Source organism: Sphingomonas aerolata (assembly GCF_003046295.1).
Lineage (GTDB): Bacteria > Pseudomonadota > Alphaproteobacteria > Sphingomonadales > Sphingomonadaceae > Sphingomonas > Sphingomonas aerolata.
In genome coordinates this window covers 115344-171925 of the sequence record NZ_PZZN01000003.1, presented here as the reverse complement: position 1 = coordinate 171925, position 56582 = coordinate 115344, and the positions used below count along the sequence as shown (strand labels likewise).

The 56582-nt window shown below is 66.1% G+C and carries 55 protein-coding genes, 1 tRNA gene and 1 other annotated feature (2 of these 57 cut by a window edge); of the genes, 24 read left to right on the top strand and 32 right to left on the bottom strand.

Annotation, left to right across the window (positions count from 1 at the left end; translation table 11 throughout):
• A protein-coding gene (locus C8J24_RS13375) for a lactonase family protein (RefSeq protein ID WP_107933109.1) crosses the window boundary here: on the top strand, positions 1–442 show its final stretch. It extends 686 nt beyond the left edge of the window; the window shows 442 of its 1128 coding nt (coding positions 687–1128); its start codon lies beyond the left edge, outside the window; its stop codon occupies positions 440–442.
• Between the two features lie 94 nt (positions 443–536).
• Positions 537–2597, top strand: a complete 2061-nt coding sequence (locus C8J24_RS13370) for an alpha/beta hydrolase family protein (protein ID WP_107933107.1) — start codon at positions 537–539, stop codon at positions 2595–2597.
• Between the two features lie 110 nt (positions 2598–2707).
• Here the strand turns inward: C8J24_RS13370 and C8J24_RS13365 are convergent, their stop codons facing one another.
• Complete coding sequence (locus C8J24_RS13365) at positions 2708–3016, bottom strand: hypothetical protein (protein WP_146163685.1); 309 nt, start codon at positions 3014–3016, stop codon at positions 2708–2710.
• 92 nt (positions 3017–3108) lie between these two features.
• On the opposite strand from C8J24_RS13365, the gene C8J24_RS13360 reads away from it, so the two are divergent.
• Positions 3109–3771 (top strand): Fe2+-dependent dioxygenase, encoded by a 663-nt coding sequence (locus tag C8J24_RS13360; protein ID WP_107933105.1) that lies wholly within the window; start codon positions 3109–3111, stop codon positions 3769–3771.
• Between the two features lie 21 nt (positions 3772–3792).
• On the opposite strand, the gene C8J24_RS13355 is transcribed toward C8J24_RS13360, so the two are convergent.
• The 3 genes from C8J24_RS13355 to C8J24_RS13345 form a co-directional block, all read right to left on the bottom strand.
• Complete coding sequence (locus C8J24_RS13355; RefSeq protein ID WP_107933103.1) at positions 3793–4221, bottom strand: DUF1810 domain-containing protein; 429 nt, start codon at positions 4219–4221, stop codon at positions 3793–3795.
• A gap of 66 nt (positions 4222–4287) precedes the next feature.
• Positions 4288–4362 (bottom strand) — tRNA-Gln (locus tag C8J24_RS13350).
• A gap of 52 nt (positions 4363–4414) precedes the next feature.
• Complete coding sequence (locus C8J24_RS13345; protein WP_107933101.1) at positions 4415–5494, bottom strand: branched-chain amino acid aminotransferase; 1080 nt, start codon at positions 5492–5494, stop codon at positions 4415–4417.
• A 106-nt stretch (positions 5495–5600) separates the two neighbouring features.
• On the opposite strand from C8J24_RS13345, the gene C8J24_RS13340 reads away from it, so the two are divergent.
• On the top strand, positions 5601–6089 hold the full coding sequence (locus tag C8J24_RS13340) for a MarR family transcriptional regulator (RefSeq protein WP_107933098.1): 489 nt from the start codon (positions 5601–5603) through the stop codon (positions 6087–6089).
• Here C8J24_RS13340 and C8J24_RS13335 read toward each other — a convergent pair whose 3' ends face one another.
• The 5 genes from C8J24_RS13335 to C8J24_RS13315 form a co-directional block, all read right to left on the bottom strand.
• A complete protein-coding gene (locus C8J24_RS13335; RefSeq protein WP_107933096.1) occupies positions 6090–6905 on the bottom strand; it encodes a pyrroline-5-carboxylate reductase family protein in 816 nt (271 codons plus the stop codon). It abuts the gene before it with no gap.
• 31 nt (positions 6906–6936) lie between these two features.
• A complete protein-coding gene (locus C8J24_RS13330; protein ID WP_031395656.1) occupies positions 6937–7443 on the bottom strand; it encodes a type III secretion system chaperone family protein in 507 nt (168 codons plus the stop codon).
• 97 nt (positions 7444–7540) lie between these two features.
• Positions 7541–7795, bottom strand: coding sequence for an accessory factor UbiK family protein (locus C8J24_RS13325; RefSeq protein ID WP_031395657.1), 255 nt, complete (start codon positions 7793–7795; stop codon positions 7541–7543).
• 38 nt (positions 7796–7833) lie between these two features.
• On the bottom strand, positions 7834–8352 hold the full coding sequence (locus C8J24_RS13320; protein WP_107933094.1) for a TspO/MBR family protein: 519 nt from the start codon (positions 8350–8352) through the stop codon (positions 7834–7836).
• 171 nt (positions 8353–8523) lie between these two features.
• A complete protein-coding gene (locus C8J24_RS13315; protein ID WP_107933092.1) occupies positions 8524–9273 on the bottom strand; it encodes a TlyA family RNA methyltransferase in 750 nt (249 codons plus the stop codon).
• Between the two features lie 187 nt (positions 9274–9460).
• On the opposite strand from C8J24_RS13315, the gene C8J24_RS13310 reads away from it, so the two are divergent.
• Positions 9461–10132, top strand: a complete 672-nt coding sequence (locus tag C8J24_RS13310) for an RBBP9/YdeN family alpha/beta hydrolase (RefSeq protein ID WP_107933090.1) — start codon at positions 9461–9463, stop codon at positions 10130–10132.
• Between the two features lie 30 nt (positions 10133–10162).
• Here C8J24_RS13310 and C8J24_RS17595 read toward each other — a convergent pair whose 3' ends face one another.
• The 4 genes from C8J24_RS17595 to C8J24_RS13295 all read right to left on the bottom strand — a co-directional run bounded on the left by C8J24_RS17595 (position 10163) and on the right by C8J24_RS13295 (position 13319).
• On the bottom strand, positions 10163–10327 hold the full coding sequence (locus tag C8J24_RS17595) for a hypothetical protein (protein WP_159510704.1): 165 nt from the start codon (positions 10325–10327) through the stop codon (positions 10163–10165).
• Positions 10324–12246, bottom strand: a complete 1923-nt coding sequence (gene dxs / locus C8J24_RS13305; protein WP_107933088.1) for a 1-deoxy-D-xylulose-5-phosphate synthase — start codon at positions 12244–12246, stop codon at positions 10324–10326. Before dxs ends, C8J24_RS17595 begins: the two co-directional genes overlap by 4 nt.
• 127 nt (positions 12247–12373) lie before the next feature.
• The gene (locus C8J24_RS13300; protein WP_107933086.1) at positions 12374–12847 is read right to left on the bottom strand and encodes a Fur family transcriptional regulator; all 474 of its coding nucleotides are present in this window, start codon (positions 12845–12847) and stop codon (positions 12374–12376) included.
• 73 nt (positions 12848–12920) lie between these two features.
• The gene (locus C8J24_RS13295; protein ID WP_042466454.1) at positions 12921–13319 is read right to left on the bottom strand and encodes a MerC domain-containing protein; all 399 of its coding nucleotides are present in this window, start codon (positions 13317–13319) and stop codon (positions 12921–12923) included.
• Between the two features lie 231 nt (positions 13320–13550).
• On the opposite strand from C8J24_RS13295, the gene C8J24_RS13290 reads away from it, so the two are divergent.
• The 3 genes from C8J24_RS13290 to rpsI all read left to right on the top strand — a co-directional run bounded on the left by C8J24_RS13290 (position 13551) and on the right by rpsI (position 15747).
• Positions 13551–14594: a COX15/CtaA family protein gene (locus C8J24_RS13290; protein WP_107933084.1), complete on the top strand. Its 1044-nt coding sequence runs from the start codon at positions 13551–13553 to the stop codon at positions 14592–14594.
• Positions 14595–14709: 115 nt separating this feature from the next.
• Positions 14710–15189, top strand: a complete 480-nt coding sequence (gene rplM, locus C8J24_RS13285) for a 50S ribosomal protein L13 (RefSeq protein WP_037530138.1) — start codon at positions 14710–14712, stop codon at positions 15187–15189.
• Positions 15190–15747 (top strand): 30S ribosomal protein S9, encoded by a 558-nt coding sequence (rpsI, locus tag C8J24_RS13280; RefSeq protein ID WP_043157976.1) that lies wholly within the window; start codon positions 15190–15192, stop codon positions 15745–15747. It begins immediately after the preceding gene.
• A gap of 67 nt (positions 15748–15814) precedes the next feature.
• Here rpsI and C8J24_RS13275 read toward each other — a convergent pair whose 3' ends face one another.
• The 6 genes from C8J24_RS13275 to C8J24_RS13250 all read right to left on the bottom strand — a co-directional run bounded on the left by C8J24_RS13275 (position 15815) and on the right by C8J24_RS13250 (position 25565).
• Positions 15815–16414: an ATP-binding cassette domain-containing protein gene (locus C8J24_RS13275; RefSeq protein ID WP_107933082.1), complete on the bottom strand. Its 600-nt coding sequence runs from the start codon at positions 16412–16414 to the stop codon at positions 15815–15817.
• Positions 16404–17108 (bottom strand): molybdate ABC transporter permease subunit, encoded by a 705-nt coding sequence (gene modB, locus C8J24_RS13270; protein WP_107933080.1) that lies wholly within the window; start codon positions 17106–17108, stop codon positions 16404–16406. The genes C8J24_RS13275 and modB overlap by 11 nt, the downstream gene beginning before the upstream one ends.
• On the bottom strand, positions 17109–17870 hold the full coding sequence (modA, locus tag C8J24_RS13265) for a molybdate ABC transporter substrate-binding protein (RefSeq protein WP_107934202.1): 762 nt from the start codon (positions 17868–17870) through the stop codon (positions 17109–17111). It abuts the gene before it with no gap.
• A gap of 75 nt (positions 17871–17945) precedes the next feature.
• A complete protein-coding gene (locus C8J24_RS13260; protein ID WP_107933078.1) occupies positions 17946–21344 on the bottom strand; it encodes a trifunctional glycoside hydrolase family 18/polysaccharide deacetylase/glycosyltransferase family 2 protein in 3399 nt (1132 codons plus the stop codon).
• Positions 21345–21453: 109 nt separating this feature from the next.
• Positions 21454–23277, bottom strand: a complete 1824-nt coding sequence (gene lepA, locus C8J24_RS13255) for a translation elongation factor 4 (protein WP_107933076.1) — start codon at positions 23275–23277, stop codon at positions 21454–21456.
• Between the two features lie 71 nt (positions 23278–23348).
• Positions 23349–25565, bottom strand: a complete 2217-nt coding sequence (locus C8J24_RS13250; RefSeq protein WP_107933074.1) for a ribonuclease R family protein — start codon at positions 25563–25565, stop codon at positions 23349–23351.
• A gap of 131 nt (positions 25566–25696) precedes the next feature.
• Here C8J24_RS13250 and C8J24_RS13245 point away from each other — a divergent pair, with 131 nt between their 5' ends.
• On the top strand, positions 25697–25966 hold the full coding sequence (locus C8J24_RS13245) for a hypothetical protein (RefSeq protein WP_031439915.1): 270 nt from the start codon (positions 25697–25699) through the stop codon (positions 25964–25966).
• A 22-nt stretch (positions 25967–25988) separates the two neighbouring features.
• Here C8J24_RS13245 and C8J24_RS13240 read toward each other — a convergent pair whose 3' ends face one another.
• The 3 genes from C8J24_RS13240 to C8J24_RS13230 are packed head-to-tail and all read right to left on the bottom strand — an operon-like array spanning position 25989 to position 29352.
• Positions 25989–26555: a DNA-3-methyladenine glycosylase I gene (locus C8J24_RS13240; protein WP_277352412.1), complete on the bottom strand. Its 567-nt coding sequence runs from the start codon at positions 26553–26555 to the stop codon at positions 25989–25991.
• Entirely contained in the window at positions 26552–27538 is a 987-nt protein-coding gene (locus C8J24_RS13235; protein WP_107933070.1) for a polysaccharide deacetylase family protein, read from the bottom strand. Before C8J24_RS13235 ends, C8J24_RS13240 begins: the two co-directional genes overlap by 4 nt.
• Positions 27535–29352: a histidine kinase dimerization/phospho-acceptor domain-containing protein gene (locus C8J24_RS13230; protein WP_244180714.1), complete on the bottom strand. Its 1818-nt coding sequence runs from the start codon at positions 29350–29352 to the stop codon at positions 27535–27537. Before C8J24_RS13230 ends, C8J24_RS13235 begins: the two co-directional genes overlap by 4 nt.
• Positions 29353–29547: 195 nt before the next feature.
• On the opposite strand from C8J24_RS13230, the gene C8J24_RS13225 reads away from it, so the two are divergent.
• Positions 29548–30015 carry an Lrp/AsnC family transcriptional regulator gene (locus tag C8J24_RS13225; RefSeq protein WP_031393257.1) on the top strand — a complete coding sequence of 156 codons (468 nt, stop codon included), beginning with the start codon at positions 29548–29550 and terminating at the stop codon, positions 30013–30015.
• Between the two features lie 100 nt (positions 30016–30115).
• Here C8J24_RS13225 and C8J24_RS13220 read toward each other — a convergent pair whose 3' ends face one another.
• Positions 30116–31408, bottom strand: coding sequence for a hypothetical protein (locus C8J24_RS13220; RefSeq protein ID WP_031439911.1), 1293 nt, complete (start codon positions 31406–31408; stop codon positions 30116–30118).
• A gap of 163 nt (positions 31409–31571) precedes the next feature.
• Between C8J24_RS13220 and yaaA the strand changes: the two genes are divergently transcribed.
• The 4 genes from yaaA to C8J24_RS13200 all read left to right on the top strand — a co-directional run bounded on the left by yaaA (position 31572) and on the right by C8J24_RS13200 (position 36330).
• A complete protein-coding gene (yaaA, locus tag C8J24_RS13215; protein ID WP_107933068.1) occupies positions 31572–32321 on the top strand; it encodes a peroxide stress protein YaaA in 750 nt (249 codons plus the stop codon).
• On the top strand, positions 32318–33004 hold the full coding sequence (locus C8J24_RS13210; protein ID WP_107934198.1) for an SDR family NAD(P)-dependent oxidoreductase: 687 nt from the start codon (positions 32318–32320) through the stop codon (positions 33002–33004). Before yaaA ends, C8J24_RS13210 begins: the two co-directional genes overlap by 4 nt.
• Before the next feature lie 198 nt (positions 33005–33202).
• Complete coding sequence (gyrA, locus tag C8J24_RS13205) at positions 33203–35983, top strand: DNA gyrase subunit A (protein ID WP_107933066.1); 2781 nt, start codon at positions 33203–33205, stop codon at positions 35981–35983.
• The gene (locus tag C8J24_RS13200; RefSeq protein ID WP_031439907.1) at positions 35980–36330 is read left to right on the top strand and encodes a DUF952 domain-containing protein; all 351 of its coding nucleotides are present in this window, start codon (positions 35980–35982) and stop codon (positions 36328–36330) included. The genes gyrA and C8J24_RS13200 overlap by 4 nt, the downstream gene beginning before the upstream one ends.
• A 99-nt stretch (positions 36331–36429) precedes the next feature.
• Here C8J24_RS13200 and C8J24_RS13195 read toward each other — a convergent pair whose 3' ends face one another.
• Both C8J24_RS13195 and C8J24_RS13190 read right to left on the bottom strand, forming a co-directional pair.
• Positions 36430–37911 carry a SulP family inorganic anion transporter gene (locus tag C8J24_RS13195; protein WP_107933064.1) on the bottom strand — a complete coding sequence of 494 codons (1482 nt, stop codon included), beginning with the start codon at positions 37909–37911 and terminating at the stop codon, positions 36430–36432.
• 71 nt (positions 37912–37982) lie between these two features.
• Positions 37983–38038 (bottom strand) — a sequence feature (sul1 is cis-regulatory element that is thought to sense ions involved in sulfur or methionine metabolism; They are found in Alphaproteobacteria).
• Between the two features lie 171 nt (positions 38039–38209).
• Positions 38210–38641, bottom strand: a complete 432-nt coding sequence (locus C8J24_RS13190) for a DUF488 domain-containing protein (RefSeq protein ID WP_107933062.1) — start codon at positions 38639–38641, stop codon at positions 38210–38212.
• A 58-nt stretch (positions 38642–38699) separates the two neighbouring features.
• Here C8J24_RS13190 and trmFO point away from each other — a divergent pair, with 58 nt between their 5' ends.
• Entirely contained in the window at positions 38700–40067 is a 1368-nt protein-coding gene (gene trmFO / locus C8J24_RS13185; protein ID WP_107934196.1) for a methylenetetrahydrofolate--tRNA-(uracil(54)-C(5))-methyltransferase (FADH(2)-oxidizing) TrmFO, read from the top strand.
• Here trmFO and C8J24_RS13180 read toward each other — a convergent pair.
• The gene (locus tag C8J24_RS13180) at positions 40003–40482 is read right to left on the bottom strand and encodes an EF-hand domain-containing protein (protein ID WP_107933060.1); all 480 of its coding nucleotides are present in this window, start codon (positions 40480–40482) and stop codon (positions 40003–40005) included. The two genes, trmFO and C8J24_RS13180, sit on opposite strands and share 65 nt — an antisense overlap.
• An 80-nt stretch (positions 40483–40562) precedes the next feature.
• Positions 40563–41213, bottom strand: a complete 651-nt coding sequence (locus C8J24_RS13175) for a squalene/phytoene synthase family protein (RefSeq protein ID WP_244180712.1) — start codon at positions 41211–41213, stop codon at positions 40563–40565.
• On the opposite strand from C8J24_RS13175, the gene C8J24_RS13170 reads away from it, so the two are divergent.
• The 3 genes from C8J24_RS13170 to C8J24_RS13160 are packed head-to-tail and all read left to right on the top strand — an operon-like array spanning position 41199 to position 44244.
• Positions 41199–42974, top strand: a complete 1776-nt coding sequence (locus tag C8J24_RS13170) for a TadE/TadG family type IV pilus assembly protein (protein WP_107933058.1) — start codon at positions 41199–41201, stop codon at positions 42972–42974. The two genes, C8J24_RS13175 and C8J24_RS13170, sit on opposite strands and share 15 nt — an antisense overlap.
• Entirely contained in the window at positions 42971–43597 is a 627-nt protein-coding gene (locus C8J24_RS13165; RefSeq protein ID WP_167396762.1) for a TadE/TadG family type IV pilus assembly protein, read from the top strand. Before C8J24_RS13170 ends, C8J24_RS13165 begins: the two co-directional genes overlap by 4 nt.
• 38 nt (positions 43598–43635) lie before the next feature.
• Positions 43636–44244, top strand: a complete 609-nt coding sequence (locus C8J24_RS13160) for a TadE/TadG family type IV pilus assembly protein (RefSeq protein WP_107933054.1) — start codon at positions 43636–43638, stop codon at positions 44242–44244.
• Between the two features lie 87 nt (positions 44245–44331).
• Here C8J24_RS13160 and C8J24_RS13155 read toward each other — a convergent pair whose 3' ends face one another.
• Both C8J24_RS13155 and pdhA read right to left on the bottom strand, forming a co-directional pair.
• On the bottom strand, positions 44332–45756 hold the full coding sequence (locus tag C8J24_RS13155) for a pyruvate dehydrogenase complex E1 component subunit beta (protein ID WP_107933052.1): 1425 nt from the start codon (positions 45754–45756) through the stop codon (positions 44332–44334).
• Complete coding sequence (pdhA, locus tag C8J24_RS13150; RefSeq protein WP_031394777.1) at positions 45756–46805, bottom strand: pyruvate dehydrogenase (acetyl-transferring) E1 component subunit alpha; 1050 nt, start codon at positions 46803–46805, stop codon at positions 45756–45758. Before pdhA ends, C8J24_RS13155 begins: the two co-directional genes overlap by 1 nt.
• A 218-nt stretch (positions 46806–47023) precedes the next feature.
• Here pdhA and C8J24_RS13145 point away from each other — a divergent pair, with 218 nt between their 5' ends.
• Genes C8J24_RS13145 through C8J24_RS13135 form a run of 3 tightly spaced genes read left to right on the top strand, consistent with a single transcriptional unit; the run spans position 47024 to position 50645 of the window.
• A complete protein-coding gene (locus C8J24_RS13145) occupies positions 47024–48376 on the top strand; it encodes an MFS transporter (RefSeq protein ID WP_056676181.1) in 1353 nt (450 codons plus the stop codon).
• Complete coding sequence (cysK, locus tag C8J24_RS13140) at positions 48373–49293, top strand: cysteine synthase A (RefSeq protein ID WP_031394778.1); 921 nt, start codon at positions 48373–48375, stop codon at positions 49291–49293. Before C8J24_RS13145 ends, cysK begins: the two co-directional genes overlap by 4 nt.
• A 5-nt stretch (positions 49294–49298) precedes the next feature.
• Complete coding sequence (locus C8J24_RS13135; RefSeq protein WP_107934192.1) at positions 49299–50645, top strand: cell wall hydrolase; 1347 nt, start codon at positions 49299–49301, stop codon at positions 50643–50645.
• A 108-nt stretch (positions 50646–50753) separates the two neighbouring features.
• On the opposite strand, the gene ahcY is transcribed toward C8J24_RS13135, so the two are convergent.
• Together ahcY and C8J24_RS13125 are read right to left on the bottom strand one after the other, a co-directional pair.
• A complete protein-coding gene (gene ahcY, locus C8J24_RS13130; RefSeq protein ID WP_107933050.1) occupies positions 50754–52187 on the bottom strand; it encodes an adenosylhomocysteinase in 1434 nt (477 codons plus the stop codon).
• Positions 52188–52360: 173 nt separating this feature from the next.
• A complete protein-coding gene (locus tag C8J24_RS13125; protein ID WP_107933048.1) occupies positions 52361–52921 on the bottom strand; it encodes a YqgE/AlgH family protein in 561 nt (186 codons plus the stop codon).
• 109 nt (positions 52922–53030) lie between these two features.
• Here C8J24_RS13125 and C8J24_RS13120 point away from each other — a divergent pair, with 109 nt between their 5' ends.
• The 3 genes from C8J24_RS13120 to C8J24_RS13110 all read left to right on the top strand — a co-directional run bounded on the left by C8J24_RS13120 (position 53031) and on the right by C8J24_RS13110 (position 55611).
• Complete coding sequence (locus C8J24_RS13120) at positions 53031–53510, top strand: peroxiredoxin (protein WP_031394784.1); 480 nt, start codon at positions 53031–53033, stop codon at positions 53508–53510.
• 121 nt (positions 53511–53631) lie between these two features.
• The gene (locus tag C8J24_RS13115; RefSeq protein WP_056407650.1) at positions 53632–55068 is read left to right on the top strand and encodes an AMP nucleosidase; all 1437 of its coding nucleotides are present in this window, start codon (positions 53632–53634) and stop codon (positions 55066–55068) included.
• Positions 55069–55146: 78 nt separating this feature from the next.
• Positions 55147–55611, top strand: coding sequence for a hypothetical protein (locus C8J24_RS13110; protein WP_107933046.1), 465 nt, complete (start codon positions 55147–55149; stop codon positions 55609–55611).
• Between the two features lie 164 nt (positions 55612–55775).
• Here C8J24_RS13110 and C8J24_RS13105 read toward each other — a convergent pair whose 3' ends face one another.
• On the bottom strand, positions 55776–56582 hold the 3' end of the coding sequence (locus tag C8J24_RS13105) for a M2 family metallopeptidase (RefSeq protein ID WP_107934190.1). It continues 1026 nt past the right edge of the window; 807 of the gene's 1833 nt are visible here — the last part of the coding sequence; the start codon falls outside the window, past its right edge — the gene reads right to left on this strand; it ends in the stop codon at positions 55776–55778.

The following is a 56582-nucleotide window of genomic DNA, read 5'->3' as shown; positions in this document are numbered from 1 at the left end:
CTGGCATCCCCGCCTGCCGCGCGCCTATGTCGTCGCCGAGCTCGCCAATACCGTGACCATGCTCGATGCACAGCCGGACGGGCGTTTCACCACCCGCACGCAGCTGACCACCCTGCCCGGCGACCATGTCGGGTCGTCCCAGGCCGCGCACATCGCGATCGATCGCGCCGGGCGGCATCTCTACGTCTCTAACCGCGGCGCTGACAGTATCGCGGTGTTCGCACTCGATCGCGACGGAGTGCCGACCCTCGTCCAGCACATCACCGCCGGCGGACACTGGCCGCGCATCTTCATCCTGCTCGAGGATCAGCGGCAGATGCTCGTCGCGAACGAGCGGTCGGGCACGATCGCGGTCATGGCGCTTGGCAAGGACGGCCGTCTCGCGCCGACCGATCAGACCCTGCGCGTCCCCGGGGCGGTGTTCCTCGCGCCGACTGGCTGACGATCACCCGACCGGTGACGCCCCCGCCCCTGCCCTTGCACGGGCCGGGGGATCGGGCATGATCGCGCCTTGATCATCGTCAAAGGAGCCGTGCTTGCGCCTCACCCTCGTTCTCGCCCTGTTGTCGGCTGCCCCCGCCGTCGCGCAGCAGCAGCCGATCGCGGCCCCGGCCGACGCCCCGACGCGGCGCTTCACCGGTGCCGACCTGTTCGGCCTGTCGATCGCCGCGGACCCGCAGATCAGCCCTGACGGACGCACGATCGTCTATGTCCGCCGCACCGCCGACGTCATGACCGACCGTGTCCAGTCGTCGCTGTGGTTGATCGACGTCGCGACCGGTCGCCAGTCGCCGTTCGCCGCGCAAGGGTCAGACCCGCGCTGGTCCCCCGACGGCACGCGCGTTGCCTATGCCGCGCGCGACGGCGAGCAGTCGCAACTGTTCGTCCGCTGGATCGCGACCGGCACGAGCGCGCGGGTGACGGGCTTTCCCGGCGATCCGCAGGCGCTCGCCTGGTCGCCCGACGGCACCCGGCTCGCTTACGTCGCGACCGTTGCTGGCGAGGCGACGACGCTCGGCAAGGCACCGCCCAAGCCCGAGGGCGCGAAATGGGCCGAGCCGCTGACGGTGATCGACCGCGTCAATTATCGCAACGATGGCCCCGGCTATGTGAAGCCCGGCCGCGATCATCTGTTCGTCGTCGCGGCGGACGGCGGCGCGCCGCAACAGCTCACCTTCGGCGCGTTCGATGACGGCGGCCCCCTGTCATGGACGCCCGACGGCCGCGGGATCGTCTTCGCCGCGATCCGTGGGCCCGAAGCCGAGCGGCAGGTGATGAATTCGGACCTCATCGCGGTCGACACGACGAGCGGCGCGATGCGGACGCTGACGACCCGCGACGGCCCCGATGCGCAGCCGCGGATCTCCCCCGACGGCACGCGGATCGCGTGGCTCGGCTTCGACGACAAGCGACGCAGTTACGAGAACACCCAGCTCTACCTCGGCGACCGCAACGCCGGCAGTGCCCGCTCGCTGACCGCCGCGCTCGATCGCGGGATCGAGGATGCAGTGTGGGCCGCCGACGGGCGCAGCCTCTATGCGAGCTATGACGATCACGGCCAGCGCCGGATCGCGCGCATCGGCCTCGACGGCCGGACGACGCCGCTGGTCGACAATGTCGCGGGCGGCGGGCTCGACCGGCCCTATACCGGGGGCGAGTTCTCCGTCGCGAGGGGCGGAACGATCGCATATACCGGCGGCGACGGCAGCGCCCCCGCCGATGTCTGGGTGTCGAGCGGTGGCAAGTCACGGCGGCTGACGCAGCTCAACGCGGTGATGACCGGCGCCAAAGCGCTCGCGCCGATCCGCAAGATCGCGGTGACCGCGCCCGATGGCCGCGCGATCGACGCCTGGCTCGCGACACCCGCCAACCGCACGCCCGACCAGCGCGTGCCGCTGATACTGGAAATCCATGGTGGGCCGAACAGCGCCTATGGCCCTGGGTTTGCCACCGACATGCAACTCTATGCCGCGGCGGGCTATGCGGTGCTGTGGACCAATCCGCGCGGCTCGACCTCCTACGGCGAGGAGTTCGCCAACCTGATCGACAAGAAATACCCGTCCGACGATTATGGCGACCTGATCGCCGCGGTCGACGCGGCGATCGCGGATGGGACCGCGGATGCCGACAATCTGTTCGTCACCGGCGGATCGGGCGGCGGCGTGTTGACCGCCTGGATCGTCGGCAAGACCGACCGGTTCAAGGCCGCGGCGACTCAGAAGCCGGTGATCAACTGGGCGAGCGAGGCGCTGACGATGGACAATACGCTGTTCACGTCGCGCTACTGGTTCAGCAAGCTGCCATGGGAGGATCCGATGAGCTACTGGAACCGCTCGCCGCTCAGTCTCGTCGGCAACGTCAAGACGCCGACCCTGGTCGTGGTGGGCAGCGACGATTACCGCACGCCGGTTTCGGAATCCGAGCAATATTACGCCGCGTTGCAGATTCGCGGCGTACCGACCGCGCTCGTCAAGGTGCCGGGTGCGAGCCATGGCGGCTTCACCGCACGGCCGTCGCAATCCGCGGCAAAGGCCTCGGCGATCATCGCCTGGTTCGATCGCTATCGCGCCAAGCCGAGCGGATCACGCACCGACTGACCGTCCGTTCGTCACCGCCGGGGCGATGCCCATGGTGCCGTCTCGTTACTGCCGCACGGATCATGCCGGTCCGTGCGGCAGTGCTGGTTACGCCAATCGGCGTAGGCGGCTCATCGTTCGCCCTCGCCACCCTCGTTTTCGCCACCCTCGCCGCGCTCGTTCTCACCACCCTCATATTCGCCTTCGCCGCGCTGGCCACGCTGCTGCTGCACCGCGCGCGCGCGCCGCGGCGATGTCACCGCATGCCGAGCCTTGCCCGACCGAACGACCCGCCGTCCTTCACCTTCACCCTCGCCTTCGCCCTCACCGACCTGCTGAGCTGGCGACGGCATTGGCTTGGCGGCCGCGTCGCCGATGACGGCTTGGCCCGATTGCGCGATCACAAAGGCGCCGACGCCCATCCACAATTTCGTTCGCATACTATCTCCTCGGTCCCGACACGTTGGCCGGGAGGGCACTGAACTGTTAGGGGCGCATCACGCGGCTCCATGCCGGATTTGCGAGATTTCCCATGATGATCATGATTGCCAACGTCCTGGATGCGGACAATCTCCAGTGGCTGCGAGATAATATGCGCAAGACCCGCTATGTCGACGGCCGACGGACGACCGGGCGCGAGGCACGCACGGTCAAACGCAACGAACAGGTCGACCGTAGCGACCCGTTGCTCGCCGAGATGCAGGACCTCGTCGTCGATCGGCTGCTCGACAATGCCCTGTTCCGCATGGCGACGCGGCCGCATGTCGTCCGCCCGCCGCTCTTCAGCCGCTATGATGCGGGCATGGCCTATGGCAGCCATGTCGACGATGCGATCATGGGCGGGATGCGGACCGATGTGTCGGTGACGGTCTTCCTCAGCGAGCCTGAGGATTATGACGGCGGCGAGCTGGTGATCGAATCCGCCGCCGGCGAACAGGACGTCAAGCTGCCTGCGGGCTCGGCGGTCTGCTATCCGACGACCTCGCTGCACCGCGTGGCGCCGGTCGTGTCGGGCGAGCGGCTTGCCGCGGTGACCTGGGTCCGGAGCCTTGTTCGGGACGCGGATGCACGGGAACTGCTGTTCGATCTCGAAACCGCCCGCCACGCGCTGTTCGAGCGGCTGGGCAAGACGCCCGAACTGGACCTGCTCGCCAAGACGCAATCCAACCTCCTCCGGCGCTGGGCCGAGGACTGATCGACACGACGCGGATCGTCGTCAGCTCAATCTGTCGATGAGAGCAAGCGTGGCCGCGTCGCTCGTCCCGGCAAACCAGCGATCGAGCGCCGCGCCGAACAGCGGATCGTTCCCCGCCTCGCGAAACAGCGTCAGCGACGATCGCAGCTTCATCGCATCGACCTCACCGAAAACGGCCCGGGCGGTCACCCCCGTCAGCGCGTCGAGCGCGTCCATGCACTGCCGCAGACGCGCCCCGAGCAGCGGATGCGCAAGATAGGCCCGCGCTTCCTCGAGTGACACGATCGCATAATGCTGCGCCATCGGGCTTCGTCCGAGCCCGGCAATCTGCGGAAAGATGAACCACATCCAGTGACTACGCTTGGCGCCGCCGCGTATCTCGGCAAGCGCGGACTCGTAGACTGCAGCCTGCGCAGTGACGAACCGTTCGAGATCATAAGGATGGGTCATCACTGCCTGCTTTCACTCAATCCTCGGCTCCCCACATATTGCAGAACCGATGGACGCAGGAAGGACTGGCTGGGGCGGCAGGGTTCGAACCTGCGCATGGCGGCATCAAAAGCCGCTGCCTTACCACTTGGCGACGCCCCAGCAGAGGCGGCCTTATAGCGGCGCGCCCCGACGAGAAAAGCCCTATCGCGTCTTAATCGAGTCGATGGACCCACCCATTGGCATCCGGCGCCAGACCGCGCTGGATCGCGACGAGCGAGTCGCGGATCCGCAGCGTCATCGCGCCCGGCTCGCCGCCGCCGATCGTGAAGCGGCCCTCGGGCAACGCGACAGTCCCGATCGGGGTCACAACTGCGGCCGTGCCGCAGGCGAACGCCTCGACAAGCTTGCCGCTCGCCGCGTCGGCGCGCCACTGGTCGATCGCATAGGGCTCCTCGCGCACGGTGATCCCCTGCGCCCGCGCGAGCGTCAGGATCGAATCACGGGTGATGCCGGGCAGGATCGTGCCCGTGAGCGCGGGGGTCGACAGGCTGCCGTCCTCGAAGACGAAGAAGACGTTCATGCCGCCGAGTTCCTCGACCCAGCGGCGCTCGACCGCATCGAGGAAGACGACCTGGTCACAGCCCTGGCTGATCGCTTCCTTCTGCGCGAGCAGGCTGGCGGCGTAGTTGCCGCCGCACTTCGCCGCACCCGTGCCGCCCTGTGCCGCGCGCGTGTAATGCTGGCTGACCCAGATCGAGACCGCGGAGGCACCGCCCTTGAAATAGGCGCCGACCGACGAGGCGAGCACCATGTAGAGATATTCGGCGCTCGGCTTGACCCCCAGGAACACCTCGCTCGCGAACATGAACGGCCGCAGATACAGCGCGCCGCCGTCGCTGTCGGGAATCCAGTCCTGATCCGTCCGGACCAGCCGCTCGACCGATTCGAGGAACAGCGACTCGGGAAGCTCGGGCATCGCCATCCGGCGCGCCGAATCCTGGAAACGCCGCGCATTGGCTTCGGGCCGGAAGAGCGCGGTGCCGCCATCGGCGAGTCGATAGGCCTTCATCCCCTCGAAGATTTCCTGCGCATAATGCAGAACCGAGGATGCGGGATCCATCATGATCGGCGCACGCGTCGTGATTCTGGCATCATGCCAGCCCTTCGCGTCACTGAAGCGGATCATCGCCATATGGTCGGTGAAGACCCGGCCGAAGCCGGGATCGATCAGGCGCTGCGCACGCTCGTTCGCAGCGACCGGATCGCCACACGGTTCGAACGAAAATGTCATGCTCGCGTCTGGGGACGATGAGGCCTGCGACAACGGAGGATGCATTGAATTTTTCTCTCTTTCCACGGCTTGCCGTCGACTAGGACCGAAGACTAAACCGGTCAACATGGCTGCCTCAGCATCACCCGCTTCACCCCTGTTTCTTCGCGAACCCGAACTGCGTCGCGGCATGGAACTCCTGTACTTCGGTCAGAGCCATCTGGTCCGGTCGATCGATGCGGGGCTCGCGGAGCAGGGGCTGGGGCGCGCGCACCACCGCGCTCTGTATTTCATCGCCCGCAAACCGGACATGACGGTCAGCGAGCTGCTATCGCTGCTCGCGATCACCAAACAGTCGCTCGGCCGCGTGCTGAACGAACTCAGCGATCGCGGCTTTATCGAGGTTCGTCCCGGCGATCGTGACCGGCGTCAGCGGCTGCTGCGCTTGACGCCGGTCGGCAGCAAGATGGAGAGCGACCTGTTCGAAGCTGCGCGACAGAAGATGTCCGCAGCCTATAATTACGCTGGCCACGGCGCAGTTGCGGGCTATTGGGCGGTGCTCGAAGGTCTGATTCCGGAAGAGGAACGCGAGCAGGTAATCAAGCTGCGCGGCTGACTAGCGCGGCGCGCGGTCGTCGCGGGCGTTTGCCGCCATCTCCGCATTGCGCTGTGCCGAAGCCGCCAGCGTGCGGGTCATCAGGGTGACCAGTGCATCGCCGTCGTCGAGCACGTTCAGCCCTTCGCGTGTCGATCCACCCGGGCTCGCGACCCGGTCCGCCAGCACCGCCGGAGAAACGTCCGCGGAGCCGGCCATCCGCGACGAGCCCTCGAGCGTCGCAAGCGCGAGCCTAGCCGCCTGATCCGCCGGCAGGCCGAGCGCCTGCCCCGCCTTGGCCAGCGCGTCGGCAAAACGGAACACGAAACCCGGCCCGCATCCCGCCAGCGCGGTAACGGCATCGAACTGCGCCTCTGCGGCGATCCACTCGACCAGGCCGAGCGGCGTCATCAACGCCTCCGCGGTCGCACGCGCCGCGCCGTCATCCGTCGCGCCGTGCAGCGCAACCACGCCGCGGCCGATCGCAACCGGCAGGTTGGGCATCGCCCGAACCACCGCCTGCGCCTGGGACAGACGGTCGAGTGCGGCGATCTCGACCCCCGCGAGGATCGAAATCAGCAGCTTTGGCGCATAGCGCGCGAACACCGGCGTCTTCAGCGCGCCGAGCTGCTGCGGCTTCAGCGCGAGCATGACGGTTTCGGCAGAAAAGTCGTCGGGGTCGGGCAAAGCGGCGACGACGTGCACACCGGGTGGCATCACGCGCAAACTGGGACTGACGACGGTCACGCTGTCGGGTGAAAGGCCGTCGGCAAGCCAGCGGGCCAGCATCGCCCCGCCCATATTGCCACAGCCGATCATCAGGATCCGCCCGGTCATCGGCACGCCGCGCCCGGGGAAACGCGCGTGATCACGCCTCGCCCTGGGTTTCGATCAATGCCGAGGCAAGCGCGTCCGCCGGCGTCTTCCCGCCCCACAGGACGAACTGGAACACCGGATAGAAGCGCTCGCATTCCTCGATCGCCGATTCGACGAGCAGTTCGGCAGCCGACAGCGACATCGTGCCATCCTCACCGCCATCGACCATCGCCGCGTGACGGAACAGCAGGATCCCGCTCGTCGACCAGAGTTCGAAATGGCCGATCCAGAGCTGCTCGTTGGCGAGCCCGATCGTCTCGTAGACCGCCTGACGCCGTTCATCGGGCACCTTGATGTCCGGAAACGCCAGGAACTGCAGCACGCTGTCATCCTCGCGCCACAAGGCGCGCAGTTCGTACGTCGTCCAGCTGCCCTTTACGGTCGCGACGATCTCGTCGTCGTGACGTTCATGTTCCCATCCATGCGCAGCATAATAGGCTTCGAGCATGTCGATGGGCGCAGCATCGTCCTGGTCATGGTCGGCGTGGTCGAGCATCATTACGTCCTGGCACTCCTTGTCACGCGACAAAGGGTGCCGGGGCAAAAATGCTCCGACAACCCCGTTCGATCCGAATGCCCAGAAATCTGTGGAAAAGTCAGACGCCGACCTGCATTTTTGCTTCGAGAGCGTCGAGCCGGGCCTTCAGCGCGTCATTTTCGTCGCGCGCGGCGGCCGCCATCGACTTGACCGCGTCGAACTCCTCACGGCTCACGAAATCGAGGCCGCCGAGCCATTCACGGGCACGCTCGCGAACCCCAGACTGCGCTTCGCGGCCGACACCGGCAAAGGTTCCTGCGGCGCCGTTGAGGACCTTCACGAAATCGTCGAACATCCGGTTTTCGGACTGCATTGTCATCATCCTGCTAGTAACTCGCGCCGCGCGCCTCTTCACAACATCTGGGAGGTGCGCGTCGTCGGCACAAGGGTTTCGGCCTCGGGGTTGAGCCGGCCTATACCGTATGTGAGCATTCCCGCAAAGCTGATCCACACCATATAGGGCACCATCAGCCACGCCGCCCCGCGCCGGATACGCGCGAACAGGAATGTCGCCGCGATCGAGAGCAGCAGCATCGCGACGATGACGAGCACCGACGCCCCGATTCGGTGCGCGCCGAAGAACAGCGGCGTCCAGGCAAGATTCAACACGAACTGCGCGGCAAACAAGGCGATCGCGCGCCCTCGCCCCCGCGCGCCGCGCGCATTGAGGATCATTGCGAGAGCCAGGCCGAGCAGCACGTAGAGCGTCGACCAGGCGACCGGAAACGCCCAGCCTGGCGGAGTGAGCGCGGGCTTTACCAGGCTGGTGTACCAGGCACTTTCGCTCCCCACCGGGACCGCGCGCCCGGCCAGAAAGCCCAGCAGGACGATCAACGGAACGGTCACGATCGCCCAGCGCAGGAACGACATCCTCAGCTGGCCCTTCGAAGCGATGCCTCCCACATACGTCCTTTCAAGACTGATCGGCTTAGTCCTGCCGCGGGAACGCCCTGCCGTAAACCGCAACATGCATGGACCGATCGGGAAGTGTGTCATTCTGCGATGGCCGATCCGGGTCCAGCGCGAGCAGCATCCGGATCCTCAGCCGCGTGGCGCGGCGACCGCATGCGCGGCGATCAGGAACTCGATATTGCCCTCGGGGCCGGTGATCGGGCTCTCGACGACGCCCTCGACCTGCCAGCCCTGTGCCTCGAGCCAGGCCGCGACCTCGCCGCAGACGCGCGCATGGACGGCCGGATCGCGGATCACGCCGCCCTTTCCGACCTCTTCGCGGCCTGCCTCGAACTGCGGCTTGACGAGCGCGAGGAGTCGCGCTCCGGGACGTGCGAACCCGATCGGGCGCTCAAGCACCTTGGCCAGCCCGATAAAGCTCGCATCGCAGACGATCAGGTCGACCGGTTCGGGGATATGCGCGTCGGTCAGGATGCGCGCGCTGGTCTGTTCATGGACGATCACACGCGGGTCCTGGCGGAGTTTCCACGCAAGCTGGTTGGTCCCGCTGTCGACGGCATAGACGCGAGCGACCCCGTTGCTGAGCAGCACGTCGGTAAACCCGCCGGTCGACGAGCCGACGTCGATCGCCACCGCATCCGTGACCGTCCAGTCGAAATGTGCGAGCCCGTGCGCGAGCTTGATCCCGCCGCGTGACACCCAGGGGTGATCGCGGCCCCGGACGTCGAGCACGACGTCGTCCGCCAGGGTCTGCCCCGGCTTGTCGACCTTGCGCGTGCCGGCAAAGACCAGCCCCGCCATGATCAGCGCCTGGGCGCGCGTCCGCGACTCGACCAGTCCCCTGTCGACCAGCATCTGGTCCGCGCGTTGCTTTGCCATACGCCCAGCCTATCGCCCCGGCGTCCGATCATCGCAAGCTGCCTTCCTTTCGCCGCAATGTCTATTGCCCACCGGAATGGTAGGAATATCTTGCGGACAGGGATCGTGATCGGCCGACGTCCCCTAGAGCGTCGATCGATCACGATCCCACCCCCGGGCTCCGGGGGTCTGGAGAAGGAGAGGCGTCGTGGGTTCTTTTGCACCATATGATAGCGTTCAACCGACCATCCTGACGGTCCCCGGGCTCGGCGGATCCGGCCCGTCACACTGGCAGACCCTGTGGGAAGATGCCCGGCCGGATACCGTCCGGGTCGAATTGGGGATGTGGAACACGCCACATCGCAACGCCTGGGTCACGCGACTCGACGAGGCGATCCGGCGCGCGCAGGCCCCCGTCATCCTTGCCGCGCACAGCCTCGGCTGCCTCGCGGCGGCGTGGTGGGCCGAGCTCAGCCCGCAACCCTATGGCTGGCCCGTCGCCGGTGCGTTGCTCGTCGCACCCGCCGATGTCGATCGCGGTGGGGCCCAGGCCGAGCTCAAGGGCTTTTCACCGACCCCGCGCGGCGCCCTGCCCTTCCCCTCGATCGTCGTCGCGAGCAGCGACGATCCCTGGGTCACGCCCGACCGGGCGCACAGCATGGCCGCCGACTGGGGCAGTCATTTTGTCGATGCCGGCCCGCAAGGGCATCTCAACGCGGCGAGCGGTATCGGCTGGTGGCGCGAAGGACAGGATCTGCTCGAGCGGGTGATCGCCGCGAGTGGAGACGGTCACGGCCAGGCTCTGCCGCCGAGCCAGGCGCGATCGATCCTCGCCGTCAGCGCAACCGACGCGGCCCAGTCCCACTATCTGGGCAGATAGGCAGGGCACGAGTCGGGCAGTCATTCTGGCTCAGCCGCGCAGTGTGTCGTCTGCCGGCATCTGCTGATCCTGCTGGTCCGCGGCGCGCGCCGCGGCCAGCCCGGCGCGCATCCGCCGCCACATGGCGATGTTCAGCGACACCATCACGATCACCGCGAGCGCGATGATCACGATGGCCTTGGTCGGCCCGCTCACGCGCGCGCTTCGGCAACCCCGCCCGAATTATGGCGCAGCGCCTTGAGCACGGTTTCCACCAGCGCCGCCGAATCGAGCCCGGCCTCGGCATATTGCGCGTCGGGCTTGTCCTGATCCTGGAAGAGATCCGGCAGGCGCAGCGTGCGCAGCTTCAGCCCGCCATCGATCAGCCCTTCATCACTGGCCAGCGTCAGCACATGCGCCCCAAAACCGCCGACCGCGCCCTCCTCGATCGTGACCGCGACCTCGTGCGTGGTGAGCAGCTTGCGGATCATCTCGACGTCGAGAGGCTTGGCGAAGCGCAGATCGGCGACGGTGGTCGACAACCCCTTGGCCTCGAGCACATCGGCGGCCTTCAACGCCTCCTCGAGCCGCGTGCCGAGCGACAGGATCGCCACGGCCTTGCCCTCACGAACGATCCGGCCCTTGCCGATCTCGAGCAGTTCGGGCGTGGCAGGCAAGGCGACGCCCGTGCCGTTGCCGCGCGGGTAGCGCACCGCGATCGGCCCGGTGTCATACTGCGCCGCGGTGTGCGTCATATGGACCAGCTCGGCTTCGTCCGCCGCCGCCATCACGACGAAATTCGGCAGCGTCGCGAGATAGGTCACATCGAACGATCCGGCATGCGTCGCGCCATCCGCTCCGACCAGCCCGGCGCGATCGATCGCGAAGCGCACCGGCAGGTTCTGGATCGCGACGTCATGGACGACCTGGTCATAGGCCCGCTGCAGGAACGTCGAATAAATCGCGCAGAACGGCCGCATCCCCTGCGCGGCAAGCCCCGCCGCGAAGGTCACGCCGTGCTGTTCGGCGATGCCGACATCGAAGAAGCGATCGGGATAGGCCTTGGCGAACGCATCGAGGCCGGTGCCCGACGGCATCGCCGCGGTGATCGCACAGATCCGGTCGTCCTTGGCGGCCTCGGCGACGAGCTGCGCGCCGAAGACGTTCTGATATTGCGGCGGTCCCGGCGGGGCCTTGGTCTGCACGCCCGAGATCACGTCGAACTTCTGCACGCCGTGATATTTGTCGGCCGCGGCCTCGGCGGGCGCATAGCCCTTGCCCTTCTTGGTCACGACATGGACGAGGATCGGGCCCTCCTCCGCGTCGCGCACATTCTCGAGCACGGGGATCAGATGCTCGAGATTATGCCCGTCGATCGGCCCGACATAATAAAAGCCGAGTTCCTCGAACAGCGTACCGCCCATCGTCATGCCGCGGGCGAACTCGTCGGTCTTCCGCGCGGCGTTGTGGAATGGCCGCGGCAGGCGGCGCGCGAGCTTCTTGGCGAGCTCGCGAATGCCCAGGAACTCGCGGCTTGAGACGATCCGGCTGAGATAGGCCGACAACCCGCCGACCGGCGGCGCGATCGACATATCATTGTCGTTCAGGATCACGACGAGGCGGTTGCCCGCCTGCTCGGCATTGTTCATCGCCTCATAGGCCATGCCCGCCGACATCGCGCCGTCGCCGATCACGGCGATGCCCTTGCCCGGCGTGCCCGCGATCTTGTTGGCGACCGCGAAGCCGAGCGCGGCCGAGATCGACGTCGAGGAATGCGCGGCGCCGAACGGGTCGTATTCGCTCTCGTTCCGCTTGGTGAAGCCGCTGAGGCCGCCACCCTGGCGCAACGTCCGTATCCGGTCGCGACGGCCGGTCAGGATCTTGTGCGGATAGCATTGATGGCCGACGTCCCAGACCAGACGATCGCGCGGCGTATCGAACACATAATGAATCGCGGTCGTCAGCTCGACCACGCCAAGCCCCGATCCGAGGTGGCCACCGGTCGTGCCGACGGCCGAGATCGTCTCGGTCCGCAGTTCATCGGCAAGCTGGCGAAGCTGGTCGGGTTTCAGCTTGCGCAGGTCATCGGGGGTCGAAACCGTGTCGAGCAACGGGGTTACAGGAGTATCTGCCATCCCACCGGCTTATCGCAGCACAGGTTTGGTGTCGATTGTTACCGAACGAAACCCCGCCATCCGCGGATATTTCTACGCAGCGACGCCTGATTGGCCCAGGCGTCAGCGCTCTGGCAGCCCTCTTCGATCAGCGCTGCGCCTCGCATGCCGCACACCGGCCGCGGACTTCGATGACCGGGCGGACAGGGACGAAACCGGCCGAAACTGCCGCGTTGCGGACACCGCGGGTGATCACGTCATTGTCGATATGCGTCGTCTGCCCGCACGAATCACACACCAGGAAGATGCAGTCGTGAAGGCAATCGGGATGGGCGTTGGCGACGTACGCATTTGCGCTTTCGACCCGTCGCGCGAGATTGGCGCCCACGAACAGGTCGAGAATCCGGTAGACGCTGTTCGCAGCGACGCGCCTCCCCTCCGCCTTCGACACGGCTTCCGCGATGTCATAGGCCGAGGCCGGCTTGTCGAAGCCAGCCAGCGCGGAAAACACGCTGGCACGCATCGTCGTCCACTGCTCGCCCGATTTTTCCAGCGTTGCCTGGGCGGCAACGTTGAGGTCGGCGCCTTGCGGCTCATGATGTGAATGCGAGTGCGTTGCCATTATGCCGTGAATCTAGGGTGCCGCAGGACCGGCGACAAGCAGCGACCGCGCCGGGGCGCTCCTGCGGCCCGGCTCAGCTTTCGGCGCGGCGGTTCAGATCGTGCCCGAATGCGAGCAACGCGACGCCGATGATCGTCCAGAGCGTCTCACCGCTTCCCGAATCATGCGGGAGGGTCATTGCCCCCGCCATGATACCGAGCCCGAACGCCCCCATCGCGGCCGGCATCGCATAGCCGTGATGAAGGATCCCGCGCCCCAGCGCGACCGCACCGAACAGGATTGCGATCGTCAGTCCGACTTCGTGGAAGATGGGATCGAGCAGCACGCCGCCCGCAGTCGACATCAGCGCAACCAGCACCGACGTTGCCAGACAGTGCACCATGCACAGACCCGACAGCCCGATCGCATAGCGATCCAGGCCTGCGATCCAGGACGGATGCGCATGGGTATGATGGTGGGCGGTCGTCGACATCGTTCCGAGCAGATAGTCGATCAGAGGAAAGGATACAACATCACATTCGGCCGAACGCCCGCCGTCCGCTCGCTTTTTTTTCGGGAAAAGGACGCTCGACCGATGTCGTGATCAACCCTCCGTGTGCGTTCGTCCTCAACGCATCGCACACGTGTCTCGGCCCGGTAGAAAGCCGGCGACCGATAACCCCTGATACTCGACGCCCCAGTCAGACAGGCGTAGAGCCGTGCTATGCTCCAGCCCAGTGCCGCCTTCCTGTCCACAGCGCGCCCGCGAGCGGTCGCGATCTGGCTTCTTATCGTCGCGGCGATGATCGTCGGTATCGTCGTCGTGGGCGGCATAACGCGGCTCACCAATTCGGGGCTCTCGATCACCGAATGGAAGCCGATCACCGGCATCATTCCGCCACTGACGCTTGCGCAGTGGCACGCGGAATTCGCGAACTACAAACAGATCCCCGAATATAGCCAGCTCAACAGCGGCATGACGCTCGACGGGTTCAAGGCGATTTTCTTCTGGGAATATCTCCACCGCGCGCTGGCACGGACGATCGGCGCGGCGTTCGCGATCCCGCTCCTGTGGTTCGCGCTGCGCCGGGCAATCCCGGTCGGCTATGGCTGGCGACTCGGCGCGCTGCTGGCGCTCGGTGCGCTTCAGGGCGCTGTCGGGTGGTGGATGGTGAAGTCCGGGCTGTCCGTGCGCACCGACGTCAGCCACATTCGTCTGGCGGTCCATCTTATGACCGCGCTCGTCACGCTTGCCGGCATCGTCTGGACGGCGCTCGACCTGCTCGCGCTCCACCGCTCGAAGCTTGCGGCCCCGGCCCGCCTCGTGCCGATCGCGGTCACCGCGTTCGCGTTGCTGTTCGTTCAGCTCGTCTATGGCGCGTTCACCGCAGGGCTCGACGCAGGCTATGCCTTTGCGAGTTGGCCGCTGATGGGCGACAGCCTGTTCCCGGGCGGCGTCCCGATGCTGTCACCCGACTGGACCAACGCCGTCGACAACCCGATCGTCGTGCAGTTCATTCACCGGTGGCTCGCCTTCGCCACCGCCGCCGGGCTCGTCTGGCTCGCGGTCCGCGCGACGCAGCATGGTTCGCGCGCCGGCTTCTGGGTGGTCGGGCTCGTCACGCTTCAGGTCTTTCTGGGGATCGCGACGCTGATGACCGGCGTCGCTATCCATGTCGCGGTCGCGCATCAGGCCAACGCCGCGCTGTTGCTGATCGCCACGGTATTTGCCGCGCATCGCCTCGGCAATCCGTCCAAGGTATCATGATACCCGCCATGAAACCGGCGGAAAGCTTGACTTAAACACCCCTTTTCGCCATTGCCGCCTCGTTAGCGCCGTCCGTCGTGGCGGCGCATATCGTTTCAGCAAAGGTCTCAGCCCCATGAAGGCGCTCATGAAGACCACCAAGTCGGCCAAGCCGCACGAGGTGGAGAAGAAATGGCATATCGTTGATGCCGAGGATCTGGTGGTCGGTCGCGCAGCGTCGATCATCGCCAACGTCCTGCGCGGCAAGCACAAGACGTCGTTCACCCCGCATGTCGATTGCGGTGACAACGTCGTCGTGATCAACGCCGACAAGATCCGCTTCACCGGCAACAAGGCCGCGAAGAAGGTCTATTACAAGCACACCGGTTATGCCGGCGGCATCAAGGGCATCACTGCCGCCAAGGTTCTCGACGGCCGCTTCCCGGAGCGCGTTCTCGAAAAGGCCGTTGAGCGCATGATCCCGCGCGGCCCGCTTGGCCGTGAGCAGATGCGCAACCTGCGTATCTTCAAGGGTACCGAGCATCCGCATGAGGCACAGAACCCCGAGGTTCTCGACATCGCCAGCATGAATCGCAAGAACAAGGTGGGTGCGTAAATGACCGACAACCGCCAGTCGCTCGCCGATCTCGCGAGCCTGACCAACCAGCCCGCACCGGCTGCTCCGGCCGCACAGTCGCTGCCGACCAGCGAAGGCGACATCGCAGCGCCCGTCTCGAACGAGCCGGTCCGCGAGCCGATGCCGCTCCGCGAGCAGATCCTCGACAAGCAGGGTCGCGCCTATGCGACCGGCCGTCGCAAGGACGCCGTCGCCCGCGTCTGGGTCAAGCCCGGCACCGGCAAGATCACGATCAACGGTCGTGACCAGGAAGTGTATTTCGCACGTCCGACGCTGCGTCTCGTCATCAACCAGGTGTTCGGCATCACCGAGCGCGAAGGTCAGTATGACGTCGTCTGCACCGTCAAGGGCGGTGGCCTTTCGGGTCAGGCCGGCGCGGTCAAGCATGGCATCAGCCAGGCGCTGACCCGCTTCGAGCCGGTGCTGCGTGCATCGGTCAAGGCTGCAGGCTTCCTGACGCGCGACAGCCGCGTCGTCGAGCGCAAGAAGTATGGCAAGGCGAAGGCCCGTCGTAGCTTCCAGTTCTCGAAGCGCTAAACGCTTTACCGAGCTACGAAAAAGGGCGGTCCGGGTTTTCCCGGGCCGCCCTTTTTTCATGCCTGCGCTACATCCGTACGACGCGGGTGCCGATCCGTGCGGCCTCGTCGGGGTCGTGGGTCACCATCAGGATCGGCAGGCGCATCGCGTCGCGCAGATGCTCGATCGCGCGGACGATCTCCTCGCGGCGCGGTCGGTCGAGCGACGCCAGCGGCTCGTCGAGCAGCAGGAAGCGCGGGTTGCTGAGCAACGCACGTCCGATCGCCACGCGCTGCGCTTCGCCCCCCGATAGCGACCGCGGCCAGCGGTCGAGCAGATGCGCGATCCCCAGGAAGCCGATCCGCTCCTCGAACCCCGACGTGTCGCGGCCGGCGCCGTAAAGCAGGTTAGCGCGCACCTTCAGATGCGGGAAAAGCCGCGCCTCCTGAAATACATAGCCCGCACGGCGGTGTTCCGGTGGCAGGTTGACACCCTCCCCGAACAGCGTGACGCCATCGACGACGATGCGTCCTTGGTCGGGCGTAAGCAGCCCGGCGACCATCTTCAGGATGCTGGTCTTGCCGACGCCGGACGGTCCGAACAGCACCGTCGCGCCGTCGCCCGCCGCCAGCGTCAGCGCGACCTCGGCATCGCCCAGTCGCTTGCGGACGTCGATCTCAAAGGACATGCAGCCCCCTGCCCGCGCGCCGCGTCAGGAGTTCGGACGCGACCAGCGCGATCAGTGACAGCGCGACGGAAATCGCCGACAGCCGCCACACCAGCATCTCCGCGCCCGGCTGCTGAAGTGCGGAATAGATCGCCAAGGGCAGCGTCTGCGTCTCGCCTGGCACGTTGGAGACGAAGGTGATCGTCGCCCCGAACTCGCCGATCGATCGCGCAAAGCCCAGCACCGCGCCCGCGAGCACGCCCGGTACGCTCAGCGGCAGCGTGACCGTCCAGAACACCCGCCACGGCCCCGCGCCCAGCGTCCGCGCCGCACTTTCAAGCCGTGCATCGACCGCCTCGATCGACAGCCGCATCGCGCGTACCATCAGCGGCAGCGCCATGACCCCAGCCGCGATTGCCGCACCAGTCCAGCGGAACAACACGCTGACCCCGAACCACGACTGCAGCCACCCGCCAACCGGTCCGTTCGGCGCAAAGGCGAGCAGCAGCAGCCACCCCGTCACGACCGGCGGCACGACGAGCGGCAAGTGGATCACCGCATCGACGAGGATCCGCCCGGGAAACCGCACGCGCGCCAGCAGCCAGGCGAAGCCGAACGCGATCGGCAATGTGATCAGCATGGCGACGGCGCCGACCCTCAGCGACAGACCGACGATCCCCCATTCCGCCGGTGTCAGGACGAACCCATCCGCCACTCAGCGCGCCGAAAAGCCGTAACGCACGAAGATCGCCTTGCCCTGACGTGACGTCAGGAAACGGCGGAACGCCTCGGCCTCCGGATTGCGCGACGTCGTCAGCCGGGCGATCGGATAGGTGATCGCCGGATGCGTCGATGCGGGAAACACGCCCGCAATCCTGACGCGCGTCGATGCCTTGGCATCGGTCGCATAGACGATCCCCAAAGGTGCAGCGCCGCGTTCGACGAGCGCCAACGTCGCCCGGACGTTTTCGGCGCGCACGACGCGCGGCGCGACCTGTTTCCACACGCCGAGCGCCTCCAGCGCCTCCTGGCCGTACCGCCCCGCGGGGACGGGCGTATCCGCCATCGCGAGTGGCCCCGCGGTCAGCACCCGCGCCAGCGCTGCAGGCGGGCGTGACGGGATCCGCACCGTCGTCCCTGCCGCCGCCGCGACGACCAGCCGGTTTCCCAGGAACGTCACGCGCGACGCAGGGACAATCAGGCGGCGCTTCGCCAGCTCATTCATCCAGTCCTCATCCGCGGACACGAACAGGTCCGCTGTCGCGCCGGCCTCGACCTGCCGTGCCAGCGCCGACGAGGCCGCGAACGAGATCGTCGGGCGCACATGCCCCTTCGCCGCCCACGCATCGGCGGCCGCGGTCATCGATTCCTGCAGGCTCGCCGCTGCCAGCACGAGCGGTGCCGCGCGCTGTGCAGCGTCAGCGCCCGTCGCGACGCCGCCGACGGCCAGCATGGCGAGCAATACCGGATACTTCATCATGTCCCCTCGGGCCCGCCAATCACCACGGCGCTATAGTATGCCGCCCGCTGAACGCCACAACCGACGTCGGGTTCATTCTGCCCCGGAGGGCGCCGTCACGCGCCCCGTCCGGGCCAGCTTGCCCCAGCCGACCATCGGCCCCCGCAAAGCCTGGGCGAGCGCCTTGAGCACGACATAGTACATGACCTGGCGATAGCCGATCCGCTGCGGAATCAGCAGCCAGAGCAGCCTCCACCGCTCGCGCCGCTCGAGTGCGAACGCGATCGTCGCCGCGAGCAGGTCGATCGCGGTGAAGACCAGCCAATAGGTCAGCATGGTCTGCAGATCATGGCTGCTCTGTGCCCAGCCATGCGCCGACACCGCGACGTAGGTCGTCGCGACACTGACGAGCAGCGCGAGGTCGATGATCGGCGAGATCGCCGCCAGCAGGATCTGGAAAATGATCGCCTGGGGCAGCCCGACCCAGCCAAGCCCGCGCGGCTGGCTGCGGCCGATCGCCGACCGGTGCTTCCACAGGCACTGGAGCGTCCCGAACGCCCAGCGGAACCGCTGCTTGGCAAGCGCGCGCAGCGTCTCGGGGGCTTCGGTCCAGGCGATCGCGAACTGGTCATACTGGACCGTCCACCCTGCGCGCTGGATCGCGATCGTCAGATCCTGATCCTCGGCCAGCGTATCGTCGGGATAGCCGCCGACCGCGCGAATTGCCGCCAGTCGCCACGCGCCGACCGCGCCCGGCACGACCGTCATCGCGTTCAGCCGCGCGAGCGCGCGCCGTTCGAGGTTCTGGGCGGTGATATATTCGAGCGCTTGCCAGCGGGTGATCAGATTGACCCGGTTGCCGACCTTCGCATTGCCCGCAACCGCCCCCAGCGCCGGGTCGTCGAACCACCGCGCCAGCCGCGCGATCGTCAGCGGCTCGAACTGCGTATCGGCGTCGAGCGCGATCACGATATCGCCCCGCGCCGCGGCCAGCCCGCGGTTCAGCGCCCGCGCCTTGCCGCCGTTCGCCAGAGTCATGAGCCGCACCCGCGCGTCGCCGGCAAAGGCGGTGGCGACGGCCTGGCTCGTGCCATCGCTCGACCCGTCATCGATCACAATCACCTCGACCACGACGTCGGTCGAGGCCAGCACGCCCTCGACCGCGCGGACGATCACGCGTTCCTCATTGAACGCCGGGATCATCACCGTGACGAATCGAGCCGGATCGATCGCCGGGAACACCGTCCGCAATTCGCGCCGTGCCTGGATCAGCGCCAGCGCCGACAGCGCGAGCGCGCGAAGGATGCCGATCGTGATCGCGATCCCGAAGATCCAGCGCAGGCCGATTACCAGTCCACCCAGCGTGCTGAACAGCGCAAGATCCGCGACCGCCGCGACCCGGTCGCTCGACGATATCACCGGCATCGCCGCATCGCGCGTCAGCCCGGCCAGCGCGGAGACGGGCACGAAATGATAGCCCATCGCCTGCAATCGATCGATGATCACCGGCAGCGCCGCGACGGTCTGCGCACGGTTGCCACCCGCATCGTGCAGCAGGATGATGTTGGCGCTGCGTTCGGGCGATCCTTCCACGACCTGTGCGATCGTGCGGTCGATGATCGCCGCGGTGCCCGGACGCTTCCAGTCGTCGGGATCGACGTGCAGGCCGACCGATACATAGCCGCGCTGCTGCGCCTCGAGTGCCGGCTTGATCTCGTCCGCGGTGCTCGGCTCGGCATCGCCGAAATAGGGCGCGCGGAACAGGCGGAGCGATCGCCCAGTGAACGCCTGGAACAGCCGTTGCGTCGTGTTGAGCTCGAACCCGACCTGGCGCCCCGATACCGTCGCCAGATTGGGGTGCGTATAGGTGTGGCTGCCGACCTCATGCCCTTCGGCCACCATACGTTCGAGCAGGCTCCGCTGCGTCAGCGCATTCTCGCCCACCACGAAGAACGTCGCCGGCACGTGCTTGCGCTTGAGGATATCCAGGATCTGCGACGTCCATTCGGCGTCCGGCCCATCGTCGAAAGTGAGCGCCAGCGCCCGCGGGCTGTAGCCCGTCCGCTGGACGACGTAGGGCGAGGGCATGCGCGTGAAGCGGACGTCCGCGATCGTTCCGTCGGCAGCCGCGACCGTATCACGCAGCCCGGACACCGGCGTCGACCCGATCTTCAGGATCTCGCCATTGCCCTCGATATCGACATTCGTCCCGGCCGGGGTCGTATTGATCGCGCGCGGATCGGGCAATCGGCGATGGTTGCGCCCGAAGATCGACCAGAGCGCCGGATCCTCCGACCCAAGCCGCCACAGCGCGAAGCTTTGCACCCCCGCTTTTTGAAGAAAAGCCAGTTCGTTGTACGCGCTGGCCGCATCGAGCAGCCAGACCTGATGCCGGGTCCCGCCATCGGCATAGGCGAAGCTGCTGGTGCCGCTGCCCTTGTCGAACGTCGGGACGGTGCCCGAATCGGCCGCCGCCTGCCACGCCTCCTCGACGCCCAGCGCATCGCCGCCACGGTCATGCCAGTCATAGGCGTAGGATCCGAACGCGACGACCAGCTTTGAGGGGGCGACGCCGCGCGCGGCATTCGCGACCGACCGCGCGAACCAGCGCTGCGATGCGATTGGCCCGGCCGGGCCGCTCGTCTCGTGCTCGTCATAGGCCATCAGGAAGATCTTGTCGGTCACGCGCGCATAGGCATGCATGTTCCAGTCGGCATTCCCGACCGGCGCCGCGATCGCGACGACCCAGCCGCGCGGTGCGAACCGCGCCTTCGCCTCGGCAAGGAACAGGCGGTAGTTCGCCTGCGCCCCCGCGGGCAGGCTCTCGAAATCGAAGAAGGCGCCGCCTGCATGGTTCGCCGCGAGGAACGGGACCAGCCGATCGAGAAAGGCGCGCCGGGCGCTCGCATCCGCAAACAGCGCGGCGCTGCCCGCGCCGTCCCAGTCGCCATCCTTGGCGTTCTGAACCATGGGCAGGATCACCGGGCGGTGGATCGCGCGATTGAGCACCGCGCGGCCCGCGACATCGCGGAACATAGTGATCCGGTGGTCGGCCCCGGTCACCGACACCCAGCCGGGAATGACCCAGTCGAGTTGTTCGACATGCCGGGTAAGGCTCGCCACGCTCGATTCGTCCCAGGGCACGTGGAAGGCGATGGCCAGCCGCGGATTGGTCGCGCGCGGTGCCTGTCCGACGCCCCCCTTCGCACCCGCCTTGCCGGCGCCCGCGGTGGGGCCACCGAACAGCGCCTTGCCGTAATAATCGATGCTGCGCTGCGCCCGGCCGATCACGCCGCTATGCGGTGCCGGAAGACGGTGGAGGCCGGGATGCTCGGGCTCGAACGGCAGCAACGGTGCCGACGGGACCGCGCCGATCGACACGGCGAACACCGCGACCGACAATAAGACGAGCGCGACGAACGCGATGACACCCAGTGCGAAACGACGACGACGCCGACCGCTAGCGTCGTAGAAAACAGGATGCAGTGCCATGACCAACGCTATCCGACCCCAGGATCGCGGGCCATGCACCACCATTCATGCCCGCGACCGATCGGGACGATGACAAATCCGTCACGTCAGCCTGAAAGAGAACATCCGATCAGGAGTCGTCGCCCATCCGCAGCGCAGCGATGAATGCCTCCTGCGGGATACTGACCGACCCATATTCGCGCATCTTCAGCTTACCCTTCTTCTGCTTTTCCAGAAGCTTCTTCTTGCGGCTCGCGTCGCCGCCATAGCATTTGGCGGTCACGTCCTTGCGCATCGCGCTGATCGTCTCGCGTGCGATCACCTTGCCGCCGATCGCTGCCTGGATCGGGATCTTGAACAGGTGACGCGGGATCAGGTCCTTCAGCCGCTCGACCATCCCGCGGCCGCGCACCTCGGCGGTGCCGCGGTGGACGATCATGCTCAGCGCATCGACCGGCTCCTCGTTGACCAGGATACCCATCTTGACGAGATCACCCTCGCGATAGCCGATCTGGTGATAGTCGAAGCTCGCATAGCCCTTCGACATCGACTTCAGCCGATCGTAAAAGTCGAACACGACTTCGTTGAGCGGCAGCTCGTAGGTCGCCTGCGCGCGGCCGCCGACATAGGTCAGGTTCTTCTGAATGCCGCGGCGGTCCTGGCAGAGCTTGAGGACGCTGCCGAGATATTCGTCGGGGACGTAGATTGTCGCCTCGATCCACGGCTCACTGATCGTTGCGATCTTGTTCGGCTCGGGCATGTCGGCGGGGTTGTGCAACTCGATATGCGTCGTGCCCGCGGGATCGGGGTGCGTCAGCTCGATCTCGTAGACCACCGACGGCGCGGTGGTGATGAGGTCAAGGTCATACTCACGCGTCAGGCGCTCCTGGATGATCTCCAGATGGAGCAGCCCGAGGAACCCGCAGCGGAAACCGAAGCCCAGCGCCGCCGACGTCTCCATCTCGAACGAGAAGCTCGCATCGTTGAGGCGCAGCTTGCTGATGCTTTCGCGCAGCTTCTCGAACTCCGCGGCATCGACCGGAAACATGCCGCAGAACACCACCGGCTGGACTTCCTTGAAGCCCGCCAGCGCTTCCAGCGCAGGCCGCTTCGCATCGGTGATCGTGTCGCCGACGCGAGTCTGTGCGACCTCTTTGATCTGCGCGGTGATGAAGCCCATCTCGCCCGTGCCGAGTTCGGTCAGCTGCTCGATCTTCGGGCGGAAACACCCGACCCGGTCGACCAGATGCATCGTGCCGGTCTGCATGAACTTGATCTGCTGGCCCTTCTTCAGGACGCCGTCGATCACGCGGACGAGGATGACGACGCCGAGATACGGATCGTACCAGCTGTCGACCAGCATGGCCTTCAGCGGTGCCTCCGGATCGCCCTTGGGCGGCGGGATCTTGGTGACGATCGCCTCGAGGATGTCCTCGATCCCGATTCCCGACTTCGCCGACGCCAGCACCGCCTCCGACGCGTCGATGCCGATCACGTCCTCGATTTCCTTGCGGACCTTTTCGGGCTCGGCGGCGGGCAGGTCGATCTTGTTGATGACCGGCACGATCTCGTGATTATGCTCGATCGACTGATAGACATTGGCCAAGGTCTGCGCCTCGACGCCCTGCGCCGCGTCGACGACCAGCAGCGCGCCCTCGCAAGCGGCCAGACTGCGGCTCACCTCATAGGCGAAGTCGACATGCCCCGGCGTGTCCATCAGGTTCAGGACATAGTCGAGGCCGTCCTTCGCATTGTAGGCCAGGCGCACGGTCTGCGCCTTGATCGTGATCCCGCGCTCCTTCTCGATGTCCATGTTGTCGAGCACCTGCTCGGACATTTCGCGCGCGGTCAGACCGCCGGTTTGCTGGATCAGTCGATCGGCGAGCGTCGACTTGCCATGGTCGATATGCGCGATGATGGAGAAGTTGCGGATGCGGGACAATTCGGTCGTCATGCGCGCGCCGTTAGCACCTCGCCGGGCTTATGCCAAAGCTTCCGCATCATCCGTGGCAACAGGGATCACAATCAGCGTCGCTTTCCCTGGTGCCGGATGTTCGCCGGACGCCCGCGCCGCTTGATCTCGCGGCCCGGCTTGCGCGCGCGTGCCGGTCCCGCGGCCCCCTTCCCCTCGGGCATTTCGAACCGCAACGCGCCCGATACCGGGTTCGCCTCGGCGAGCTTGAGGTCGAGCATCTGCCCCTGCGCATAGACGTCGCCGCTGTCTTCGCCGACCAGCGTCCGCGCCGCCTCGTCGAAACGGAAATACTCGCCGCCAAGGTCGCGCACCGGCATCAGCCCGTCGCCGCCGATTCCCTCGACGGTCGCGAAGAATCCGAAATTGGTGACGCCGGTGATCCGCACTTCCATGATCTGGCCGACGCGTTCGGAGAGGAACGAGGCGACATAGCGGTCGATCGTGTCGCGCTCGGCCTCCATCGCGCGGCGTTCGAGCCGGCTGATCGTCTCGCCGATCGCCTCCATCCCGGCTGCATCCTCGGCAGGCAGACCGCCTGCCCCCAGGCCATAGGCCGCGACGAGCGATCGATGCACGATCAGATCGGCATAACGGCGGATCGGCGAGGTGAAATGCGCATAGCTGCCGAGCCCCAACCCGAAATGCCCATGATTTGCGGGGCTGTAATAGGCCTGGGTCTGCGTGCGCAGCACCTGCTCCATCACCTGCGGCCGGAAATCGGCGTCACCGATCCGCTCGAGCACATGGTTGAACGTCGCTGGCCGGATGACCTGCCCCAGCGCGAACGGCACCCCGAACGTCTCGAGATAATCCTTCAGCGCCATCAGCTTCTCGCGGCTCGGCGGCTCGTGGTCGCGGTACATCACCGGCGCCTTCTTGCCCTCGAGCGCCTTGGCCGCGGCAACGTTCGCCGCGATCATGTAATCCTCGATCAGCCGGTGCGCATCGAGCCGCTCGCGCGGTGCGACCGACATGATCCGCCCCTTCTCGTCGAGCACCACCCGCCGCTCGGGCAAATCAAGGTCGAGCGGCGCTCGTGCATCGCGGGCCTTTGCCAGCGACGCCCAGCATCCCCAGAGCGGCTTCAGCACCGTCTCGGTCATGTCGAGCGCCAGCGTCCCGTCGATAGCGGCCTGCGCCTCCTCATAAGCCAAGTTCGCCGCAATCCGCACCACGGCGCGGGTGAAACGCCACGACTTGAGCGACCCGTCCTTGCCGATCACCAAATGACAGGCGAGCGCGGCCCGATCCTCGCCCTCCTTCAGCGAACAGACGTTCGCCGACAGGATCTCGGGCAGCATCGGCACGACGCGGTCGGGGAAATAGACCGAATTCCCGCGACGTCGCGCCTCGCGGTCGATTTCGGACTTGGGCTGCACGTAGAAGCTGACATCGGCGATCGCGACGATCGCCTTCCAGCCGCCGGCATTCGCCGGATCCTCGTCCGCCTTCGCCCAGACCGCGTCGTCATGATCGCGCGCATCCTCCGGATCGATCGCGACGATCGGCAGGTGGCGCAGATCCTCACGGTCGTCGCCGAGCGGGAGCTGCGCGACGCGCTTGGCCTCGTCGATCGCCTCGACCGCGAACACGTCGGGGATGCCGTGCTTGTGGATCGCGATCAGCGAGAAGCTGCGCGCCGCAAACGGGTCGCCCAGCTTGTTGACGACCCGCGCGGCGATCCGCGGCGGCTTGCCCGCCAGTTCGGCCAGCACCAGATCGCCCGGCGCGGCGCCGCCGGCATCGGCGACCGCGAACTCACGCCGCTCACGCTTGTCGACGCCGGTCAGCCACAACCGCCCCGCCTCCTCGCGCAGCACGCCCAGCACCTGTTCGGACGCGGGCGCGAGCACCTTCATCGGATGCGCGGTCCAGCCATTGCCGGCCTCCTCGGTCCGCGCGAGGATCCGCTCGCCGACCCCCAGCGCACCGCGCTTGCGTTCGCGCACGCGCAGCCGCGGCGGTGGCACGCCCTCGGCCTCCCAGCGCTCGGGGACCGCCCAGACATTGCCCGCATCGTCGACATCGGCGATCCGCAGCACGGTAACCTTGGGCACGCCGCCCATCTTGTGGAACGCGCGGCCGGGGGCGCTGTCGATCAGCCCCTCGTCCGCCATGTCCTTCAGCAACGCCTTCAGTCCGATCTTGTCCTGCGCGCTCAGGCCGAAGCCCTTGGCGATCTCGCGTTTACCCGCTGGGACGTCCGATGACGCGATGAAGTCCAGGATCTGCTGGCGGGTCGGAAGACCGGCTTTCGGTTTGTACATCCCCACCAGATAGGGTGCGTTGGGCGATGCGTCACCCGTTACCGGCAAGCCTTTGCAACACAGCGAAAATCAATCCTTGCGCCTGAACCTCATGAGCATATCATCACCGGATAAACATAAGGAGAGAGACAGTGACGACGCCGCTACGGCTCGAAGCCGATCCCGAGGACAAGAACCTCGTCATCCTGCAAAGCCTGATCTGCCTGTTACGCGAGAAGAACATCCTGTCGCGCGCCGATATCGAGGAGCTTTGCGCCACGGTTCAACGCCGCGCCGCCGAACCGGCCAGCGACCCGATGCCTTGCCAGAACGGCGCAGTGCGCGAAGCGGCGATCGAGGTCGCGCATATCGGCGACTATATCGGCCGTCGCTATGGCGGAAAGCACCGGCGCGCGTTCTGACCACGCGCCGACCTGCCCCGTCCTAGCCGCCGAGCTCGGCGCGTCGGAAACACGTGGTTTCGTGATCGTTGACGATGCCGACCGCCTGCATCCAGGCATAGACGATCGTCGGACCGACGAACTTGAACCCGCGACTCTTGAGATCGGCCGCGATTTGGGCCGATAGCGGCGATTGCGTCACAAGCTTGGCACCGTCGCCGATCAGCACCTTGCCATCGGTAAACGACCAGCAATAGGTCGCGAAATCAAGCCCCGCATCGCGCATCGCGAGGACCGCGCGCGCGCCGCCGATCGTCGACTCGATCTTGGCCCGCGACCGGATGATGCCGGCGTTCCCCATCAGCCGGGCGATGTCCGCCTCGTCGAAGCGCGCGACCTGTTCCGGGTCGAACCCGGCAAAGGCGGCGCGAAACGCCTCGCGCTTGCGCAACACGGTGATCCAGGCAAGTCCCGCCTGGAAGCCGTCGAGCATGAGCTTTTCCCAGAGCGCGCGTCCGTCGCGTTCGGGAACGCCCCAGTCGGTGTCGTGATAGGCGCACATCAGCGGATCATGCCCCGCCCAGCGACAGCGCGAAGGGGACGTCGTCACAGGGCATTCTCCAGGATTTCGTCAAGCGACGCATTGCGCACGCCAAGCCGGTCGAGCCGGGTCAGCATCGCCGACCACCAGTCATGGAACGTGCGCAGATCGGTGGCGTCGCGGACATAGGGCGTATTGCCGGGGACGAGCGACGGCGAATGGAACGCGAAGTTGAGCAGTTCGACGCCCTCGCCCACCGCGATCGTCACCGCCTCCAGCGCGGCGCCGATCGGCATGTCCTCTGGCGTCAAAGCAACCCGAGACAACAGGCCCAGTCGCGACGCGACACCGCGCGCATAGGGCACTCGCCCCAGCGCGCGGTACAGTCCCGCGCCGCCACCACGCAGCGCGCCGACATACAACGTCGACAACGGCACGCTGAGGAGCGCGCCCCGGCGGCAGGGACGCGGGTCGCTCGCCGAAAAGTCGGGCCCGCCCTCGGCTGAATAGTCATAGCCGGGCCGGACCGAGCTATCGAGGCGATAGCCGAGCGCCGTGAGTGTCGCGAACGTGTCCGGGCCAACCCCGTAGCGACCGGCGCGATACGCGCGCGGGCGTCGACCGAACGCCGTGGCGATCGCATCGGTGAGAGAGCGGAGCTTCGCGGCTTCGAGGCCTTGGGGAAGATTGCCCGCAAAGCTCATCGCCGGCGTCAGCGGCTCACCAAAGGGCGGGTTGACCCAGGGGTGCAACTGCGCGCCGATCTCCGACCGGCCATCGGCAACGACGTCGCGCAGGATCTCGACGGCGGCGGGATCGTCGACGATCGGATAATCGACCAGACAGGTCAGCGCGACGCCCTGCTCGCGGAACCGCGCATGCGCCTCGGGGAATGCCGCCATCGCACTCGTCGAATGTCGCGTACGCTCGAATGGCGCGGTCCAGTCGAACTGCTCCTCGACATCGACGAACAGCGTGTAGCGCGGTCCAAAACCCGGCCGCCAGACGATGGGCTCCGGCGGTGAAACCAGCCTGTACCGCGCGTCGTTCACCGAAACCGGTCGAGAACGCGCTCCATCCGTTCGGCCGCGACGGCAGGTAGCGTGAGGATGATATGTTCGGACTCGAACGCCATGTGCCCACCCAGTTCGACCGCAAAATTCTGCGCAAGCCGCAGCGCAAATCCGGTGCCCAGCAACGGGGCGCCATCGCACTCGTGACCGCGGTCGTTGTCGATGCTCAGCAGGATGTTCGTGTCGTGCACCGCCATCGCGCGAGGCCGATCGAAGCGCAGCGCCACCGTATCGCCGCAGCACAGGACCGCGACCATCAGCATCTCGTCCGCGCTGCAGGCCGATACGAGGGTCGCCAGCAGGCGCCCCACCAGCCGTTCGACCGCGAGGTCGTCACCGGCGATGTCGCAATGGGCCGCCGACGGATCGATGACGACCTGGGCGCCGCGCAACGCCGCCAGCGGCGCGAGGTCACGCACCACGCCATCGAGCAACGGCAGGACCGGCACGATCGTCGGGCGCAGCTCGAGCGCATCGCCTTCGATCCGTGCCGCGGTATCCAGATCCTCGATCGCGGCCAGCAGTTCGGACGCCTGGCTCCGGATCATCGCCGCGCGCTCGCGATAGGTTGCCGGGACCGGGCCGAGCAATTCGGTCTCGATCAGTTCGGCGAAGCCCGCAATCGCATTGGTCGGCGTGCGCAGCTCGTGCACGAGTTGCCGCAGCGAATCGGAAACCGGCGACTTGGGCGCGGCCAACGGCTCCCCGAGCGACGCGACCTCGTCGCGGCGCGGCCGGCGCGCGGTGCCGCGAAACCCGGTAAACCGCCCCGATGCGGGATCGAAGGCCGGGACACCCGAAATACGCCATGCACCGGCAGCGCTCGACAAACCACCGATCTGGAGCCGCGCCGCATCGAAAGCGGAGCGCCGCCGGTAGGCGCCTGCCGCGACTCCGTCGATCTGAACCTCACCCTGAACGGCGGCATAGGCCAGCGAGGCGCCAACCAGCGCCGTGCGCGACACGCCGTCGACCCAGCGGATCACGCCCGTCGGATCGGTTTCGTAGCGGAAGCTGTCAGCAACCTCCGCGGCAAAGTCCGTCGCGTCAGGCACGATCCGGTCGCGATTGAACGCGTCGATCCGCTTGACGAGGTCGGAAATCTCGAACCGCTCAGGCTTCGCGACGGGCTCGGGCGCGGCGTCGATCGCCGGTACCGCCGCGTGACGCAGCGCTTCGGCCACGACCGGCAGACCGCGCGCGATCGCGCCGAGCGTGACAAAGGCCGACGCGGTGTGCGGCATGGTCGGACAGGACGGCGATTCCGCTGGAGCCTCGACGACCGGTGCGGGCACGGCGTCATCGGCCGGAGGCTCCGCCTGCCCGCCGGGGTTGATTGCGGGAGCAACGTCGGACGGCGCCGGATGATGCGCGAGGACGAAATCAGTCGATCCGAAACTCTCAAGACCGCGACAGACGGGGTCGGGCAGATCTTTCCGATGCCGCAGAACGGATCGACCCGCCGGGGTCAGCTGAGGCAGCAGAGCAAGCCAGTCATCCGCAGGCAGCATCGCGGTCCGCAACACGGGGGCGGCGATCGCCAAGGTGTCTTCGGCAAAGAACCTTACCAGTGCGACATCGGGCTTCGCGAACGCCAGCGCGCGTGCACTTGCCGCGCGAACCGTGTCCGGGACCAGCTTGCGCAGCGCCTGCAACCGGGCCAGCGACTCAGCATCGGCCGGGCTACGCCCGCGTCCGATCAGGTCGACCATCTGACGCCACGCCGATTGAGCACCGAAATCCGTGGCCATGTCGGCAGATAGCACGGTCTTCAGGCTGTCGTCGAAGCGCACGGAGTTCCCCGAATGGACGCTGCACCGCCTGCGTCATCAAGGTGTCATACCCTGAGGCGGCCTTGGAAGGAACAACAGAATTGGCATGCATGGTTATGCCGTGGCGATGTGGGACAATTGCGTTTCGCCGCAACAATCTTATCGCTATGGAGGGTCGATCGCCGTGTTTGACGCGTTTCATGGGAGTTACACGTAATGAGTTTTGACCGGATCGATCGTCAGATCCTGTCGCTTCTGCAGGCCGACGGTCGGATGACCAATGTCGACCTAGCAGACCAGGTCGGGCTGACCGCGCCGCCATGCCTGCGCCGCGTCCGAGCGCTGGAAGAAGCGGGCGCGATCCGCGGCTATCATGCCGACCTCGACGCCGGCCGCCTTGGCTTCCCGATCACCGTCTTCGCGATGGTCAGTTTGCGCAGCCAGGCCGAGCACGACCTTGCCGCGTTCGAAACGCACATCGCCGACATCCCCGAGATCCGCGAGTGCCACATGCTCAACGGCGAGATCGACTTCATCCTGAAGATCGTCGCCGCCGACCTGAAGAGCTTCCAGGAAATCCTGACCACGCACCTGACCCCCGCCCCCAATGTCGCCAGCGTGAAGACCTCGCTGACGATCCGCACCGCCAAGGCGCTGTCCGGCATTCCCGTCACGCTCGACTAGGCTCAAGCTCAACGCCGCATCCGCGGCGCCCCCTCCGACGCGGGGCACAAAAAAAGGGGACGGCATCGCTGCCGCCCCCTTTCCCATTCCTGCCACCCGCTCAGGCGGCGGGAGCGTTCATCCAGGCCGTCCAGAGCTGCGCCGTCTCCAGACGCGGCGTGGTCTTCACCGCTGCGAACGAGGTCGCGGCACCAGCCTTGTCGCCCGACTTCGCCTGCGCAATGCCGAGATGCAGGTTGACGTCGTCGGCATTCACGCCGCCCTTGCTGAGCGCGAGGCGATAGAGTTCGATCGCCTTGGCGTAATTGTCCTGACCCAGATAGGCGTCAGCGGTGCCGGCAGCCAGCTTGCCATCGGCGTTGCTCGCAGCCTTCTTCTCGAGCCCGGACAGGGGGCCGTCGTTGCGGATCGCCGTGCCGGTATCCGCCAACAGGGTCTTCGCCATGGTGTTGGTCGCAGGGATCTTGCCCGCAGCCATGCCTTCCTTGAGCACGGCCTGCGCTTCGCTCGGCAGACCGCGACGGTTCACGCTGTCGGCATATTCCAGATAGTCGTTCTGATCGGCGAGCGACTTGGTCTGGCGCATCAGCCGGAACAGGTCGATCTTCTGCGTCTCGTCGAGCGTGACGACGCCGTTCTGCTGAAGGCCGAACGTCACGATCACGTCGCGCCACGTCTTGGGCGACGGATAGGCGACCGCGTATTTCTGCAGCCAGGCAAAGGTCTCGGGCTTCAGCTTGGCGGCGTTGGCCTTGCTGATCGCATAGCGATAGAAATCCTCGGGTGCCTTCTGACCGGCCGCGGTCGATGCCGTCACCGACGCGTCGAGATCGGCGAGGCCGCTCTTCACGTCGCCGCTTTCCATCTTCGCCTTGACGATCTGGAGGTCGAGGTTGGGATCGGTGAAGCCGAGCGCCTTGGCCTTCTGGAAATACTGGATCGCGACCGGATACTGCTTGCCGTTGAACGCGAGCGCGCCGCGACGATAGGTGTAGCGCCCGCGCATGTCGGCAGGCGTGCTCGGATTGGCGATCAGCACGTCGAGCGGCCCCGCCAGGACCGTCTCGTTGATCGGAGCATTGGGGTTGGCGGCCTGTGCGGCGGCCAGCTTCTGCTGTTCCAGATCATAGCGCAGCGCGGCGCCGATATATTTGTCGTCGTCGGTCTTCGCGGCTGCGTCGATCTGCGCGAGCGCGGGCTCTGCGGTGGCGAAATCCTTCGCGGCGATTGCGGGCTGTGCGACCTGCGCGGCCTTCAGGACCTCGGGGCTCAGCTTGAGACCGCCCTTGGCCTCTTCCTTCTTGTCCTTGGCCATGGCCGGAACGCTTAGTGCCATGCCGCTCACCCCGGTGGCGAGCACCGCGGCCAGTGCGAGTTTCGAAATGGTCTTCATGCGGGAACTCTCCTCGTGCGTATCTGCGACTTGGCGCGACGCTATATGGGTGTGGCCGATTGCGTTCAAGCAAGCAGCGGGAATCAGGTTGAAGACACGCCTTATGTGTCCCGCGCACTGAACGCCGATTGAACGCGCCGGGTTGCACGGCTAGGTGACCCGCATGATCGCCGTCCTCTCGCCCGCCAAGACGCTCGACTATGAGACCGCCCTGCCCCCCGTCACCCCCACCCGGCCGCGGTTCGCCGACGAGGCGACGACGCTCGCGCATGCGGCGGCGCATCTGACGCAGAAGCGGCTGAGCGAGCTGATGCACATCTCTCCGGCGCTCGCGAAGCTTAATGCCGACCGGTTCGGCGATTTCGACACGCTGCCCGAACGCCCTGCGATGTTTGCGTTCGCGGGTGACGTCTATACCGGACTCGACGCGAAGACGCTCGACGAGGCGGCGGTGGACTATGCGCAGGATCATCTGCGCATGCTGTCGGGTCTTTACGGCCTGCTCCGTCCGCTCGACGCGATGCGCCCCTATCGGCTCGAAATGGGGACGCGCTGGGCACCCCGTCAGAAGAAGCTGACCGACTGGTGGCGCGACCGGATCGCAAAGCTTCTGGCCGAAGACGTGGCGGCCGAAGGCTCCGAGACGATCCTTAATCTCGCCAGCCAGGAATATTGGGCGGCAGCCGATGGCAAGCTGCCCGCCGGGATCCGCGTCGTCGCGTTCGATTTTCGCGAGGGGGAGGCCCAGAAATTCGTCAGCTCCCACGCCAAGAAGGCACGCGGGATGGCGGCGCGCTGGATGCTCGAGCACCGCATCGACGATATCGAGGGGATGAAGGGCTTCGACACCGACGGCTATGCCTATGACGCGGCTGCCAGCACCGACGCGCAGTGGCGGTTCGTGCGCCGATGAGCAGCGCGGTCGTCATCGGCGCCTCGGGCGGGATCGGCAAGGCGCTGGAAGAGGCGCTGCGCGACGAGGGCACGTTCGATGCCGTCCACGGCTTCTCGCGATCGGCCGATGGCGATCGCCATCTGGACCTGGAGGATGAAGCGAGCATCTCTGCTGCGGCGACGAAGATCGGGTCGCCGACGCTCGTGATCGTCGCAACGGGCCTGCTCCATGCGGGCGACAAGGGGCCTGAAAAGGCGATGCGCGATCTCGATCCGGTGTGGATGGCGCGCAACTTCGCGATCAACGCGATCGGTCCCGCTTTGGTCGCCAAGCATTTCCTGCCGACGATGCCCAAGACGGGGCGGATCGTGTTCGCAGTCCTCTCGGCGCGGGTCGGCAGCATCGGCGACAACAAGCTCGGCGGCTGGTACGGCTATCGCGCGTCGAAGGCGGCGCTCAACCAGCTCGTCCGGACGATCGCGATCGAGGACAAGCGGCGCAACTCGAGCGGCATCGTCGTCGGGCTTCATCCGGGTACGGTCGACACCGGTCTGTCGCAGCCGTTCCAGGGCAATGTGACGCCCGGCACGCTGTTCAAGCCGGACCGGGCGGCGGTCCAGCTGCTCGACGTGATCGACGGCCTCCGCGCGCCCGACAGCGGGAAGCTGTTCGCCTGGGACGGGGTCGAGATTACCCCCTGACCCGGGCCTTCGCCCGCCCCAAGGTCCGTCACCCCGGCGAAAGCTGGCATGGCGCATCGCGCCGACAACCCACAACCACCCGCAAATACCGATGAAACCTCTCCTCTCCCCGCGCGTACGCGTGCGCGGGGGTAGTAAGGTGGTCCCCCCTCGGCTAAGGTGTGTCATCGTACCGAAACAAGCCGAAAGCCTTCAGATTTGACCGACGAGACCATGCTCGCCGAACCCACCGGCGGCGAGCCAGCCGGCATTGCCACCATCTCGATCGTCGACGAGATGAAGTCGAGCTATCTCGACTATGCGATGAGCGTAATCGTCGCGCGCGCGCTCCCCGACGTCCGCGACGGCCTGAAACCCGTTCATCGCCGCATCCTTTACGGCGCGCACGAGAGCGGCTTCGTCGCGGGCAAGCCCTATCGCAAGTCGGCGCGTATCGTCGGTGACGTGATGGGTAAATATCACCCGCACGGCGATAGCTCGATCTACGACGCGTTGGCCCGCATGACCCAGGACTGGTCGATGCGCGTGCCGCTGATCGACGGTCAGGGCAACTTCGGCTCGATGGACCCTGATCCGCCCGCAGCGATGCGCTACACCGAGGCCCGCCTTGGCAAGGTCGCTAATGCGCTGCTCGGCGATCTCGACAAGGATACCGTTGATTTCACGCCCAACTATGACGGCTCGGAGCGCGAGCCGTCGGTGCTGCCGGCGCGCTTCCCCAATTTGCTCGTCAACGGCGCAGGCGGCATCGCGGTCGGCATGGCGACCAACATCCCGCCGCACAATCTCGGCGAAGTGATCGCCGCCTGTCTTGCCTACATGGACAATGGCGCGATCACGACCGAGGAACTGTTCGAGATCGTCCCCGGTCCCGACTTCCCGACCGGCGCGATCATCCTCGGCCGCGCAGGGGCGAAATCCGCCTACGAGACCGGCCGCGGCTCGATCATCGTCCGTTCGCGCCACGTCGTCGAAGAGGGCAAGGGCGATCGCCGCTCAATCGTGCTGACCGAAATCCCGTTCCAGACCGGCAAGAACGGCCTGGTCGAGAAGATCGCCGAAGCCGCCAAGGACAAGCGCATCGAGGGCGTCAGCGACATTCGCGACGAATCGAGCCGCATGGGCGTGCGCATCGTCATCGACCTGAAGCGCGACGCGACCCCCGACGTGGTGCTCAACCAGCTCTGGCGGCACACGCCTGCGCAGTCGAGCTTCCCCGCCAACATGCTCGCGATCCGCGGCGGCCGCCCCGAGCTGCTCAACCTGCGCGACATCATCGGCGCGTTCATCACGTTCCGCGAACAGGTCATCACGCGCCGCTCGAAGTTCGAGCTCGCCAAGGCCCGCGAGCGCGCGCATCTCTTGCTCGGCCTCGTCATTGCCGTCACCAACCTCGACGAAGTCGTCCGCATCATCCGCGGTTCGTCGAGCCCCGCCGAAGCACGCGGCAAGCTGCTTGCGCGCGAATGGCCGGTCGCCGAGATCGCGCCGTACATCGCGCTCGTCGAGGCGGTCGAGGACAAGCAGCAGGAGGGCATCTACAAGCTGTCCGAGCCGCAGGTCCGCGCGATCCTCGATCTGCGTCTCCACCGCCTCACCGCGCTGGGTCGCGACGAGATCGGCGACGAACTGAAGACGCTCGCGGCATCGATCGCCGAACTGCTCCACATCCTCGCCGACCGCGCCAAGCTGTACGAGGTGATGCGCGGCGAGCTGATCGCGATCCGCGACGAATTCGCGACCCCGCGCCGGTCCGAGATCGCCGCTGCCGCGAACGGCATCGACGACGAGGATCTGATCGAGCGCGAGGACATGGTCGTCACCGTGACCATGCAGGGCTATATCAAGCGCACCAGTCTCGACACGTTCCGCGCGCAGGCACGCGGCGGCAAGGGCCGCGCGGGCATGTCGACCAAGGACGAGGATGTCGTCACCGAGCTGTTCGTCACCTCGACGCACACGCCGGTGCTGTTCTTCTCGAACCTCGGCAAGGTCTATCGCTACAAGGTCTGGCGCCTGCCCGAGGGTGGCCCAGCAACCCGTGGGCGCCCGATGATCAATCTGCTGCCGCTGGCGCCGGGCGAGACGATCTCGACCGTTCTTCCGCTGCCCGAGGATCTGAGCGAGTGGAGCCGCCTCCACGTGATGTTCGCGACGCAGCGCGGGCTCGTGCGCCGGAACGCGATGGATGCGTTCACCAACGTGCCGTCGAACGGCAAGATCGCGATGCGCTTCGAAGAGGGTTCGGAGGACAAGCTGATCGGCGTCGCGCTGCTCACCGAGCATGACGACGTCCTGCTCGCGACACGTCTCGGCAAGGCGATCCGCTTTGCCGGCGACGACGTCCGCGAGTTCCAGAGCCGCACCTCGACCGGCGTGCGCGGCGTGACGCTGAAGGGCGACGACGAGGTCATCTCGCTGTCGGTCCTCCACCGCGTCGGCGCAACCCCCGAAGAGCGCGAGACGTACCTCAAATTCGCCCCCTGGAAGGGCGAGCGCGAGGGCGATCACGGGATGGGCGACGAGCGCTACAACGATCTCAAGGATCGCGAGCAGTTCATCCTGACGGTCTGCGAGAACGGCTATGGCAAACTGTCGAGCGCCTACGACTATCGCCGCACGGGCCGCGGTGGTCAGGGCATCACCAACATCGACAATATCGGCCGTAACGGTCCGGTTGTGGCGAGCTTTGCTGCGGCCAAGGGCCATCAGCTGATGCTGGTGACCAACCAGGCCAAGCTGATCCGCACGACGCTTGCATCGCTGCGCGTCATCAGCCGCAACTCGGCGGGCGTGAAGCTGTTCGACGTGGCGAAGGGCGAGCATGTGGTCTCGGCCGCGCGGATCGAGGAGACCGAGGAAGACGCCGAAGTGAACCTGGCCGACGCAACGCCAGAGCTGGCGCCCGACACCGGCGCGACGATCGGCGAGGACACGGCGGCGGGCGATCCGACCGAAGGCCAGGGGGACGGCGAATGAGCCGCGACCCTATCGCCTACAAGGTGCTGACGGGCGAGCAGCTGGCGTCGCTGGAAAGCGGCAGCTTCGCCGGCGCGCCGGTCGATCTGGCCGATGGGTATATTCACCTGTCGACCGCGGCGCAGCTGACCGAGACGGTCGACAAGCATTTCACCGGCCAGTCCGACCTGTACGTCGCCGCAGTCGATCTCGAAGCGATCGGCGACGACGTGACATGGGAAGAGTCGCGCGGCGGCCAGCTCTTCCCGCACATCTATAACGGTCCGCTCCTGCTCGAGACGGTGCTGTCCTACAGCCCGCTCGAACGCGACGATGCTGGCCAGGTGAAGCTTCCCGTAGCTGGCTAAAGCCCTGACCATCCTCCCCCGCCAGGGGGAGGTGGCAGGCAAAGTGTGACGGAGGGGGCGGCAACGACGACCGTCGTTTATCCGCCCCCCGCTACCCGATCACGCCGCCAAATCGCGCATCAACGGCGCATGCCGGTCGACCAGCACCGCACTTGCCTGGTTCAGCCCGACGACCTCGACCACCGCACCTTGCCGCCGCAGCTTGGCAACCACATCGTCGAGCACGCCAACAGCGGTCACGTCCCAGAGATGCGCGCCCGTCAGGTCGATCCGCACATGCTTGGCCTCTTCGCGCAGGTCGAACCGGTCCGCGAAGATATCCGCGCTGGCAAAGAACACCTGCCCCGTCACGCTGTAGATGCGCGTATCGCTCGCCGCGTCGTACTCGACCGTCACGTCCATCATCCGCGTGACCTTCCACGCGAAGAACACGCCGCTCAGCAGCACGCCCACTCCGACGCCGAGCGACAGGTCGTGGGTCGCAACGGTGACGACGACCGTCGCCAGCATCACCACGCTCGACACCTTGGGATGTCGCACCAGATCGCGCAGCGATCCCCAGGAAAAGGTGCTGATCGACACCATGATCATGATCGCGACCAGCGCCGCGACCGGCACCTGCGCGACCCAGGGACGCAACGGCACCATCACCACGAGCAGGAACACGCCGGCGACCATCGTCGAGAGCCGTCCGGTGCCGCCATAGCGGACATTGCCGACCGTCTGGCCGATCATCCCGCACCCGGCAATCCCGCCGAACGCGCCCGCAGCGATGTTGGCGAGCCCAAGCCCGGTGCATTCGCGCGCCTTGGAGCTGCGCGTCTCGGTCATCTCGTCGACGACATTCGCGGTCATCATCGATTCGAGCAACCCAACCGCCGCCATCGCAAGCGCATAGGGAGCCACGATGCGCAGCGTATCCCAGCTGAGCGGCACGTCGGGCAAGCCGAACGATGGCAGCGAATCGGGCAGCCGCCCGAGATCGCCAACTGTCTTCAGCGGCATCGGAAACCACATCGCGATTGCGGTCAGCACGACGATGCAGATGAGCGGCGACGGAATCGCACTTGAGATCCGCGGCACGAGGTAGATGATCGCAAGCCCGCCCGCGATCATCGCATAGGCCTGCCAGCTGACCCCCACCATCTGCGGCACCTGCGCCGAGAAGATCAGGATCGCGAGCGCGTTGACGAAGCCCGCATGGACCGAGCGCGAGACGAAGCGCATCAGCACATCGAGCTTGGCGAGCCCGAACGCGATCTGGAGCATGCCCGCGAGGATCGTCGCGACGAGGAGATATTGCAGCCCGTGCGCATGAACGAGCGCGGCAGCGACCAGCGCGACCGAGCCCGCCGCGCCAGAGATCATCGCGGGGCGCCCGCCCGCAAGGGCGATGACGATGCCGATCACGAACGAGGCGAACAGGCCGACTTCGGGATCGATGCCGGCGACGAAGGAAAAGGCGATAACTTCGGGGATCAGCGCGAAAGTACCCACCATGCCGGCGAGAATGTCACGCCGCGCGGCCGTCGGGCCGCTATACCACTCGGCGCGGTAACGAGAAAAAGCAGAAATTGTCATGGATGTGTCCGCATAGGACGCACGAACCGCGGCGACGCTTTCGGTCGCGGGTGTTCACAATGGCGTCGTTGCGTTGTCCGGCGGATCGGCGGCCGGAATAGCCACCCGGAATTGCACCGGGTCCAAGCGAATGCGGGCCTGCTAGCGGATTGGGTGCTGCATTGCAACACGCCGAGCCGTTGCCCCATTCAAACCCGTCATCCTGACGAAAGTCAGGATCCAGAGCCACGAACGTCGCACGCAGCAACTCTGGATCCTGACTTTCGTCAGGATGACGGAGGGCTGGGATGAGCGGAAATCACGTAAACAGGTCCACCACCTCGGCCCCCTCGCCCACCGCCTGCAACAGCAGGGTCCGGTGGCAATGGCAGGGGTCGCGCTCGTAACACAGCAGCGCGCTCGGCTTCTCCGCTGCGAGGGCGAGCATGATCGCCGCCTGCGCCTGCGCCTCGGGCAATTCGAGCTGTTCGTCATACACCGCGGTCAGTGTCGCGACGTCCCCCTTCTTGGCCGCATCGCGCCCGCGCTTAGGCGTCCCCAGCGCCTTCAGATGCGCATAATCGATCTCGGCTTCGCGCAACGACGCCGCAAGCGATGTCTTCGAGAAGCCCGGCCGACGCGACAGCGGCAGCGCGCGGACGTCGATCACCCGCTCGACCCCGGCCCGCGTCAGCGCCGCGAGAAAGTCCGTCATCGTGGTGGCTTCATAGCCGATCGTGAAGATCTTCATGAGGACGAAGTGGGATTGGACCGCTGACACGGCAAGCGTCCGGCGCTATCTGACGGCCATGACCCACGACATCCATGTTATCGGCGGCGGCCTCGCCGGATCCGAAGCCGCCTGGCAGCTCGCCGAAGCCGGCCTCAAGGTCCGCCTCTCCGAAATGCGCGGCAGCGGCGAAGCCACGCCCGCGCACCAGACCGACGGCCTCGCCGAACTCGTCTGCTCGAACAGTTTTAGATCCGACGATGCGGAGAGCAATGCGGTCGGCCTGCTCCATCAGGAACTCCGCACGCTCGGCTCGCTGATCATGCGTCAGGCGGATATCCACCGCGTCCCCGCCGGCTCCGCGCTCGCGGTCGACCGCGACAATTTCTCGAACAGCGTGACGGAGGCGATCGACCAGCATCCGAACATTACGCTCGTCCGCGAACGCATCGACGCGCTGCCCGACGGCCCGACGATCGTCGCGACCGGCCCGCTCACCGCCGCCTCGCTCGCCGCAGGGATTGGCGCCGAGACCGGCAGCGAGGCACTCGCCTTTTTCGACGCGCTCGCGCCGATCGTCCACCGCGACTCGATCGACATGGAGACGGCGTGGTTCGCCTCGCGCTGGGACAAGGGCGAGGGCAAGGACTACATCAACTGCCCGATGGACAAGGACCAGTATCTCGCCTTCCATCAGGGCCTGGTCGATGGCGAGAAGACGCCGTTCAAAGACTGGGAGAAGGACACGCCCTATTTCGACGGCTGCATGCCGATCGAGGTGATGGCGGAGCGCGGCGTCGACACGCTGCGCTACGGGCCGATGAAGCCCGTCGGGCTCGACAATCCCAAGACCGGGCGCTGGCCTCACGCCGTCGTCCAGCTCCGCCAGGACAATGCGCAGGGCACGCTCTGGAACATCGTCGGCTTCCAGACCAAGCTGAAGCATGCCGATCAGGTCCGGCTGTTCCGGACCATCCCGGGCCTGGAGAATGCCGAGTTCGCCCGGCTGGGTGGTCTGCACCGCAACACCTTCATCCGCTCGCCCGAGCTGCTCGACGCGACGCTGCGGCTGAAATCGCGGCCGAACATCCGCTTCGCCGGGCAGATCACGGGGTGCGAGGGCTATATCGAGAGCTGCGGCATCGGCCTGCTCGCGGGCCGGTTCGCCGCCGCCGAACTGACCGGTCAGACGCTGACGCCGCCGCCCTTTGCGACCGCGCTCGGCGCGTTGCTCGGCCACATCACCGGTGGTGCGGAGGCCGAGACCTATCAGCCGATGAACGTCAATTTCGGGCTGTTCCCGCCGATCCCCGGCCGCACCAAGAAGACCGATCGCAAGCGGATGTACACCGATCGCGGCCGCGCGGCGCTGGCGGCGTGGCTCAACTCTCCTCAGACGACGGCGGAACCGGCGGACAGGCAGCCCGAGACGACGGCTTCCGACTGACCGCGGTGGTGGCAAATTCGGGCGCGGTCATCGCGCCCGATTTGTCCGCATCCGCACCGGCGAATTTGGTCGTCGCCTTGACCGCCCATTCGTCGAACGACAGCCGCCCGTCGCCATCGACGTCGAGCTTCGTATAGGCCTTGCGCCGCGCACCCAGATATTCGTCGCGCGTCACCGCGCCATCGCGGTCTTTGTCGTACCGCTGAAATCGCCGCTGTTCGCGCGTGGCATCGGTCGCGCGCGGTGCCCTACTCGGCAAAGGATCGGTCCCGCCGTCCGCCTGTGCCTGGGTTTGCGCCTGCGCGGTTGGTTGTGGTGCCAGCACTGGCCCGGATCGCACCTTGCCGCCAAAGCCCAGTATCGCCGCACCGATCAGCGCGATCAGCGCCGCGCCGCCCGTCAGGTATCGCCACATCCCCGGTCTCCCCCCGCCCCCGGACGTCCCCGTCCAAGCGCAAGGCTAATCCCGCCGCGCGCCGATCTCAAACGAACCGGTCAGTATCCGACCAGTCTGTGCAGCAGCAGACGGCCGACCCGCTTCGGGCTGCCAGCCGGATGCTCCGGCGCGGTAAGATCGGCCCGCGCCAGCAGTGCGAGTGCGCCGAGCGATCGTGCGCGTCGTGGCCAGCGGCCGTGGAGCGCCGTATCGAGCCGCCCGCGCGCCATCGCGGCCACGCCTGCCGCGCGTTGCGGATCCGACAGCCGCAGCGACAGATCTGCCAGCGCCCATCCCTCGCCCGCCGCCGCGATGCGATCGTCCGACACCGCCAGCAAGGATGCCGCCGCCGCGAACAGCTGTCCGCCGCGCAGACGGGCAAAGCGTTCGACCGCCGCATCGTCGAGCGGCGTTTCGAGCAGCGCCTCCCACCCCTCGGCGATCGTCGCGATCGTCGTACCGGCGACCTGCGGCGCGACATGGTGTGCGAGCGCCTGCAACACGGGCTCGGCCGGCGGCGGCGCCGTATCGAGCCGGCCGAGCGCCTCATACCACCAGGTCAGCCGCATCTGCCCGACGATCGGCTCGCGCGTCGTCTTGAGGATCGTGCCGAGCGCCGTGTCGAGCGCGAACAGCGCCTCGAGCCCGGGCCGGGTCGAGGCCGGGGCGTAGCTCAGGGCTAGCGCGCGCTCGGGATGGACGGCCGTCACGGAAGGTGCCGTCTGCGACGAGGCGGTCCCGTTAACCATATTGCTTGTGCTCCGCTTATCGACTTCCGGTGCAAGACCTGCACTTCCAATTTCGTTCGATGGCGCACAATGCGATTCTGTAGGAATAAGGCATCTTCGCCGGCCCGTGGCTTTCTAGGCAGGCTAGCTCGCGACACCAAGGGTAATGTCCTGGCAATCGTCGCGGCGGCGATCCTGCCGATGACGGCCTTTATCGGTGCCGGTGTCGATCTCAGCCGCGCCTATCTCGTGCGCACGCGACTTCAGCAGGCCTGTGACGCCGGCGTACTGGCCGGGCGGCGGGCGATGGGCGCCGGGGGGTCGCTATCCACCAGCGTTTCCGGGCAGATCGCAAGCTTCGTCAACTTCAACTTCCCGCAGACGTCATACGACACCGCGCCGTTCACGATCGCTCCCACGCTCACCAGCGCGACGGATACGATCAACCTGACGCTGTCGACGACGATGAACACCGCGATCATGCGGCTGTTCGGGACAAGCACCGTCGCGGTAACGGTCAATTGCAGTGCCCGCGACGACTATGCGAACATCGACATCGTCCTAGTTCTAGATACCACCGGCTCGATGGCCTGCGCGCCAGCACGCACGGCTTCGAGCTGCAGTACCTATGCCAATGCGCAGTTGGGAAACATCCTCCGGGTCGCCGGAAAGGACGTGACCTATGTTGCAGAAGAAGGCGCACTCGGAACGGGCAACATCTCGCGCATGCAGGGGCTGCGCAATGCGCTGAAGTCGCTTCAGGCGCAGATGGCAATCATCGAATCGCAATTTTCCGCTGCGTCCTCCAGCTCCCGCAAGCGGATTCGCTGGGCGATCGTGCCGTTCTCACAGATGACGAACCCTGGGCTCAGCACCGGTGCGACGGGAGCGACGCTCTATGCCCGCAATCCCAGCTGGTTCAATGCCAGCGGATCCTACCGCTACTCCTGGTGCGGCGCAGCGTCCACGTCCTGTGCCTACGCGCCTGCAACGACATCTCACGACGCTGACTGGATCGCCAAGAAGTGGGACGGGTGCGTCGAGGAACGTGGCACGAGCAACCTGATCACGGCCAACTCAGGCTATCAGATCCCCGGCAACCTTCCGGCGAACGCGCAGGACCTGAAATTCGACGTCGTCCCCAACAGCACGGACACACGCTGGACGATGGCCGATACGGAGGCGACCGGGGTCGCGCAATATGCCTGCCCCAAGGCAATGCGCGAGCTCGCGCCGATGACGGCAAACGCGTTCAATGACTATTTCGCGTTCAACACCGGCTTTGTTGCGAACGGCGGCACCTATCTCGATATCGGCATGTTGTGGGCGGCACGGCTGTTGTCGCGAAACGGATTATGGGGAAGTGACAATCCGGCAATCTACAATGGCTTCCCGGTCAAACGCTATGTCATCCTGATGACCGACGGCGAGATGGACACCGGCAACGTCGGCTATGGAGCCTATGCGCAAGAGCTGTTCTGGAGGCGCATTACGAACAACGGCAACCGCGACACGTCGGATGAAAACCACGAAAAGCGTCTGCTGATGACCTGCGACGCGATCAAGAATATGGAAGCGGAAATCTACGCGATCTCCTTCGGCAACGGATCGACCCTGTCTGCTGCGCTTCAGGCCTGTTCGTCGGGCGCCGGCTATGGCTATCGCGCCGCGGACAGCGATGCGCTCAACAAGGCGTTCCAGGACATCGGCGAGAATATCGGGTCGCTGAGGCTCTCGCGGTGAGATACCGCCCCTTCACGGCAATCGCCAAGAATCAACGCGGTGCGACGGTAACCGAGTTCGCACTGATCCTTGCCCCGCTCTGCGTGATGATCATGGGAACGATGGAGGTCGGCTATCAGGCCTATGTCCGGTCCGTCACGCTTGGCGCAGTCGAGACGCTGACCCGTGCGGTTACGCTGCAGAATGCCGATGCGAGCGTCGGCGAGACCGAACTGCGCGCGCAGATCCGACGCGTCGCGCCCTCCGCCACGGTGGACATCGTGCGCGGTAGCGTGAACCGGTATAACAGCTTCGGCTCGCTCGAGCGTCTGACGCAGGATCTCAACAACAACGGCATTCTTGACGGTCCTGTCGATACCGATGGTAATGGCGTGAAGGACAAGTCGGATTGTTGGGAAGACGTCGACAATAACGGTGTCCGCAACATCGTGACCACGGGCGCAAATTCGATCGGCGGGGCCGACGACATCGTTAAATATACTGTCACGGTGACATATGACCGGCTGCTGCCGATCAACCGCTTTATCGGCGGATCGTCGCGCACCGGCACGCAGGCGAGCACGGTGGTTCGCCGCCAACCGTTCGAAGCGCAGACCGCCCCAACCATCCGGTGTAAATCGTGATCACCTCCCCCAAACTACGCCCAACGCGACGGCGCGCCATGGCAATTCTCGGCGATCGGTCCGGCATCGCGCTGACGGAATTCGCGCTGGCATTACCGATTTTCGTCGGCCTGACGATGGTCGGGATGGAAACCGTCAATCTTGCTTATGCATCGCAGAAAGTCGGTGACGTCGCGACACTCACGACGGACCAGATCGCGCGCATACGGATCGGCATCAGCGAGGGCGACATCACCGAGTCACTGAATGGCATCAAGGACATCGGATCGACGATGGGCTTCGCCGCAAACGGCCGCATCATCGTTTCGAGCGTGCAGCCGGTCCTGGATTCGGCCGGCACGGTGACCAATCAAAGGATCCGATGGCAACGCTGTTCGGGCGCGCTGGCGGTGGCGTCGTCCTATGGCGCTGCCGGCGCGTCGTTGGGTGTTGCGGGAATCGGACCATCTGGGCGCAAGATCGCCGCGGGTCCCAACGACGAAGTCATCTTCGTTGAGGTCGTCTATGCCTATCAGCCGCTCATCTCGAACAGTTTTCTCGGTGCGCGCACATTGCGATCGATCACCGGGATGACGGTACGCGAGCGTAAGGTCAACGACGTGCAATCGACAGGCACCGCCTCGCCTTGCACTCAGTTCAGCGCCTGACGGCGTCGGTTCGCGAAAACTCCACGAAACGGCCTTGGGGCTGGGCGGCAGACACCGCACGCAGCCCCTCGCTCGAACGGCAAGCCGTTACCGGTACGTCACCTTCTTCGCCGCATCGACGACCTTGGCGACATCGACCAGCATCAGTTTTTCGAGGTTCGCCGCATAGGGCATCGGCACGTCCTCGTTGGTCACGCGCAGCACTGGCGCGTCGAGGTCGTCGAAGCCATGCTCCATCACCACCGACACGATTTCGGACGCGATCGAGCAGGTTGCCCAGTTTTCCTCGACGATGATCATGCGGTTGGTCTTGGCGAGGCTTTTCAGCACCGTGTCGGTGTCGAGCGGGCGCAGCGTGCGCAGGTCGATGACCTCCGCGTCGATGCCCTCCTCGGCGAGCTTCTCGGCGGCTTCGAGGCTGATGCCCACACCGATCGAATAGCTGACGATCGTCACGTCCTTGCCCTCGCGGACGATGCGCGCCTTGCCGATCGGCAGGACATGGTCGTCGAGCTTGGGGACGTCGAAGCTGCGGCCGTACATCAGCTCGTTCTCGAGGAACACGACCGGATCGTCGGTGCGGATCGCCGCCTTCAGCAGGCCCTTGGCATCCGCCGCGTCATAGGGCGCGATCACGATCAGGCCGGGGACGCTCGCATACCATGCTGCGAAGTTGTGCGAATGCTGTGCACCAACGCGTGACGCCGCGCCGTTGGGACCGCGGAACACGATCGGGCAACGCATCTGGCCGCCCGACATGTAGTTGGTCTTGGCCGCCGAGTTGATGATGTGATCGATCGCCTGCAACGCGAAGTTGAAGGTCATGAACTCGACGATCGGGCGGAGGCCACCCATCGCCGCGCCTGCACCGATACCGGCAAAGCCGTATTCGGTGATCGGCGTGTCGATCACGCGGCGCTCGCCGAACTCGTCGAGCAGCCCCTGGGTCACCTTGTACGCGCCCTGATACTGCGCGACTTCCTCGCCCATCACGAAGACGCGGTCGTCCTCGCGCATTTCCTCGGCCATCGCATCGCGCAGCGCCTCGCGGACGGTCGTCTTGACCATCTCGGTACCCTCCGGGATCGCCGGATCGGTCTTGCCGAACTTCTCCGCCGACGCGACGAGCTGCTGCGTCCCGCTCTCGGCCTTGGCAGGCGACGCGCCTTCGGGCACCGGCGGCGCCTTGTCGTCCGACGGCGTCTCCTTCGGCGCGGCGTTGGCGGCTTCGCCCGCGCGCGCTTCGGTCGGCGCGCTGTCGGCGCTTTCGCCCTCTTCGAGCAGCGTCGCGATGACGGTGCCGACCTTCACATTGTCGGTACCTTCGGCAACCATGATCTTGCCGATCGTGCCTTCGTCGACCGCCTCGAACTCCATCGTCGCCTTGTCGGTCTCGATCTCGGCCATGATGTCGCCGGACTTGACGCTATCGCCTTCCTTGACGAGCCACTTCGCGAGCGTGCCCTCTTCCATCGTCGGGGAGAGCGCGGGCATCTTGATCTCGATCGCCATCAGTACGACTCCACCAGAACGTCGGTGTAGAGCTCGGCGACATCCGGCTCGGGGGTCTGCTCGGCGAAATCGGCGGCTTCGTTCACGGTCTTCCTGATCTCTTGTTCGATGGACTTCAGGTCCGCCTCGGTCACGCCCTGCTCGTCGAGCAGCTTCTTGATGTGATCGATCGGGTCGGACTTGTCGCGGACCGCCTGGACCTCGTCACGCGTACGGTATTTCGCCGGATCGGACATCGAGTGGCCACGATAGCGATAGGTCTTCATCTCGAGGATGACCGGGCCCTTGCCCGCGCGGACCCAGGCGATCGCCTCTTCAGCGGCCCCGCGGCACGCCAGCACGTCCATGCCGTCGACCTGGATGCCGGGAATGCGGAACGATTCGCCGCGGCGATAGAGCTGGTCCTCGGCCGAGGCGCGATTGACGCTCGTGCCCATGGCGTACTGGTTGTTCTCGATCACGAAGATGATCGGGAGCTTCCACAGCTCGGCCATGTTGAAGCTCTCATACACCTGGCCCTGGTTTGCGGCGCCGTCGCCGAAATAGGCCATGCAGATGCCGCCGTCGTTCGAATATTTATGCTTGAACGCGAGGCCGGTGCCCAGCGACACCTGCGCGCCGACGATGCCGTGCCCGCCGTAGAATTTATGCTCGGTCGAGAACATGTGCATCGACCCGCCCTTGCCCTTCGAGATGCCCGAGCCGCGCCCGGTCAGCTCGGCCATGATCACCTTCGGGTCGATCCCGTAGGCGAGCATGTGGCCGTGGTCGCGATAGCCGGTGATGACCGAATCGGTCTCGCCGTCGAGCGCGGACTGCAGGCCGACGGCGACGGCTTCCTGGCCGATGTACAGATGGCAGAAGCCGCCGATCAGGCCGAGACCGTAAAGCTGGCCCGCCTTTTCCTCGAAACGCCGGATCAGCAGCATCTGCTTGTAGAAGGCGAGCAGCTCGTCCTTGCTGGCCTCATAGGGCTTGGGTTCGGCTGGCCGTTCACGGTTGGTGATCGGGGGCTCGGCGATTGCACGTGCTGGGGGGGCTTTGGCCACGATGTGGGAAACCTCGTTTTCCGTAGGGGAGTTGCCGCAGCCTATAGGCGCGGACGGGGCCGAACATCAATTCCCGTCTGGGGTATGCGATTTTGCGACTGTCCCGCGAGCTTCGATCCGTCGCGCCTGACACGCGGGCCGTCGCCCCCGCCCCTATCCCCGCCCCAAGCAAAGCTCCGGTTGCCCTTCCCGCGCCCGACCCCCTAAAGCCCGGGACAATGAATCCTACGATCGACCCGCATCAGCATCCCTTCCGGATCGCCAATTTTCGCGCCTATTGGCTGTCGCGGTTCGCCGGCACGATCGCGGTCAGCGCGATGTCGATCGTCATCGGCTGGCAGGTCTACAACCTGGCGCGCGAAACGATGGACATCCGCCAGGCGGCGTTCATGCTCGGGATGATCGGCTTTGCGCAGTTCGTGCCGCTGTTCCTGCTGACCCCGATCACCGGGCTCGTCGCGGACAGCTTCGACCGGCGCTGGATCGTCCGCGGCACGACGACGCTGCTGGTGCTCACCGCCGCGACGCTCTGGCTGCTGACCTGGTCCGGCCATCTCACGCTCGGCGCACTGTTCGCCGCCGCGGTCGCCTTCGGCGTCGCGCGCGCCTTTTCCGGCCCGGCCTATTCGGCGCTCGCGCCCAATCTCGTGCCCCGGGCTGTGCTCCCCACCGCGATCGCGATCAGCTCGATCGCGTGGCAGGTCGGAACGATCGCAGGCCCCAGCGTCGGTGGGTTGCTCTACGCGATCCATCCCGAGGTCGCTTACGGCGTGGCCACGCTGCTCTTCCTTGTCGCGCTGGTGTTCATGTTCCTGATCGGCCCGGTGGCACAGCCCGCCGCGCAGACCGACCATCGCCCCCTCGCGCGGATCATCGAGGGCTTCACCTATGTCCGCCGCAACCGGCTGGTGCTCGCGACGATCACGCTCGACCTTTTCGCGGTACTGCTGGCGGGTGCCACGTCGCTGTTGCCGGTCTATGCCCGGGATATCCTGCATGTCGGGTCGCAGGGGCTCGGCGTGCTCGCCGCGGGCATGGGGATCGGTGCCGCGGTCACCGCGATCTGGTTCTCGATTCGACCGATGTCGCGCAATGTCGGGGTCAAGATGCTGGTCGCGGTGATCGTGTTCGGTATCGCGATCCTCACCTTCGGGGTCGCGACGCCGATCGTCGAGCTGATCGGGCTCACCCCCGGCACGATTGCGGGGTTCCCCATCCATCCCGCGTTCGTCCTCAGCCTCGTTGCGCTGATCGTCGCGGGCGGTGCGGACATGATCTCGGTCTATGTCCGCCAGTCCCTCATCCAGCTGCACACCCCCGACGTAATGCGCGGCCGCGTCAGCGCGGTGTCGCAGCTGACGATCTCGGCCTCGAACGAGCTCGGCGAATTCGAAAGCGGGGTGATGGCGTCGCTGCTCGGCCCCGTCGGCGCAGTGGTGTTCGGCGGGGTTGGTGCTATTGCCGTCACGATCGGCTGGGCGCGCCTGTTCCCGGAACTCGGGGCGGCGAAGACCTTTGATCCCCCCGAGATCCTAGAGACCGAACCACAGCACGGAGAAGCCAAGCCATGAAAGCCTCCTCGATCCTGGACACGATCGGCAACACGCCGCACGTCCGCCTGTCGAAGCTCTTCCCCGATTCCGAAGTCTGGGTGAAATCCGAACGGTCGAATCCTGGCGGTTCGATCAAGGACCGTATCGCGCTGGCGATGATCGAGGCCGCCGAAAAGGCCGGCGACCTCAAGCCCGGCGGCACGATCATCGAGCCGACCAGCGGCAACACCGGCGTCGGCCTGGCGATGGTGGCAGCGGTCAAGGGCTACAAGCTGATCCTCGTGATGCCCGAGAGCATGAGCGTCGAGCGTCGGCGTCTGATGCTCGCTTATGGTGCGACCTTCGACCTGACCCCGCGCGAGAAGGGCATGAAGGGCGCGATCGAACGCGCGCGCGAGCGCGTCGCCGAAACGCCCGGCGCCTGGATGCCGCAGCAGTTCGAAAATCCTGCGAACATCGACGTGCATGTCCGCACGACCGCACAGGAAATCCTCCAGGATTTCCGGGATACGCCGATCGACGTGATCATCACGGGCGTCGGCACCGGCGGCCACATCACGGGCGTCGCCGAGGCACTGAAGGCGCACTGGCCCGAACTGAAGGTCTATGCGGTCGAGCCCGCCGCCTCGCCGGTGATCGCCGGTGGCCAGCCGGGCCCGCATCCGATCCAGGGCATCGGCGCAGGGTTCATCCCAGCCAATCTCCACACCCAGGCGATCGACGGCGTGATCGAAGTCGATGCCGCTGTCGCCAAGGACATGGCACGCCGATCGGCGGCCGAAGAGGGCATGCTGGTCGGGATTAGCTCGGGCGCGACGCTGGCCGCGATCCTGCAGAAGCTCCCTGATCTTCCCGACGACGTCCGCGTCCTCGGCTTCAACTATGATACCGGCGAGCGCTATCTGTCCGTGCCGGACTTCCTTCCGGAGCAGTGACGACGATGACCGATGCGCGTGGCGCCGTTTATCTGCGCGTGTCGGTACTCGCGATCGCGGCCGCGGCGATCGTCGGGCCGACGCTCGTCGTGACCAATCCCCCGGCGCTACCGCACCCGGCACGCGCCGCGATGCCGAAGCAGCGCGTCGTGCCCCAGGCCGAGCTGCCCCCGGTCGAGCCGGTCCGGTTCGTCGACCTCGCGCCCGAGGACGCGCGGGCGTTCAACGCCACGGTGCCGTTCTCGACCGATCCGAACCCCGCTGCACGGCCGTTCCGCTTCGCCGGTACCGCAGACGACCTCGCACGCGCGACCGACTGCCTCGCGGCCGGCACGCTGTACGAGGCGGGGGACGACACGGTCGGCGAGCGCGCCGTCGCGCAGGTCGTGCTGAACCGCCTGCGTCATCCCGCCTTCCCGAAAACCGTCTGCGGGGTTGTATTCGAAGGCGAGACGCGCGCGACGGGATGCCAGTTCAGCTTCAGCTGCGACGGCGCGCTGCTCCGCTGGAAGCCCTCCGACGACGCCTGGCGCCGGGCCCGCAGCGTCGCGACCGCCGCATTGTCAGGCAATGTCTATCGACCGGTCGGCTATGCCACGCATTACCACACCGACTGGGTCGTCCCCTATTGGCAGTCGAGCCTCGACAAGATCGTCGCGGTCGGGTCACACCTGTTCTTCCGTTGGTCGGGCTGGTGGGGCACGCCCCCAGCCTTCCGGCGCGCGCCCGAGCAGGGCGAACCGGTCATCGCGCAGCTCGCACCTATTTCGGAGGCGCACCGCACCGCCGCCGCGCTGTCTGAAGCCGATGCCGCGATTGCCGAAGCATCCGCCGCGCTCGGCTTCGCACTGGGCGATGACGCGGTCGCCGGTGACGGCGCGAACGCGGCCTCGACGCCTTTCGCGACGGCCGAGGGCGATACGGTGCTGATGACCTTCTCGCCCGGCGTGCTCCCCAACGCCTACCCGACGCTCGCGACGATCGCCTGCGGCGACCGTGCCTTTTGCCGGTTCATGGCATGGTCCGACAAAACCAAGGCCGCAACGTCCACGCCGCTGACGCCGGCACAGAGCGCGGCGATCACGTTCAGCTATCTGCGCGATCGCTCGGCCGATTACGAAAAGGCGTTGTGGAACTGCCAGCAGGTCCGCCGACCCGATCCATCGCAATGCATGCGCCCGCGACAGACGCTGCGCGCGGCCCCCGCGGCGGCGGACAAGGCAGCACCCCCGGCGGATGCGCCACAGGAGCTCGACGGTGTGCGGCGCAAGACGCCCGCCACGCCAGCGGCGGCCACAGCCCCGGCGTTGAAGCCGGACGTCAGGAAAGCACCGCAAGCGACCGAGATGTAACGGAAAGACTGGCATACCAGTCGCCGCGCAACAGTCAGATCCAAAAAAAAAGGCCGCGTCCACCCTTCGGTAGACGCGGCCTTTTTCCGCTTCAGATCGCGTGGGCGATCAGTAGCGATAGTGATCCGGCTTGAACGGGCCTTCGACGGGCACGCCGATGTAACCGGCCTGCTTCGGGGTAAGCTGCGACAGCTTCACGCCCAGCTTCTCGAGGTGCAGCGCTGCGACCTTCTCGTCGAGATGCTTCGGCAGGACATAGACTTCGTTCTTGTAGTTCTCACCCTTCGTCCAGAGCTCGATCTGCGCGAGCGTCTGGTTGGTGAACGAGGCCGACATCACGAACGACGGGTGGCCGGTGGCGCAACCCAGGTTCACGAGGCGACCCTTCGCCAGGATGATGATCTGCTTGCCGTCCGGGAACTTCACGAGGTCGGTGCCGGGCTTCACTTCGGTCCAGTCATAGTTCGACAGCGCGGCGATCTGGATCTCCGAGTCGAAGTGACCGATGTTGCAGACGATCGACATCGGCTTCATCGCCTTCATGTGATCGGCGGTGATGACGTCGGCATTGCCGGTCGCGGTGCAGAAGATGTCCGCACGCTTCACGGCGTCTTCCATCGTCACGACCTCGAAGCCCTCCATCGCCGCCTGCAGTGCGCAGATCGGATCGACTTCGGTGACCATCACGCGTGCGCCGCCGTTGCGGAGCGACTGCGCCGAACCCTTGCCGACGTCACCGAAACCGGCGACGCAGGCGACCTTGCCGGCGAGCATGACGTCGGTCGCGCGACGGATCGCGTCGACCAGCGATTCCTTGCAGCCGTAAAGGTTGTCGAACTTCGACTTGGTGACCGAGTCGTTGACGTTGATCGCGGGGAACGGCAGCTCGCCCTTCTTGGCGATCTCGTACAGCCGGTGAACGCCGGTCGTGGTCTCTTCCGAGACGCCCTTCAGGTTCTTCACGGTCTCGGTCAGATAGCCGGGGTTCTTTGCGACATACGCCTTGAGCGCACGCTGCATCTCGACCTCTTCCTCATTCTCGGGCTCGGGCATCGTGTGGCCGGCTTCGAGCTTCGCACCCCAGAGTGCGAACATCGTCGCGTCGCCACCGTCATCAAGGATGATGTTGGCGGTCTGGCCCTCGACGTCGCGATCCCACGAGAAGATGTCGCCGACATAGTTCCAATAGTCGGCGAGCGTCTCGCCCTTGATCGCGAACACCGGCACGCCCGACGCGGCGATCGCGGCGGCGGCATGGTCCTGCGTCGAGAAGATGTTGCACGTCGCCCAGCGGACGTCGGCGCCGAGCGCGGTCAGCGTCTCGATCAGCACCGCGGTCTGGATCGTCATGTGCAGCGAACCGGTGATGCGCGCGCCCTTGAGCGGCTGCGCCGCGCCGAATTCCTCGCGGAGCGACATCAGGCCCGGCATTTCGGTTTCGGCAATGTTGATCTCGGCGCGGCCGAAATCGGCAAGGCTGATGTCGGCGACGACGTAATCGGTCTTGCCGTCCGTCTTCTTGGGCGCGAGCGTGGTGGCCACGAGGATATCTCCTGGAAATCTTTGATCGGCGGGCCTCATGCCCGTGCCGGATGCAGGGCCGCATAGAGGAACGGGCCGCTCAAATCAAATATAAAGATATCTTTATATGATGCCCGAAACGGTCCTCGCCGCGCTAGAATGTCATCTTGACCCGCGGATGCGCGCGGCGATCGTCACGCCGTGCCGGTATCCGCCACCAGCAGCCGCGGGTCGACCCCGGCCCGCTCGAACGCCCTGCGCCAGCGCTCATCCGCGTTCGTGTCGAACACCAGATCGGCAGCGCCGGCGACGTTGAACCAGCCGGGACGTGCGAGTTCGCCCTCAATCTGCCCACTGTCCCATCCCGCATAGCCGAGCGCGACGACCCATTGCGACGGCCCCTTCCCCTCCGCGATCGCGCGGAGCACGTCGATCGTGCTCGACAAGGCCCAGAGCCCTGCGACCTCGATCGTGTCCTGCCCGCCCCAGTCGCACGAATGAATGACGAAGCCGCGTCGCGGTTCGACCGGGCCGCCGAAATGTACCGGAGCATTGGGCGCGTCGCCGGGTGCGATCTCGAACTGGTCGAGCAGATCGTGAAAGCCGAGCCCGTCGACGGTGGCGCCGAGACCAATCCCGAGCGCGCCGTTTTCATCATGACTGCACATTGCGATCACCGCGCGGGCGAACCGCGGATCGCTCATCCCCGGCATCGCAAGGAGGAGTTGCCCGGAAAGAAAAGCCGTCTTGTCCATGCCCTAGACCATAGCGTCGCGACGGCCCCGCCGCCACGCTTGAAATCGCGCGCCTCCCATACGAGGTACCGTCCGCCCGGGACGATCTCGCGGCGACAGGAGAATTTCCATGACGATCAGCGTCGGCGACCGGCTTCCCAACACCACTCTCGTCAAGGCCACCGCGGACGGCCCCGATCAGGTCGAGTCCGAGACCTTCTTCGCGGGCCGCAGGGTCGCGCTCTTCGCGGTCCCCGGCGCGTTCACTCCGACCTGCTCGGCCAAGCACCTGCCGGGCTTCGTCGAAAAGGAAGCCGCACTGAAGGCCAAGGGCATCGACGAGGTCGCCTGCACCTCGGTCAATGACGCGTTCGTGATGGACGCATGGGGCAAGTCGGCTGGCGCCGGCGACATCACGCTGCTCGCGGACGGCAATGGCGATTTCGCCAAGGCGGTCGGCCTGACGATGGACGGCTCGGGCTTCGGCATGGGCACGCGCAGCCAGCGTTATTCGATGATCGTCAATGACGGCGTCGTCGAGCAGCTCAACGTCGAGGCCCCCGGCGAGTTCAAGGTCAGCTCTGCCGAGCATCTGCTCAGCGAGATCTGATCGCGTCGCGCGCCTGATTGCACGTCGCGCTCCGTCATCCCCGCGCACGCGGGAATGACGGAGCTGGCGTAGCACGCGTGCCAGTCTTGCCTCCGTAATCTCGCCCGCGTAACACTGGGCGATGACAATCGCATCCGACCTGGTCGCCGAACTCGACCGCCTCTACCGCGCCTCCGTCGCGCGGCTCCAGTCCGCCATGAGTGCGTATATCGCCGACGGTACCGTGCCCGATCCGGCAAGCCGCAGCGATGGCTCGTTTGCTTATCCCGAAATCCGGCTGATCTACAAAGGCGGCATTGACCGCCCCACGCCGCTCCGCTCGTTCGGGCGAATGGTGAATCCCGGGGAATACCGGATCAGCGTGACCAAGCCCGCGATCTTCGCCGATTATCTGACCGAACAGCTGACGCTGCTGATCGAAGATTACGACGTCGAGGTCGAGGCCGTCGAAGGGCGGCAGGAGATTCCCTTCCCCTATGTCATCGACCCCGGCCACGCGCTGAGCCTCGACGAGGTCTCCGCGACCGAGCTCGCACGATTCTTTCCCGCCACCGAGCTCGCGCATATCGGCGACGAGATCGCCGACGGGCTGTGGGTAGCGCAGGACGACACCCGCCCGCTCGCGCTGTTCGATGGGTTGCGCACCGATTTCAGTCTTGCACGGCTGCGCCATTACATGGGCACCCCTGCCGAACACGCGCAGCGCTTCGTATTGTTTACGAACTATCACCGCTATGTCGATGAATTCGTTCGCTGGGCGGGTACCCAGCTTGGCGAAGACAGCCGGTTCACGACGCTGTCGGGGGCGGGCGGGATCACGATCTCGTCCGGGGACGACATCGACAAGATCATCTCCGACAGCGCATGGCGGCGGCATCAGATGCCCGCTTATCACCTGATGGCGGACGACCGTACCGGGATCACGCTCGTCAATATCGGCGTCGGCCCGTCCAACGCCAAGACGATCTGCGACCATCTCGCGGTGCTGCGTCCCGAGGCCTGGCTGATGATCGGTCACTGCGGCGGCCTGCGTCCCAGCCAGCGGATCGGCGACTATGTGCTCGCGCATGCCTATCTGCGCGACGACCATGTGCTCGACGACGTGCTCCCGCCCGAAATCCCCGTTCCTGCGATCGCCGAAGTCCAGGTGGCGATGGCCAAGGCCGCCGAGATCGTCTCGGGCCAGTCGGGCGAGGACCTGAAGCGCCGACTGCGGACGGGGACGATCGTCACCACCGACGACCGCAACTGGGAGCTGCGCTATTCGAAATCGGCGCTGCGGTTCTCGCTGTCGCGCGCGGTCGGCATCGACATGGAATCGGCGACGATCGCCGCACAGGGCTATCGCTTCCGCGTTCCCTACGGCACGCTGCTCTGCGTCTCGGATAAGCCGCTCCACGGCGAGCTGAAGCTGCCGGGTCAGGCCAACCGCTTTTACGAACGCGCGATCAGCGAGCATCTGCGGATCGGGATCGAAACCTGCGAGCAGCTTCGCCAGGAGGGCGCCAAGCTCCACAGCCGCAAGCTGCGGGCGTTCGACGAGCCGCCGTTCCGGTAAGGCCTGCCGCGCGATTTTCGGAGCGCATCGCAGGCCGATGCGTTACGCCCGCGGGACCATTTGTGAGGGAGCATAGCCGTGGCCGACACCGACCCGCCTGAAACGGACGCCAAGAAGCCCGTCGTCACGCGCCGCCGCGCGCCGCGCAAGGCCAGTGCACCCAAGCCGGCAAAGCCAGTGGTTGCGCCGGCTGCGCCGGCACTCGACAAGCCGGCATCCGAAAAGGCGGTCCCCGTCTCGCGCAAACCCAAGCCCGCCCCCAAGCCGCGCTCGACCAAGCGCGGCACGCCGCGACCGATATCGGCGCGCAAGAAGCCGCCGCCCGTCGCCAAGCCGATCGACAAGGTCGGCGGCAAATGGGGTGCCGCCGCGATCGCGGGCGGCGTCGCGGTACTCGGCGCTGCCGCAGCGCTGCTGACGTTGCGCGGCAGCACGCCGAAGACGCCCAAACCCGCTGGCAAGCACGCGCATCAGGCGGACGGAACGGATTCGTCGAAGTCGTTCGAGGCCGGGATTGCCGACGAGGGGACGATCCCGGAATAATCGTCCCCGGGACCGTTCGACCGGTTCCACCCGCCGGCTAAGACCCGGGAGGTGCAGGGGTGCTCCCCCGCGGATGCGGAGGGCCAACTAAAATCCAAAGCGCGCTCGCGGCTCCGGCCCCCCGCTTTCGCGGGGAAACGGGGCGGTTGAATGACAGCCTTGCCTCACCAACCCGTGGGCTTGCCCTTGTTCTGCACGTCGAGCCACGCCTTGAGCGGCTTGAAATACTCGACCAGCGCCGCGCCCGACATCTCGCGGCTCCCCGTGAACACCTGCAACGCATCCGGCCACGGCTTGGACTGGCCCATGCTCAGCATCGCGTTCAGCTTCGTGCCGACCGCCTTGTTGCCGTAGAACGAGCAGCGATGCAGCGGCCCCTTCCACCCCGACTGCTCGCACGCCGCCTTGTAGAACTGGAACTGCAGCACGCGCGCGAGGAAGTAGCGCGTATAGGGCACCGCCGCCGGGATATGGTATTTCGCGCCCGCGTCGAACTTCGTCTCGTCGCGCGCGACCGGCGGCTTGATCCCCTGATATTGCAGCCGCATCTGGTCCCACGCCGCCTGATAGCCGGTCGTCGGGATCTGTCCCGAGAACACGCCCCAGCGCCATTTGTCGATCAGTAGCCCGAACGGCAGGAACGCGACCTTGTCCATCGCCTGACGCAGCAACAGTCCGATATCCTTGTCCGCGCTCGGCACGCGTGCCTGGTCGAGCAGCCCGATCTTCACCAGATAATCAGGCGTGATCGACAGCGCGACGGTATCGCCAATCGCCTCATGGAAGCCATCGTTCGCGCCGTTCTTATACAGCATCGGCTGCGCCTTGTACGCGCGCTGGTAGTAATTGTGGCCGAGCTCGTGGTGGATCGTGACGAAGTCGTCCGCATTCACCTTGGTGCACATCTTGATCCGGATATCGTCCTGGTTGTCGATATCCCAGGCCGAGGCATGGCAGATCACGTCGCGGTC

Excerpts from the sequence above, each read along its gene's own strand:
- C8J24_RS13340 (WP_107933098.1), top strand. The coding sequence starts at position 5,601 with ATGGCTGCCTCAGCATCACCCGCTTCACCCCTGTTTCTTCGCGAACCC.
- C8J24_RS13220 (WP_031439911.1), bottom strand. The coding sequence starts at position 31,408 with ATGAAGACCATTTCGAAACTCGCACTGGCCGCGGTGCTCGCCACCGGG.
- C8J24_RS13300 (WP_107933086.1), bottom strand. The coding sequence starts at position 12,847 with ATGGCAACGCACTCGCATTCACATCATGAGCCGCAAGGCGCCGACCTC.
- C8J24_RS13260 (WP_107933078.1), bottom strand. The coding sequence starts at position 21,344 with ATGGCACTGCATCCTGTTTTCTACGACGCTAGCGGTCGGCGTCGTCGT.
- C8J24_RS13210 (WP_107934198.1), top strand. The coding sequence starts at position 32,318 with ATGAGCAGCGCGGTCGTCATCGGCGCCTCGGGCGGGATCGGCAAGGCG.
- C8J24_RS13360 (WP_107933105.1), top strand. The coding sequence starts at position 3,109 with ATGATGATCATGATTGCCAACGTCCTGGATGCGGACAATCTCCAGTGG.
- C8J24_RS13325 (WP_031395657.1), bottom strand. The coding sequence starts at position 7,795 with ATGCAGTCCGAAAACCGGATGTTCGACGATTTCGTGAAGGTCCTCAAC.
- C8J24_RS13250 (WP_107933074.1), bottom strand. The coding sequence starts at position 25,565 with ATGTACAAACCGAAAGCCGGTCTTCCGACCCGCCAGCAGATCCTGGAC.
- C8J24_RS13115 (WP_056407650.1), top strand. The coding sequence starts at position 53,632 with ATGACAATCGCATCCGACCTGGTCGCCGAACTCGACCGCCTCTACCGC.
- C8J24_RS13120 (WP_031394784.1), top strand. The coding sequence starts at position 53,031 with ATGACGATCAGCGTCGGCGACCGGCTTCCCAACACCACTCTCGTCAAG.
- trmFO (WP_107934196.1), top strand. The coding sequence starts at position 38,700 with ATGACCCACGACATCCATGTTATCGGCGGCGGCCTCGCCGGATCCGAA.
- C8J24_RS13195 (WP_107933064.1), bottom strand. The coding sequence starts at position 37,911 with ATGACAATTTCTGCTTTTTCTCGTTACCGCGCCGAGTGGTATAGCGGC.
- C8J24_RS13170 (WP_107933058.1), top strand. The coding sequence starts at position 41,199 with ATGGACGGCCGTCACGGAAGGTGCCGTCTGCGACGAGGCGGTCCCGTT.
- C8J24_RS13330 (WP_031395656.1), bottom strand. The coding sequence starts at position 7,443 with ATGATGCTCGACCACGCCGACCATGACCAGGACGATGCTGCGCCCATC.
- C8J24_RS13295 (WP_042466454.1), bottom strand. The coding sequence starts at position 13,319 with ATGTCGACGACCGCCCACCATCATACCCATGCGCATCCGTCCTGGATC.
- dxs (WP_107933088.1), bottom strand. The coding sequence starts at position 12,246 with ATGGCAGATACTCCTGTAACCCCGTTGCTCGACACGGTTTCGACCCCC.
- rplM (WP_037530138.1), top strand. The coding sequence starts at position 14,710 with ATGAAGGCGCTCATGAAGACCACCAAGTCGGCCAAGCCGCACGAGGTG.
- C8J24_RS13335 (WP_107933096.1), bottom strand. The coding sequence starts at position 6,905 with ATGACCGGGCGGATCCTGATGATCGGCTGTGGCAATATGGGCGGGGCG.
- C8J24_RS13225 (WP_031393257.1), top strand. The coding sequence starts at position 29,548 with ATGAGTTTTGACCGGATCGATCGTCAGATCCTGTCGCTTCTGCAGGCC.
- C8J24_RS13125 (WP_107933048.1), bottom strand. The coding sequence starts at position 52,921 with ATGGACAAGACGGCTTTTCTTTCCGGGCAACTCCTCCTTGCGATGCCG.
- rpsI (WP_043157976.1), top strand. The coding sequence starts at position 15,190 with ATGACCGACAACCGCCAGTCGCTCGCCGATCTCGCGAGCCTGACCAAC.
- C8J24_RS13145 (WP_056676181.1), top strand. The coding sequence starts at position 47,024 with ATGAATCCTACGATCGACCCGCATCAGCATCCCTTCCGGATCGCCAAT.
- C8J24_RS13315 (WP_107933092.1), bottom strand. The coding sequence starts at position 9,273 with ATGGCAAAGCAACGCGCGGACCAGATGCTGGTCGACAGGGGACTGGTC.
- C8J24_RS13320 (WP_107933094.1), bottom strand. The coding sequence starts at position 8,352 with ATGTCGTTCCTGCGCTGGGCGATCGTGACCGTTCCGTTGATCGTCCTG.
- C8J24_RS13135 (WP_107934192.1), top strand. The coding sequence starts at position 49,299 with ATGACCGATGCGCGTGGCGCCGTTTATCTGCGCGTGTCGGTACTCGCG.
- C8J24_RS13180 (WP_107933060.1), bottom strand. The coding sequence starts at position 40,482 with ATGTGGCGATACCTGACGGGCGGCGCGGCGCTGATCGCGCTGATCGGT.
- yaaA (WP_107933068.1), top strand. The coding sequence starts at position 31,572 with ATGATCGCCGTCCTCTCGCCCGCCAAGACGCTCGACTATGAGACCGCC.
- C8J24_RS13200 (WP_031439907.1), top strand. The coding sequence starts at position 35,980 with ATGAGCCGCGACCCTATCGCCTACAAGGTGCTGACGGGCGAGCAGCTG.
- C8J24_RS13275 (WP_107933082.1), bottom strand. The coding sequence starts at position 16,414 with ATGTCCTTTGAGATCGACGTCCGCAAGCGACTGGGCGATGCCGAGGTC.
- C8J24_RS13155 (WP_107933052.1), bottom strand. The coding sequence starts at position 45,756 with ATGGCGATCGAGATCAAGATGCCCGCGCTCTCCCCGACGATGGAAGAG.
- C8J24_RS13345 (WP_107933101.1), bottom strand. The coding sequence starts at position 5,494 with ATGACATTTTCGTTCGAACCGTGTGGCGATCCGGTCGCTGCGAACGAG.
- modA (WP_107934202.1), bottom strand. The coding sequence starts at position 17,870 with ATGAAGTATCCGGTATTGCTCGCCATGCTGGCCGTCGGCGGCGTCGCG.
- C8J24_RS13190 (WP_107933062.1), bottom strand. The coding sequence starts at position 38,641 with ATGAAGATCTTCACGATCGGCTATGAAGCCACCACGATGACGGACTTT.
- C8J24_RS13365 (WP_146163685.1), bottom strand. The coding sequence starts at position 3,016 with ATGCGAACGAAATTGTGGATGGGCGTCGGCGCCTTTGTGATCGCGCAA.
- cysK (WP_031394778.1), top strand. The coding sequence starts at position 48,373 with ATGAAAGCCTCCTCGATCCTGGACACGATCGGCAACACGCCGCACGTC.
- C8J24_RS13355 (WP_107933103.1), bottom strand. The coding sequence starts at position 4,221 with ATGACCCATCCTTATGATCTCGAACGGTTCGTCACTGCGCAGGCTGCA.
- lepA (WP_107933076.1), bottom strand. The coding sequence starts at position 23,277 with ATGACGACCGAATTGTCCCGCATCCGCAACTTCTCCATCATCGCGCAT.
- C8J24_RS13160 (WP_107933054.1), top strand. The coding sequence starts at position 43,636 with ATGGCAATTCTCGGCGATCGGTCCGGCATCGCGCTGACGGAATTCGCG.
- C8J24_RS13290 (WP_107933084.1), top strand. The coding sequence starts at position 13,551 with ATGCTCCAGCCCAGTGCCGCCTTCCTGTCCACAGCGCGCCCGCGAGCG.